The organism is Pseudomonas sp. LBUM1658, assembly GCF_059716055.1.
In genome coordinates this window covers 746912-803178 of record NZ_CP166798.1, presented here as the reverse complement: position 1 = coordinate 803178, position 56267 = coordinate 746912, and the positions used below count along the sequence as shown (strand labels likewise).

Annotated in this window: 55 protein-coding genes, 4 tRNA genes and 2 pseudogenes (1 of these 61 cut by a window edge); 24 read left to right on the top strand and 37 right to left on the bottom strand. The window is 58.8% G+C overall.

The window, feature by feature from the left end; translation table 11 throughout:
- The 4 genes in view from ACA064_RS03685 to yacG are tightly spaced (at most 2 nt apart) and all read left to right on the top strand, a layout consistent with a single transcriptional unit that may run on beyond the window.
- On the top strand, positions 1 to 980 hold the 3' portion of the coding sequence (locus ACA064_RS03685; RefSeq protein ID WP_497672171.1) for a type II secretion system F family protein. The gene continues 238 nt to the left of window position 1, outside the view; 980 of the gene's 1218 nt are visible here — the last part of the coding sequence; its start codon lies off the left edge, out of view; the stop codon is at positions 978 to 980.
- Positions 981 to 982: 2 nt separating this feature from the next.
- Positions 983 to 1855 (top strand): prepilin peptidase, encoded by an 873-nt coding sequence (locus ACA064_RS03680; protein WP_497672170.1) that lies wholly within the window; start codon positions 983 to 985, stop codon positions 1853 to 1855.
- Complete coding sequence (gene coaE, locus ACA064_RS03675; protein ID WP_497672169.1) at positions 1852 to 2475, top strand: dephospho-CoA kinase; 624 nt, start codon at positions 1852 to 1854, stop codon at positions 2473 to 2475. Before ACA064_RS03680 ends, coaE begins: the two co-directional genes overlap by 4 nt.
- Positions 2472 to 2675, top strand: a complete 204-nt coding sequence (gene yacG, locus ACA064_RS03670) for a DNA gyrase inhibitor YacG (protein WP_150643337.1) — start codon at positions 2472 to 2474, stop codon at positions 2673 to 2675. The genes coaE and yacG overlap by 4 nt, the downstream gene beginning before the upstream one ends.
- A gap of 8 nt (positions 2676 to 2683) precedes the next feature.
- Here the strand turns inward: yacG and ACA064_RS03665 are convergent, their stop codons facing one another.
- The 3 genes from ACA064_RS03665 to ACA064_RS03655 form a co-directional block, all read right to left on the bottom strand.
- Positions 2684 to 2899: a hypothetical protein gene (locus ACA064_RS03665; protein ID WP_150803318.1), complete on the bottom strand. Its 216-nt coding sequence runs from the start codon at positions 2897 to 2899 to the stop codon at positions 2684 to 2686.
- 72 nt (positions 2900 to 2971) lie between these two features.
- The gene (locus tag ACA064_RS03660) at positions 2972 to 3661 is read right to left on the bottom strand and encodes an energy-coupling factor ABC transporter permease (RefSeq protein WP_497672168.1); all 690 of its coding nucleotides are present in this window, start codon (positions 3659 to 3661) and stop codon (positions 2972 to 2974) included.
- 167 nt (positions 3662 to 3828) lie between these two features.
- Positions 3829 to 4761: a LysR family transcriptional regulator gene (locus ACA064_RS03655; protein WP_497672167.1), complete on the bottom strand. Its 933-nt coding sequence runs from the start codon at positions 4759 to 4761 to the stop codon at positions 3829 to 3831.
- Between the two features lie 121 nt (positions 4762 to 4882).
- Here ACA064_RS03655 and ACA064_RS03650 point away from each other — a divergent pair, with 121 nt between their 5' ends.
- The gene (locus ACA064_RS03650) at positions 4883 to 5128 is read left to right on the top strand and encodes a DUF2790 domain-containing protein (RefSeq protein WP_497672166.1); all 246 of its coding nucleotides are present in this window, start codon (positions 4883 to 4885) and stop codon (positions 5126 to 5128) included.
- Positions 5129 to 5161: 33 nt separating this feature from the next.
- Here ACA064_RS03650 and ACA064_RS03645 read toward each other — a convergent pair whose 3' ends face one another.
- The 3 genes from ACA064_RS03645 to ACA064_RS03635 all read right to left on the bottom strand — a co-directional run bounded on the left by ACA064_RS03645 (position 5162) and on the right by ACA064_RS03635 (position 9191).
- Positions 5162 to 6430, bottom strand: a complete 1269-nt coding sequence (locus tag ACA064_RS03645; RefSeq protein ID WP_497672165.1) for an OprD family porin — start codon at positions 6428 to 6430, stop codon at positions 5162 to 5164.
- A 78-nt stretch (positions 6431 to 6508) separates the two neighbouring features.
- On the bottom strand, positions 6509 to 7720 hold the full coding sequence (locus ACA064_RS03640) for a benzoate/H(+) symporter BenE family transporter (RefSeq protein ID WP_497672164.1): 1212 nt from the start codon (positions 7718 to 7720) through the stop codon (positions 6509 to 6511).
- A 127-nt stretch (positions 7721 to 7847) separates the two neighbouring features.
- Positions 7848 to 9191 carry an aromatic acid/H+ symport family MFS transporter gene (locus tag ACA064_RS03635; protein ID WP_497672163.1) on the bottom strand — a complete coding sequence of 448 codons (1344 nt, stop codon included), beginning with the start codon at positions 9189 to 9191 and terminating at the stop codon, positions 7848 to 7850.
- A 411-nt stretch (positions 9192 to 9602) separates the two neighbouring features.
- Here ACA064_RS03635 and ACA064_RS03630 point away from each other — a divergent pair, with 411 nt between their 5' ends.
- The 6 genes and pseudogenes from ACA064_RS03630 (at position 9603) to ACA064_RS03605 (ending at position 14435) form a co-directional block, all read left to right on the top strand.
- Complete coding sequence (locus tag ACA064_RS03630) at positions 9603 to 11030, top strand: sensor domain-containing diguanylate cyclase (RefSeq protein WP_497672162.1); 1428 nt, start codon at positions 9603 to 9605, stop codon at positions 11028 to 11030.
- A gap of 265 nt (positions 11031 to 11295) precedes the next feature.
- Positions 11296 to 11922, top strand: coding sequence for a DUF1780 domain-containing protein (locus tag ACA064_RS03625; protein ID WP_497672161.1), 627 nt, complete (start codon positions 11296 to 11298; stop codon positions 11920 to 11922).
- Positions 11923 to 11954: 32 nt separating this feature from the next.
- A pseudogene (locus ACA064_RS03620) lies at positions 11955 to 12110 on the top strand (MOSC domain-containing protein); the annotation flags it as partial.
- Positions 12111 to 12162: 52 nt separating this feature from the next.
- The gene (locus ACA064_RS03615; RefSeq protein ID WP_150643346.1) at positions 12163 to 12336 is read left to right on the top strand and encodes a DUF3094 family protein; all 174 of its coding nucleotides are present in this window, start codon (positions 12163 to 12165) and stop codon (positions 12334 to 12336) included.
- A gap of 60 nt (positions 12337 to 12396) precedes the next feature.
- Positions 12397 to 13695, top strand: coding sequence for an NAD(P)/FAD-dependent oxidoreductase (locus tag ACA064_RS03610; protein ID WP_497672160.1), 1299 nt, complete (start codon positions 12397 to 12399; stop codon positions 13693 to 13695).
- A 338-nt stretch (positions 13696 to 14033) separates the two neighbouring features.
- Positions 14034 to 14435 carry an HvfA family oxazolone/thioamide-modified RiPP metallophore gene (locus ACA064_RS03605; RefSeq protein ID WP_497672159.1) on the top strand — a complete coding sequence of 134 codons (402 nt, stop codon included), beginning with the start codon at positions 14034 to 14036 and terminating at the stop codon, positions 14433 to 14435.
- A gap of 109 nt (positions 14436 to 14544) precedes the next feature.
- Here the strand turns inward: ACA064_RS03605 and ACA064_RS03600 are convergent.
- From ACA064_RS03600 to rluD, 7 genes are all read right to left on the bottom strand, one after another.
- A tRNA-Pro gene (locus tag ACA064_RS03600) sits at positions 14545 to 14621 on the bottom strand.
- A 95-nt stretch (positions 14622 to 14716) separates the two neighbouring features.
- Positions 14717 to 14792, bottom strand: a tRNA-Lys gene (locus ACA064_RS03595).
- A gap of 5 nt (positions 14793 to 14797) precedes the next feature.
- Positions 14798 to 14874 (bottom strand) — tRNA-Pro (locus ACA064_RS03590).
- 9 nt (positions 14875 to 14883) lie between these two features.
- A tRNA-Asn gene (locus tag ACA064_RS03585) sits at positions 14884 to 14959 on the bottom strand.
- A gap of 298 nt (positions 14960 to 15257) precedes the next feature.
- Positions 15258 to 17822 (bottom strand): ATP-dependent chaperone ClpB, encoded by a 2565-nt coding sequence (clpB, locus tag ACA064_RS03580; RefSeq protein ID WP_497672158.1) that lies wholly within the window; start codon positions 17820 to 17822, stop codon positions 15258 to 15260.
- A 130-nt stretch (positions 17823 to 17952) separates the two neighbouring features.
- On the bottom strand, positions 17953 to 18678 hold the full coding sequence (gene pgeF / locus ACA064_RS03575) for a peptidoglycan editing factor PgeF (RefSeq protein WP_497672157.1): 726 nt from the start codon (positions 18676 to 18678) through the stop codon (positions 17953 to 17955).
- Complete coding sequence (rluD, locus tag ACA064_RS03570) at positions 18675 to 19637, bottom strand: 23S rRNA pseudouridine(1911/1915/1917) synthase RluD (protein WP_150641101.1); 963 nt, start codon at positions 19635 to 19637, stop codon at positions 18675 to 18677. Before rluD ends, pgeF begins: the two co-directional genes overlap by 4 nt.
- A gap of 151 nt (positions 19638 to 19788) precedes the next feature.
- Here rluD and ACA064_RS03565 point away from each other — a divergent pair, with 151 nt between their 5' ends.
- The 4 genes and pseudogenes from ACA064_RS03565 to ACA064_RS03550 all read left to right on the top strand — a co-directional run bounded on the left by ACA064_RS03565 (position 19789) and on the right by ACA064_RS03550 (position 22769).
- Entirely contained in the window at positions 19789 to 20811 is a 1023-nt protein-coding gene (locus ACA064_RS03565) for an outer membrane protein assembly factor BamD (RefSeq protein WP_497672156.1), read from the top strand.
- Positions 20812 to 20936: 125 nt separating this feature from the next.
- Positions 20937 to 21170, top strand: coding sequence for a PP0621 family protein (locus tag ACA064_RS03560; protein WP_497672155.1), 234 nt, complete (start codon positions 20937 to 20939; stop codon positions 21168 to 21170).
- A gap of 130 nt (positions 21171 to 21300) precedes the next feature.
- A pseudogene (locus ACA064_RS03555) lies at positions 21301 to 21432 on the top strand (hypothetical protein); the annotation flags it as partial.
- Positions 21429 to 22769 carry a sigma-54-dependent transcriptional regulator gene (locus ACA064_RS03550; RefSeq protein ID WP_497672154.1) on the top strand — a complete coding sequence of 447 codons (1341 nt, stop codon included), beginning with the start codon at positions 21429 to 21431 and terminating at the stop codon, positions 22767 to 22769. The pseudogene ACA064_RS03555 and the gene ACA064_RS03550, both read left to right, overlap by 4 nt.
- Positions 22770 to 22815: 46 nt before the next feature.
- Here the strand turns inward: ACA064_RS03550 and thiO are convergent, their stop codons facing one another.
- From thiO to ACA064_RS03515, 7 genes are read right to left on the bottom strand one after another with little or no spacing between them, the layout of a single operon-like run.
- Positions 22816 to 23916, bottom strand: a complete 1101-nt coding sequence (gene thiO / locus ACA064_RS03545) for a glycine oxidase ThiO (protein ID WP_497672153.1) — start codon at positions 23914 to 23916, stop codon at positions 22816 to 22818.
- Between the two features lie 55 nt (positions 23917 to 23971).
- Positions 23972 to 24379 carry a type IV pilin protein gene (locus ACA064_RS03540; RefSeq protein ID WP_497672152.1) on the bottom strand — a complete coding sequence of 136 codons (408 nt, stop codon included), beginning with the start codon at positions 24377 to 24379 and terminating at the stop codon, positions 23972 to 23974.
- A gap of 14 nt (positions 24380 to 24393) precedes the next feature.
- Entirely contained in the window at positions 24394 to 27585 is a 3192-nt protein-coding gene (locus ACA064_RS03535; RefSeq protein ID WP_497672151.1) for a pilus assembly protein, read from the bottom strand.
- Positions 27575 to 28045, bottom strand: a complete 471-nt coding sequence (locus ACA064_RS03530; protein WP_497672150.1) for a pilus assembly PilX family protein — start codon at positions 28043 to 28045, stop codon at positions 27575 to 27577. The genes ACA064_RS03535 and ACA064_RS03530 overlap by 11 nt, the downstream gene beginning before the upstream one ends.
- A gap of 11 nt (positions 28046 to 28056) precedes the next feature.
- Positions 28057 to 28767: a PilW family protein gene (locus ACA064_RS03525; protein ID WP_497672149.1), complete on the bottom strand. Its 711-nt coding sequence runs from the start codon at positions 28765 to 28767 to the stop codon at positions 28057 to 28059.
- Complete coding sequence (pilV, locus tag ACA064_RS03520; RefSeq protein ID WP_497672148.1) at positions 28764 to 29240, bottom strand: type IV pilus modification protein PilV; 477 nt, start codon at positions 29238 to 29240, stop codon at positions 28764 to 28766. The genes ACA064_RS03525 and pilV overlap by 4 nt, the downstream gene beginning before the upstream one ends.
- Complete coding sequence (locus ACA064_RS03515) at positions 29237 to 29719, bottom strand: GspH/FimT family pseudopilin (protein ID WP_497672147.1); 483 nt, start codon at positions 29717 to 29719, stop codon at positions 29237 to 29239. The genes pilV and ACA064_RS03515 overlap by 4 nt, the downstream gene beginning before the upstream one ends.
- A 132-nt stretch (positions 29720 to 29851) precedes the next feature.
- Between ACA064_RS03515 and ACA064_RS03510 the strand changes: the two genes are divergently transcribed.
- On the top strand, positions 29852 to 30400 hold the full coding sequence (locus ACA064_RS03510; RefSeq protein ID WP_497672146.1) for a GspH/FimT family pseudopilin: 549 nt from the start codon (positions 29852 to 29854) through the stop codon (positions 30398 to 30400).
- Here the strand turns inward: ACA064_RS03510 and ispH are convergent.
- From ispH to murJ, 6 genes are all read right to left on the bottom strand, one after another.
- Positions 30377 to 31324, bottom strand: a complete 948-nt coding sequence (ispH, locus tag ACA064_RS03505) for a 4-hydroxy-3-methylbut-2-enyl diphosphate reductase (RefSeq protein WP_497672145.1) — start codon at positions 31322 to 31324, stop codon at positions 30377 to 30379. The two genes, ACA064_RS03510 and ispH, sit on opposite strands and share 24 nt — an antisense overlap.
- Positions 31325 to 31489: 165 nt before the next feature.
- Entirely contained in the window at positions 31490 to 31942 is a 453-nt protein-coding gene (gene fkpB / locus ACA064_RS03500; protein WP_497672144.1) for an FKBP-type peptidyl-prolyl cis-trans isomerase, read from the bottom strand.
- Positions 31935 to 32447 carry a signal peptidase II gene (gene lspA / locus ACA064_RS03495; RefSeq protein ID WP_497672143.1) on the bottom strand — a complete coding sequence of 171 codons (513 nt, stop codon included), beginning with the start codon at positions 32445 to 32447 and terminating at the stop codon, positions 31935 to 31937. The genes fkpB and lspA overlap by 8 nt, the downstream gene beginning before the upstream one ends.
- Entirely contained in the window at positions 32440 to 35271 is a 2832-nt protein-coding gene (gene ileS, locus ACA064_RS03490; protein ID WP_497672142.1) for an isoleucine--tRNA ligase, read from the bottom strand. Before ileS ends, lspA begins: the two co-directional genes overlap by 8 nt.
- A 13-nt stretch (positions 35272 to 35284) precedes the next feature.
- Complete coding sequence (gene ribF / locus ACA064_RS03485; protein WP_497672141.1) at positions 35285 to 36223, bottom strand: bifunctional riboflavin kinase/FAD synthetase; 939 nt, start codon at positions 36221 to 36223, stop codon at positions 35285 to 35287.
- A gap of 129 nt (positions 36224 to 36352) precedes the next feature.
- Entirely contained in the window at positions 36353 to 37891 is a 1539-nt protein-coding gene (murJ, locus tag ACA064_RS03480; RefSeq protein WP_497672140.1) for a murein biosynthesis integral membrane protein MurJ, read from the bottom strand.
- 252 nt (positions 37892 to 38143) lie between these two features.
- Here murJ and rpsT point away from each other — a divergent pair, with 252 nt between their 5' ends.
- Entirely contained in the window at positions 38144 to 38422 is a 279-nt protein-coding gene (gene rpsT, locus ACA064_RS03475) for a 30S ribosomal protein S20 (protein WP_150641118.1), read from the top strand.
- Between the two features lie 182 nt (positions 38423 to 38604).
- Here rpsT and ACA064_RS03470 read toward each other — a convergent pair whose 3' ends face one another.
- From ACA064_RS03470 to rplU, 5 genes are all read right to left on the bottom strand, one after another.
- A complete protein-coding gene (locus ACA064_RS03470; RefSeq protein WP_497672139.1) occupies positions 38605 to 39069 on the bottom strand; it encodes a CreA family protein in 465 nt (154 codons plus the stop codon).
- 10 nt (positions 39070 to 39079) lie between these two features.
- Positions 39080 to 40198, bottom strand: coding sequence for a glutamate 5-kinase (gene proB, locus ACA064_RS03465; RefSeq protein ID WP_497672138.1), 1119 nt, complete (start codon positions 40196 to 40198; stop codon positions 39080 to 39082).
- A gap of 239 nt (positions 40199 to 40437) precedes the next feature.
- Positions 40438 to 41661, bottom strand: coding sequence for an Obg family GTPase CgtA (gene cgtA, locus ACA064_RS03460; protein ID WP_150641121.1), 1224 nt, complete (start codon positions 41659 to 41661; stop codon positions 40438 to 40440).
- Positions 41662 to 41855: 194 nt separating this feature from the next.
- Positions 41856 to 42131 (bottom strand): 50S ribosomal protein L27, encoded by a 276-nt coding sequence (gene rpmA, locus ACA064_RS03455; protein WP_150641122.1) that lies wholly within the window; start codon positions 42129 to 42131, stop codon positions 41856 to 41858.
- 35 nt (positions 42132 to 42166) lie between these two features.
- Positions 42167 to 42481 (bottom strand): 50S ribosomal protein L21, encoded by a 315-nt coding sequence (rplU, locus tag ACA064_RS03450; RefSeq protein WP_003443915.1) that lies wholly within the window; start codon positions 42479 to 42481, stop codon positions 42167 to 42169.
- Positions 42482 to 42722: 241 nt separating this feature from the next.
- Here rplU and ACA064_RS03445 point away from each other — a divergent pair, with 241 nt between their 5' ends.
- The 3 genes from ACA064_RS03445 (at position 42723) to ACA064_RS03435 (ending at position 44667) form a co-directional block, all read left to right on the top strand.
- Positions 42723 to 43691 (top strand): polyprenyl synthetase family protein, encoded by a 969-nt coding sequence (locus ACA064_RS03445; protein WP_497672137.1) that lies wholly within the window; start codon positions 42723 to 42725, stop codon positions 43689 to 43691.
- Positions 43692 to 43872: 181 nt separating this feature from the next.
- The gene (locus ACA064_RS03440; protein ID WP_497672136.1) at positions 43873 to 44217 is read left to right on the top strand and encodes a zinc ribbon domain-containing protein YjdM; all 345 of its coding nucleotides are present in this window, start codon (positions 43873 to 43875) and stop codon (positions 44215 to 44217) included.
- A gap of 192 nt (positions 44218 to 44409) precedes the next feature.
- Complete coding sequence (locus tag ACA064_RS03435; RefSeq protein ID WP_497672135.1) at positions 44410 to 44667, top strand: PA4570 family protein; 258 nt, start codon at positions 44410 to 44412, stop codon at positions 44665 to 44667.
- 143 nt (positions 44668 to 44810) lie between these two features.
- On the opposite strand, the gene bamJ is transcribed toward ACA064_RS03435, so the two are convergent.
- The 3 genes from bamJ to ACA064_RS03420 form a co-directional block, all read right to left on the bottom strand.
- On the bottom strand, positions 44811 to 45428 hold the full coding sequence (gene bamJ / locus ACA064_RS03430; RefSeq protein WP_497672134.1) for a BamJ family beta-barrel-assembly machinery protein: 618 nt from the start codon (positions 45426 to 45428) through the stop codon (positions 44811 to 44813).
- A gap of 131 nt (positions 45429 to 45559) precedes the next feature.
- The gene (locus ACA064_RS03425) at positions 45560 to 45862 is read right to left on the bottom strand and encodes a DUF6482 family protein (RefSeq protein WP_497672133.1); all 303 of its coding nucleotides are present in this window, start codon (positions 45860 to 45862) and stop codon (positions 45560 to 45562) included.
- A gap of 304 nt (positions 45863 to 46166) precedes the next feature.
- The gene (locus tag ACA064_RS03420) at positions 46167 to 46655 is read right to left on the bottom strand and encodes a TIGR00645 family protein (RefSeq protein ID WP_008154262.1); all 489 of its coding nucleotides are present in this window, start codon (positions 46653 to 46655) and stop codon (positions 46167 to 46169) included.
- A gap of 159 nt (positions 46656 to 46814) precedes the next feature.
- On the opposite strand from ACA064_RS03420, the gene ACA064_RS03415 reads away from it, so the two are divergent.
- Entirely contained in the window at positions 46815 to 48644 is a 1830-nt protein-coding gene (locus tag ACA064_RS03415) for a hypothetical protein (RefSeq protein WP_497672132.1), read from the top strand.
- Between the two features lie 24 nt (positions 48645 to 48668).
- Here ACA064_RS03415 and ACA064_RS03410 read toward each other — a convergent pair whose 3' ends face one another.
- Positions 48669 to 48989 (bottom strand): PA4575 family protein, encoded by a 321-nt coding sequence (locus ACA064_RS03410; protein WP_497672131.1) that lies wholly within the window; start codon positions 48987 to 48989, stop codon positions 48669 to 48671.
- A 203-nt stretch (positions 48990 to 49192) separates the two neighbouring features.
- The gene (locus tag ACA064_RS03405; protein WP_497672130.1) at positions 49193 to 51631 is read right to left on the bottom strand and encodes a Lon protease family protein; all 2439 of its coding nucleotides are present in this window, start codon (positions 51629 to 51631) and stop codon (positions 49193 to 49195) included.
- A 278-nt stretch (positions 51632 to 51909) separates the two neighbouring features.
- Between ACA064_RS03405 and ACA064_RS03400 the strand changes: the two genes are divergently transcribed.
- The 3 genes from ACA064_RS03400 to ACA064_RS03390 all read left to right on the top strand — a co-directional run bounded on the left by ACA064_RS03400 (position 51910) and on the right by ACA064_RS03390 (position 54911).
- Positions 51910 to 52398: a DUF3015 domain-containing protein gene (locus ACA064_RS03400; RefSeq protein WP_150641131.1), complete on the top strand. Its 489-nt coding sequence runs from the start codon at positions 51910 to 51912 to the stop codon at positions 52396 to 52398.
- A 92-nt stretch (positions 52399 to 52490) separates the two neighbouring features.
- Positions 52491 to 54344, top strand: coding sequence for an Lnb N-terminal periplasmic domain-containing protein (locus ACA064_RS03395; RefSeq protein WP_497672129.1), 1854 nt, complete (start codon positions 52491 to 52493; stop codon positions 54342 to 54344).
- Positions 54345 to 54404: 60 nt separating this feature from the next.
- Positions 54405 to 54911: a GreA/GreB family elongation factor gene (locus ACA064_RS03390; RefSeq protein WP_497672128.1), complete on the top strand. Its 507-nt coding sequence runs from the start codon at positions 54405 to 54407 to the stop codon at positions 54909 to 54911.
- Here the strand turns inward: ACA064_RS03390 and gdhA are convergent.
- Positions 54896 to 56233 carry an NADP-specific glutamate dehydrogenase gene (gene gdhA, locus ACA064_RS03385; RefSeq protein WP_497672127.1) on the bottom strand — a complete coding sequence of 446 codons (1338 nt, stop codon included), beginning with the start codon at positions 56231 to 56233 and terminating at the stop codon, positions 54896 to 54898. The two genes, ACA064_RS03390 and gdhA, sit on opposite strands and share 16 nt — an antisense overlap.
- Between the last annotated feature and the right edge of the window lie 34 nt (positions 56234 to 56267).

Here is a 56267-nt window from a genome sequence, read left to right as displayed (position 1 = left end):
AAGCCGGGGTGCCATTGCTGCAGTCTTTCGACATCATCGGCGAGGGCTTCGATAACCCGAACATGCGCAAGCTGGTGGACGAGGTGAAACAGGAAGTCGCAGCCGGCAACAGCTTTGCCGCGGCGCTGCGCAAAAAACCACAGTATTTCGATGATCTGTACTGCAACCTGGTGGACGCCGGTGAACAGGCCGGTGCCCTGGATACCTTGCTGGAGCGGGTGGCGACCTACAAGGAAAAGAGCGAATTGCTCAAGGCCAAGATCAAGAAGGCCATGACCTATCCCTTGGCGGTGATCTTCGTTGCAATCATCGTGACCGGCATTCTGCTGATCAAGGTAGTCCCACAGTTCAAAACAGTATTTTCCGGTTTTGGCGCAGAGCTCCCGGGTTTCACCCTGATGGTCATCGCCATTTCCGAACTCCTGCAGGAGTGGTGGTGGCTGGTGCTGCTCGGGTTCGCCGCTGCCGTGTTCGGCTTCCATCGTGCCCGCCAACGCTCGCAACGCTTTCGCGACTGGCTGGACGTCAGCCTGTTGAAACTGCCGCTGGTGGGCGCGCTGATGTACAAATCAGCCGTAGCTCGCTATGCCCGTACGCTGTCCACCACCTTTGCTGCCGGTGTACCGCTGGTGGAAGCCCTCACCTCGGTAGCTGGCGCCACGGGTAATGTGGTGTTCAAGAACGCGGTCAACCGTATCAAGCAGGATGTCTCGACCGGCATGCAGCTGAATTTTTCCATGCGCGCCTCCGGGATCTTTCCAAATATGGCGATCCAGATGACCGCCATCGGCGAAGAATCCGGTGCGCTGGACGATATGCTGGAAAAGGTCGCAACTTACTATGAGGGCGAAGTCGACAGTATGGTCGATAACCTGACCAGCCTGATGGAGCCATTCATCATGGTGGTTCTTGGCATTGTCGTCGGCGGCCTGGTGGTTGCCATGTACTTGCCTATTTTCCAACTAGGCTCTGCGATCTGAACATGCCCTTGAGTGATTTTCTGACCAGCCATCCGCTGGCGTTTGTTCTATCCGCGCTGGCCCTTGGCCTGATCGTCGGCAGCTTCCTCAATGTGCTGGTCTGGCGCCTGCCAAAGATGCTCGAACGCGAATGGCGGGACCAGGCCCATGATGTGCTGGGTTTACCCGCCGATCCGCCCGGCCCGACCTACAACCTGCTGCTACCGCACTCCCAGTGCCCACACTGCGCGCACCCGATCCGGGCCTGGGAAAACATCCCGGTCCTCAGCTATCTGCTGCTCCGGGGCCGCTGTGCGAAGTGCAAGGCACCGATCAGCAAACGCTACCCGCTCACCGAACTGGCCTGCGGCCTGTTGACGGCCTTCGTCGCCTGGCATTTCGGTTTTGGCTGGCAGGCGGGGCTGGTGGTGATCTTGAGTTGGGGCTTGCTGGCGATGAGCCTGATCGATGCCGATCATCAGGTGCTGCCGGATGTATTGGTGCTGCCGTTGCTTTGGTTGGGGTTGATCGTCAACAGCTTCGGCCTGTTCGTGCCCTTGCATGACGCCCTGTGGGGCACGGTTGCCGGCTACATGAGCCTGTGGTCGGTGTATTGGCTGTTCAAGCTGCTGACGGGCAAGGAGGGTATGGGTCATGGTGACTTCAAGCTCCTGGCCATGCTCGGCGCCTGGGGCGGCTGGCAGATTCTGCCGCTGACCATTCTGTTGTCATCCTTGGTCGGCGCCGTGCTGGGGCTGATTTTATTACGCCTGCGCGACGCTAAAACCTCGACGCCCATCCCTTTCGGTCCCTATCTGGCCATTGCCGGCTGGATTGCGTTGCTCTGGGGTGGTCAAATAACCGACTCCTATTGGCAGTTTGTCGGTTTCAAATGACTAGTTCTGTTACCAAACCCTGGATTCTTGGTCTGACCGGCGGCATCGGCAGCGGCAAAAGCGCCGCTGCCCAGCACTTCATCGACCTGGGCGTGCATCTGGTGGACGCCGATCATGCTGCCCGCTGGGTGGTCGAACCGGGGCGTGCAGCATTGGCGCAGATCGCCGAGCACTTCGGTGCCGGTGTGCTGCAGCCAGACGGCCAGCTGGATCGCGCGGCGCTGCGTAAACTGATTTTTGAAGTTCCTGAACAACGGCTCTGGCTCGAATCCCTGTTGCACCCACTGATCGCAGAAGAGATCGCCAGTCATCTGGCTCGCGCCGAGTCGCCTTACGCGATCCTGGTTTCACCGTTGCTGATCGAGTCCGGACAGTACGCGCAGACTCAACGTATTCTGGTGATCGATGCGCCGGTACAGCTGCAAATCGAGCGAACGCTGCAGCGCGACCAGACCAGCGAGCAACAGGTCCAGGCGATTCTCAAAGCCCAGGCCAGTCGTGAGGATCGCTTGCGCCATGCCAACGATGTGCTGGTCAATGATCGCGATCTAAACTGGTTACATAGCGAGGTCGAACGCCTGCATCACTTTTATCTTACTTTGCGTGGAGGCCAGTCATGAGCCAAACCCTGACCGTCGAATGTCCAACCTGTGGCGCCCCAGTGGAATGGAGCGCAACCAATCCCGATCGGCCGTTCTGTTCGCAACGCTGCAAACTGATCGACCTGGGTGCCTGGGCGTCTGAAGAGCACAAGATCCCGGTCAGCCCGGATGCCGAAGACGAGATGTTCTCCGAGGATTTCGACCCCCGTAGGCACTAATTATAAAATCACGGCCGCATAAACCCGTAATCCTTGCCTTCGTCGAGGTTTTCGGCGAGAAACTGCAACTCATCCGCCAGATCCTCGAAACTGCGCACGCCCTTGCTCTGCTGCACCACTGCACTGAGCAAGGCGCGCAGGCTCAACCCCGGGTCAAAACCCACTTCCTGCGCCGAATCCAGACTTCTGTTCAGTTCCTGTCTCGCCCACTCATAGACACTCATGTTCATACTCCTGAAGATTTTCCAGAGCATGCAGGGCTGGAGGCGTTCGGGCCTTGATGTGGATCAAGGTCGTCACCGCCCTGGCTCGTCGTCCTTCCAGGGTGCCGACAGATAGCGGGTTCGATTGAAGGTCTCCAGCCACTCGGGGCAGAACACCACCAACGCACTGACCACCATGCCGTTGATAAAAGCCTCGGGGAAAATGATCAGCCACAGATAGCCGACAAAGTCCTCCAGCCATTCCGGCATGGCGAAGCGCCCATCGAACCACAACAGGCCGAGGGCCAGCAGCAGGCATAGCAACGCCGAGAGTGCCGCGGCAAAAAAGCCCGAGCAAAAGATATACACGAAAGGATTGCGCGGTTGGGCCCGCTCCACGAGGATTGCGCAACACTCGGTGACCAGCACCGGCAGCAGGATCAGCAAAGCGCCATTGACCCCGATGGCTGCCAAATCCTGACGGCCCAGGGCCACCAGTCCGAGTTGCGCGACCAGGCCGCCGACGATTGCCAGTGGCCAGTCCAGCAGCAAGGTCACCGCAGTCATGCCGATAAAGTGATAGGACACGCCGGTATCGAAGTCCCGGCGCACCAGCCACAGCACAAACAACGTGAACACCGTACCGAACAGCAGATGCTGACGCCGACGGTCAGTGAACAGTTCGACCCAGGGCGCACGCAGCATCGCCCAGGCCAGCACCGGCGCATAAATCAGCCAGCCGACCGTGAGGGTTTCCGGTGCCAGCACCTGTGCACTGATCATGGCCGGGCTTGCTGCTGTGCCGCGTCCACGTTCAGCGCCTGCGCCCACAACGGCACAAGGCTTAGTAGCACCACCGGGCAAACTTTCACTTCAGACTCCTCGCCACACAGGAACAAGTGATCAGTCTACACCGCCCTTCCTGCCTCCCTTCGATCGAGTCTGAACCTTCAGGCCCAGTGTTGTGGATCGTCCATGACCGCTTCGTGCTCGGCAAACAATCTGGGCAATTCGGCCTTGAGAAAATCCACCCAGGTTCGAACCTTGGCATCGAGAAAACTGCGCGACGGGTAGACCGCAAAGACATTGCGCTCGCGCGGACGATAGGCCGGCAGCAGGCGCACCAGCCGGCCTTCGCTCACCGGCTGCGTCGCGCTATAGAACGGCAGCAGACTGATGCCCATGCCGGCTTCCGAAGCCTTGACCATCGACTCGGCGACATTGCACTGAAAGGTCTTGCCGGGAATGACGCAATGCTCGCCCTGCTCGTCATGGAACAACCACTGATCGCTGTACAACGGGTCGAGCATGCGCAAACAACGGTGCTCATTCAGCGCCGCCGGGCTGTCCGGAACTCCGTGGCGTTGCAGATACTCCCGCGAGGCACAGGGCACGCTGTAAATCTGCCCGATGGCCTGGGCGACAAACTGTGAATCGGCCAATTCCTGGGCAATTGAAATGACCACGTCATGGCCTTCCTCCAGCAGGTCCGGATTGCGTTGCGAGAGGGTCAACTCGAATACCACATCAGGGTAGATCTCTGAATATCGAGCGATCAGCGGAGTGATCAATACGCCTAGGGCGTTCATGCTGTGGACTCGCAAGCGACCGCTGGGCTTGAGATGGGCGCCACGGGCTTCGGCAGTGGCCACGTCCATTTCCTCGAGAATCTGCCGGCCACGCAAAAGGAATCGTTCGCCGGCGTCGGTCAGTCCCAGACGTCGAGTGGTGCGTTGCAGCAGGCGCGCTTGCACATGCTGCTCCAGATCGGCGACCAACCGCGAAACCTGCGCGGTAGACAGGTCGAGCGCCTGGGCTGCTGCGGTAAAACTGCTGCTGTCCACCACGCGGACGAACACCCGCAGGCTATTGAGCAGATCCATTACTTCTCCAAATGCTTTGACTGTTGCGCTTCATGTAAGGCTGATTCAAGCAAAACGCTCTTTTTCCAGAACAGGCGAGGAATAGACTTTAGACATCGGAATCACCACGGAGAAAAATGAAATGAAAACCTTGATCAGTGTGTTGCTGGCAGTCATGGCCACCTCGGTTGTGGCGGCAGAAAACCAGCAAATCCCGGCCACCGCCTACAACCCCGCGCAGCCGCCGGATATCGCCAAGGTAATCTCGGTAACGCCCACTTCCAACGCCTGCGAAGTAGTGCCGGCGACCATGGTTTATGTCGATCACCAGGGCCAGACCCATCGTCTGGATTATCAGGTCATGGGCGGCTGCGCGAGCAACTCTTAAGGACTTTACCTGCTCCATGAGCCTCCATGCCCATCAGAGCAGTGTCCAGGTGTAACTGAGGATCAACCGGTTCTCGTCAATATCGCTGCGGTAGTTGGAACGCGCCATGGCGTTACGCACGCGCATCCCGAGCCCCTTCAGGGTTCCGCTCTGCACCACGTAGCCGATATCCAGATCGCGCTCGCGATCCTTGCCTTCGAAGCCCTTGCCGGTGTCGACGTTATTACCCGTGATGTAGCGCACGGTGCTGGTCAGGCCAGGCAACCCCAACGCCGCAAAATCGTAGTCGTAGCGCGCCTGCCAGGAACGCTCATCGGCGAAGGCGAACTCATAGGTGGGTACTTCGTTGCCCAGCGGTGAAATATTGGCGAATACTCGCGGAAAAGCACTATCGCCATACATGCCCTGATAGCCGATGTAGAAGGTATGGCCGCCACGCTTGGCCGAGAGCAAAGAGAAAAACGCCTGGTTATCGATGTTGCCCAGCAGCTTTTTGCCGTCCTCCCTGGAGTCGAAGTAACCGAGATTGGCGCCCAGGGTCCAGTCACCGAGCGGTTCGCTGTGCTTGAGGCCGAGGAAGCGCTGGTTGTAGATATCTTCCAGCTGCCCATACCAGGCGCTGACCGAGGTGCGCTTGTCATTGAAGGCGTAATCGCCGCCGGCAAAGTTGAAGCCGTCACTGCTGACCTGGCGTTGCGGCACATGACCGAGCATCGCCTGCATTTTTTCGTCGCCCGCTTCGTTGCGCAGGCTGGTTGAATTCAAATGACCGCCCTGCAAGGTCAAGCCATTGATCTCGGCGGAGCTGATGCTCGCCCCTTGGTAACTGGGGGGCAGCAAGCGAATATCGCTGAAGGCCAGCACCGGCAAATTGGGCTGCAACTCGCCGACCCGCAGCTCGGTCTTCGAGTAACGCAGTTTCAGCGCACCTTCCAGACGGCTGTATTCATCCGCCGCGCGACCATCGCCCTGCACCGGCAACAGCCCGGTATTGACCCGGTCCGGGCTGCTGTCGAGCTTGATCCCCAACAGGCCAATGACATCCACGCCGACGCCGATCGGCCCCTGGGTGTAACCCGATTTGACGTTGAGGATAAAACCTTGCGCCCACTCCTCGGCCTTCGACTGCTGGTTAGCCCCGACGATGTCGGAAAAGTCCCGACTGAAGTAATAGTTGCGGGCCTGCAGGGTCGCGCTGGTGTCCTCGATGAAGCCGCTCTCGGCGGCCACCAGGCTGCTGGAAAAACCCAAGGCGAGCGCCAGGGACAACACTGAACGAGTTGCTGGAGAAGTCTGTTTCATCGTTTTGCTCTTATTGTTATTGATCGACAGGTTGCAGTGCTCCACCCGCGCCTCTTTCGCTGCGGGTGGTGGTGGATTTCAGCGAGCCACCTCCTGGCCGCTGGTCGCGGGAGTCGCGCGGGCCGGTCGCCGGGCACTCAACAACAGGTGCGCGGCGATACCGAAAATCAGCCCCCAGAAAGCTGCGGACAGGCCGAACAGCGACATACCCGATGCGGTGACCAGAAAGGTCACCAGCGCCGCCTCGCGGTCATCCGGTACCGCCATGGCGCCCGCCAGAGCGCCGGCAATCGCGGCGAACAGCGCCAGCCCGGCCAGGGCTGCGATCAGCTCTTTGGGGAAGGCGGAAAACAGCGAGACCAGAGTGGCGCCGAAGATGCCCAGCAGCAGGTAGCAGAAGCCGCCCACGACCCCGGCGACATAACGTTTGCCCGGATTTTCGTGGGCCTCACGCCCGGTGCAAATGGCGGCGGTAATCGCCGCCAGATTCAGCCCATGGCAGCCGAAAGGTGCCAATAACGCACTACCCAGCGCGCTGCTGGCGATGATTGGGCTGGCCGGTGTGGCATAACCGCTGGCCCGCAGTACCGTCATGCCCGGAACGAACTGGCCGGTCAGTGCCACCATCACCAGCGGCAAGGCGATATTCAGGGTCGCGCTCAGGCTGAACTGCGGGGTGATCCACACCGGCGTCGCCAGGCCGATCACCAGTGCTTCGCGATGCAGGTCCCCGGCGATAAAAGCGATGGTGCAACCGACCAGCAGCACCAGTAACACCGCATAACGCGGCATCACCCGCTTGCACACCAGGTAAGTGACAAACATCGCTAGCACCAGCACCGGCTTGCCCTGCAAGGACACAAACAACCCGGTGCCAAAGCTGAACAAAATACCCGCCAGCATTGCCGCCGCGATCGCTGAGGGCAGCTTGCTGATGATCCGATCGAAAGCCCCCGACACGCCCACCAGAAAGATGATCAGACTACTGACCAGATAGGCGCCCACCGCTTCCTCCATGGAAATCCCCGGCAGTAGCGCCACCAGCAAGGCCGAGCCCGGTGCCGACCAGGCAATGATCACCGGCACCCGGTAACGCAGGCTCAGGCCGATGCCCAGCACTGCGCTGCCAATGGAAATCGCCCACACCCAGGACGACAGCACCTCCCGGGATAGCTGGGCGGTTTCGGCCGCCTGGAAAATGATCACCAAGGGACCCGCATAGGAGATCACCGTGGCGATAAACCCGGCGACCGCGGCGGACAGGGAAAAGTCGTGGAAAAATGCTTTCATGAAACCTCGCCGCAAGATTCATCAGGCAATCCTTGGCACACGGCCTGGATGCTCTTGTCTGGGGGAAATCGAGTCGTTCAGCAGCAACCAACGGCACGGCACAACGCCGCACCGCCGGTCGTCAGATTCAGGCCCTGCTCGTCGACAGCGCCGACACAACGCCCCTGGCAGAGCGCCGACTGCTGATGGCAAACAAGGTCATGGCGATGGCGGCAATGGCCCCCGGCACAGCGAAGGCCATGAAGTTGAGCTGCAGCGGCAGGCTGATACCCAGCAGCGCGCCGCCCAGCAGCGGGCCGACGATGGCTCCGTTGCGGCCGATGCCCGAGGCCCAGCCCAGGCCGGTGGAGCGAATGGTCATGGAGTAAAATTGCGCGGCACAGGCATACAGCAGAATTTGCGAACCGATGGTGGTCGCACCGGCGATGGCGATCAGCAGGTACAGCACCGGCGTCGGGCTCTTGAAGCCGAGCAAGGTGATCGACACTGCGGCAATGGTGAAGAACACCGCCAACACCCGTGGCAGGTTGAGTTTATCGCCCAACACCCCGCCGCCGACCGCACCGAAGATTGCGCCGAAATTCAGCACCAGCAGGAAGGACAGGCTCGAACCGAGGCTGTAGCCGGCATTGGCCATCAACTTCGGCAGCCAGGAGCTCAGGGCGTAAACCATCAGCAGGCAGCAGAAGAACGCCACCCAGAGCATCAGCGTGCGCATTGCCCGACCATCACGGAACAGTTGCAGAACCGGCGTGCCGGTACCTTTTACATCGGTCATGTGCAACTGGTCGGTGACTTGCGCGACATACGCAGGATCGATCCGTCCAAGGACATTGCGGGCCTCCTCATTGCGCCCCTGGCGCAGCATGAAACCCACCGACTCGGGCAGGAAGTACATGATCAGGGGCAGCAGCAGCAATGGCAGCGCCGCCACATAGAACACTGACTGCCAACCGAAGCTGGGAATCAGCACAATGCCCAGGCCGGCAGAGAGCATGCCTCCCACCGAGTAGCCGCTGAACATGATGGCCACCAGGGTGCTGCGGATTTTCTTCGGCGCGTACTCGTTCATCAGCGCCACCACGTTGGGCATCACGCCGCCAATGCCGAGCCCGGCAATGAAACGGCAAATACCGAACTCCGTCGGGCTGCTGGCAAAACCATTGAGTACGGTGAAACCGCTGAAGAGCATCACGCAAATGGTGATGGCTTTTTTCCGCCCGATCTTGTCCGAGAGCGGGCCGAAAAACAGCGCCCCGAACATCATGCCGAACAGCGCATAACTACCCAGCGCCCCGGCTTCAAGCGGGGTCAGGCCCCACTCCTTCATCAGCATCGGCAACACCACGCCGTAAATCACCAGATCGTAACCATCGAAGATGATGATCAGGGCACACCAGAACAGCACCATCCAGTGGAAGCGGTTGAAGCGAGCGTTGTCGATAACCTCATGTACGTCGATATTCCGCATGGCATCTGTCTCTTGTTGTTGTTTTTAGAACGACGGAAAAGAACTCCATCGTTTTTTATGCAGGCCATGTCAGGGTAGGGAGGCAAAACGCCAGGCAATATCCGCTCAGTGCAGATCGCTATCCGTTTTGTGCACAGGCGCGTTCATGGGTCCAAAGTCGGGAATTTCGCCCCGAACGCAGGAGCTTCTTTGTTTTTGTGCGGCAGATATTCTTTAACGGCCGGCGAGAATGACGAGACATTGGTTATTAGTTAATTGTGTCCGCGTGAACATTTTTACCTGGTTCGGCAGCAGAAATTGGTAAGGAGTCTAGTATTGAAATGCCATGTATCGGTCCGAGGGACCCTTGGCATGTATGCGGCTTTGAGCCAACCCCGGACCGGTGTTGGCAAAATAAAATTGGAGGGAACCATGACCAATATCGTCGCCACCGGCGAGCCACCTGAAGCCGTCCGTCTCATGATCAAGGTTTATTCCTGCTTGCTGCTCGCAGGGTTTGCGTTACTTCCGGCCTATCTGATTGGCTACTTATACCTCTTTCAGGACCCCACCCTTTTATTCGAGAACCACCTGTTCCATATATTTGCGATCACGGCAGCCACCTTGGCAGGCCTGTTTGTCACTTACGTAACGTGGCGCTGCTATCAGTCATCGGGCGACCCGCTGCTGCGATGGATGACGCTAGGTTTTCTCGGTTTTGTGCTGATCTACGCGCCGCATGGTGCGTTCACCGGGCTTGCACACCACAATATCTGGCTCTTCCTGCTTTATGGACCGGCCTCTCGACTGGTCATGTCGATTCTGCTGTTAGTCGGAATGCTGTCGTACCACCGCCCACCTGATGCTCCGGACCAACGAATGAAGGTCCGCCCGTGGTTGACCTGGATAGGATTGTTCCTGCTGGTTGATCTGGCAGTGGCGTACGTCGCGCATTCGCCGATCGCCGGCCATCTCGCGGTGCGCCTCTCGATGGAAGGTGGTGCCCTCGTTCTTTCCACATTGACCGTGGCAATGCTCCTGCTGCGCCGTATCCGTTCGCCGCTGATGGTGATTTTTGTCATCTCGGTCACCGCGTTCGCCTTGTCATCTCTCGCATTCATCCTTGCACGTCCGTGGAACCACTTGTGGTGGCTCGCTCATGCGATCTTCGCCGCTGGATTCTTCCTGTTGAGCTATGGGGTAGTACAAGCGTTCCTCACCACGCGGTCATTCTCGAAGATTTACAGCCAAGAGGAGCTGATGGTGCGTCTTGCCGAGTCGATGGCGTACACCGAGAGCGCCCTGCAGGAACTCCAGCGCGCCAATCAAGAACTCGGGCACCTTGCGGCGACCGATCCACTGACCGGCGCTGATAATCGGCGTCGGTTCATGGAGCGGGTCGAAGTCGAATTTGGCCGGACCAAGCGCGGCGGTACTCCGTTCTCCGTGTTGGCACTCGATCTGGATAATTTCAAGTCCATCAACGATCGCTTCGGGCATCAGGTTGGCGATGACATCCTGAAGAGGTTCGTGGAGAAATGCCTCGATTCGATCCGGCCGTATGACGGCGTAGCCCGAGTGGGCGGGGAAGAATTCATGATACTGCTACCTCAGACTTCACTCGAAGGCGCGCGGGTAATCGCCGAGCGTCTGCGCAGCACCGTTGCAAATACTGCTTTTAATGGCTTGCAGCGGTTAACCGAGGTCACAGTGAGCATCGGCATATCGCAGTCTGACCGCGACGGCGACACCATCGAGGCCATCCTGCGCGTAGCCGATCAACGCCTGTATCACGCTAAACACCAAGGCCGTAATCGTGTGGTCACTACCATCAAAACCAGCCTCCAACCGCTGCCCTGACCATCATTTCGACGTCGCTGAAAAAGCGTCGGCACCGATACCCCTGCTGCGCCACGGCATTGGGCGTTATTCATCAGCGTTCGCCAATCACACTTTGGCGTCGAGGATGATGAGCGTCCCTTGCGATCCGAAGAGCCAAGGACGCATCGACCCGTTTGCTTTCTCCCCCCTCAGTTCGCATACAAACCTCTCGAAACGCGACAGACCTTATTTTTTACGACAGACTTTATTTTTTAGGTTCACGTTTGGACGCTAAGCTAGGGCTATGGATGACTCAGATTATTTACGCCTGCTTACAATCGCGGCCGAACAGGCCAATGCGTTCCTGTCCAATGCCCGCAAATGGGAGCGTGAGCGTTGGGTCTGCCAACGCCTGCTGCAAGGCCTGAACATCCCCTATCGCGTCGACGAATTCGCTCCTGCCGCGGAACCGCCGGACGTGCTGTTCCGTGATGCCAGTTTCGAGGTGTTCTTCGTGCTCGATGAAGGCCGACGCCTGAACGATGAATGGCGAGATGAGCTGCAGCGCCGGCGCAGCGCGTTTTCCCTGAGCCAGCTGGTGCGCCGCGAAGCCAAACCCAAGCGCATTCCGGCCAACGAGTTCTTGTTGCGACTGGCGCCGACCCTGCGCAAAAAAGCGCATAACTACAAGGAACGCGGCATGGACCTGGGTGAGCTGGACATCATCGCCTTCGCCAGCCTCAAGCGTGAAGTGCTCGATCTCAACAGCCACTTCCCGCCGCCGACCGAATACCTGCGCCAGGGCTGGCGCTCGCTGTCGCTGGTGGGTCCGACTTTCGCCCGTGTGCTGTTCGCCCACCCGGATGCTCCGGATTTCCTGCGCAACAACCTGGGCCGCAGTATCGTCTTCGACGTCGGTATCAGCCTGTGAGTCCATTGCATGAGTTGCTGGCCGAGGTGCCCCTCGAGCAACGCCTCGGCCACGGGACCTTTCAGGCCGTTCGCGGACATGGCGCAATCACTGCGCGAGTGATACAAAGTGGGATCATTCGCCTGGATGACAGGGTCTGCGTCGAGCCCCTGCAAGCGAACGGCTATGCTCCGTTGCATGCCGGATAAATCTGCGCTGTAGCTTCTACACATTTCGCAACGTCTACCTGACGAGGCCTTTATGACCAGCCGCCTGAACCCCGACGACCAAAAGCATGTCGAAGAGTACCTGCAACTGTCCCAGCACCGAGTCGAGCGCCGGCCTTTCCGGCCATGGCTGCTCCTCGTGGTGGTATTGGCAGTGACTATTGGCCTGGGTTTGCTGAGCCGCCTTTTGAGTTACCTGACGCTATGAGCTGCGTGGCGCTCGCTCGGGTAACTGCACCGATTTCTTTTAGCCTTGCGAGATATCCCCATGACCCATCGTATTATCATCGTTGGCGGCGGCGCCGGCGGTCTGGAGTTGGCTACCCGTCTGGGTAAGACTCTGGGCAAGCGTGGTACGGCCAGTGTGCTACTGGTCGACGCGAACCTGACCCACATTTGGAAACCGCTGTTGCATGAAGTCGCAGCCGGTTCGCTGAATTCCTCTGAAGACGAACTCAATTATGTTGCCCAGGCCAAATGGAACCACTTCGAGTTCCAGCTGGGGCGCATGAGCGGGCTCGATCGCCAGCAGAAAAAAATCCAGCTGGCGGCGACCCTGGACGACAAAGGCCTGGAGCTGGTCCCGGCCCGCGAACTGAGCTACGACTCGCTGGTGATTGCCGTCGGCAGCACCACAAACGACTTCGGCACTCAGGGCGCGGCAGAAAACTGCCTGTTCCTCGACACCCGCAAACAGGCCGAACGCTTCCATCAGCAATTGCTCAATCACTACCTGCGGGCCCACGCCGGGCAAACCGATGTGCTCGAACAGATCAGCGTGGCCATAGTCGGGGCCGGCGCCACCGGTGTCGAACTGGCGGCCGAGCTGCATAACGCCGCCCATGAACTGGCGGCCTATGGGCTGGACCGGATCAAGCCGGAAAACATGCACATCACCCTGATCGAGGCCGGTCCGCGGGTCCTGCCGGCACTGCCGGAGCGGATTGGCGGGCCTGTGCATAAAACCCTGGAGAAACTCGGGGTCACGGTACTGACCAACGCAGCGGTCAGCGAAGTCACGTCCGAGGCGCTGATCACCAGCAGCGGCCAGGTGATTCCTGCCAGCCTCAAGGTTTGGGCCGCGGGGATTCGTGCGCCAGGCTTCCTCAAGGACATCGATGGCCTGGAGACCAACCGGATCAACCAGTTGCAAGTCTTGCCGACCCTGCAAACCACTCGCGACGAGAACATCTTCGCCTTCGGCGATTGCGCGGCCTGCCCGCAGCCGGGCTCCGATCGCAATGTGCCGCCACGGGCGCAAGCGGCGCACCAACAGGCTTCGCTGCTGGCCAAATCGCTGAAACTACGGATCGAAGGCAAGGCCCTGCCGGAGTACAAGTACACCGATTATGGCTCGCTGATCTCGCTGTCGCGTTTTTCGGCTGTGGGTAACTTGATGGGCAATCTGACCGGCAGCGTGATGCTCGAGGGCTGGCTGGCGCGGATGTTCTATGTGTCGTTGTACCGGATGCACCAGATGGCGCTCTATGGCGCCTTCCGCACGGCGATGCTGATGCTCGGCAGCAAGATCGGGCGCGGAACCGAGCCCCGGCTCAAGTTGCACTGACATCTTCGGCGCCTGAGAGGGCCCTTTAATGTAGGAGCGAGCTTGCTCGCGATATAGGACGTTAACGATAACGCGTGTTTTCTGAGTACACGCGCCGCCCTTGAGTCCATCGCGAGCAAGCTCGCTCCTACAATAGGGACCTCATCTGTGTCCCTCTGTATCCCCGCCCCCGATTCAGCCCTTTCGCTTACAAACTCCCCCCTTGCACGACACAGTAGCGATACACCACGCCCGCTAAATGGCCACACCCGAGCAAGGCACTGCCTGCTTCGGTTACCGCCGCACTTACGTGGCGTCCTTTATCGAGCGGTTGTGTCGTGCAACCCAGGAGATTTGTAATGTCCCGTACCACTACTCTCAGCAAAAACACCATTGGCCTGCTCGGCGCTGTCCTGGCCGGTGGCATGATGCTATCCGGCTCCGTGTTTGCCGCGCAGCCTCTGACCCAAGGCTACATGCTGGCATCCGCCGAGCAGGTGGTTAAGGCACCTGAAGGCAAGTGTGGCGAAGGTAAGTGCGGTGATGCCTCGATGGCCAAGACCGACACTGATGACGATGGCCAGGTGTCCCGTGCGGAATTCTTGAAAGTTGCGCCCAAGGCCGACTTCGACAAGATCGACACCAACCACGATGGTCAGATCTCGGAACAAGAGGCGTTCGATAACGTTAAAGCTAACTACGAAGCCAACGGCAAAAAAATGCCAAAGGGCTTGTTCGAGCACCTGAAAGACAATAGCTAAGATCCGAAGCACCGCACGCCCCGCTGCTCTCCCAGAGAAGCGGGGCTTTTTTTGCGTTTGCGACAGACAAAAAAAATCCCCGTATCTTTCGATACGAGGATTTTTAATATGGTCGGGGTAAGGGGATTCGAACTCCTGACATCCTGCTCCCAAAGCAGGCGCGCTACCGGACTGCGCTATACCCCGGTAAAAAAAAGGCACCTTTAAAAGGCGCCTTCTACGATCAGCGCTTTTGGCCTCTGATCTTAAGATTCGATTCCAGCGTTAACTGGTTTCAAAAATGGTGGGTCGTGTGGGATTCGAACCTACGACCAATTGGTTAAAAGCCAACTGCTCTACCAACTGAGCTAACGACCCAAAAATGGTCGGGGTAAGGGGATTCGAACTCCTGACATCCTGCTCCCAAAGCAGGCGCGCTACCGGACTGCGCTATACCCCGGTTTGAAATTGGCTCCGTGACCAGGACTCGAACCTGGGACCCAATGATTAACAGTCATTTGCTCTACCGACTGAGCTATCACGGAACTACATATTTCAATTACAACTTTTACCGCAACTTCGCTCTCTTCGACCCGTTCGCATCGCTGCGTTCGTGTGTCTGAGGCGCGCTATTCTACAATTTTAAAACACCCTGTCAACCCCTTAAATTGCTTTCAAGACAATGATTTGCGTCTTGTTTCAGATTTCTCCTTGGGGAGAAGAAACCCTTGGGGGTGACATGCTGCGGGGCGCACTTTACAAGCCTTTTCCTTACAGTTCAATGCCCTAACGAAAAAAAGGCCTCGCAACGCGAGGCCTCTCTTGTTATCGAGCCGCCAAGGCTCAGTGGAAGACGATTTGATCGTTCTCCACCGTGGCCATTACGCTGGCCCCGGGCAAGAAACTGCCGGAAAGGATCAGCTGCGCCAAGGGGTTCTCGATCCAGCGCTGGATCGCTCGTTTCAGCGGCCGTGCACCGTAGACCGGGTCGTAACCGACCGCGATCAGCTTATCCAGCGCCTCGCTGCTCAGCTCCAGCTTCAGCTCGCGTTCGGCCAGACGGCTACGCAGACGGCCCAGCTGGATTTCAGTGATACCAGCGATCTGATCCCGGGCCAAAGGCTCGAAGATCACCACTTCATCGATCCGGTTAATGAATTCCGGCCGGAAGTGGCTGGACACCGCATCCATCACCGCGGCCCGCTGCGCTTCGCGATCCCCCACCAGTTCCTGGATCTGCACCGAGCCCAGGTTGGAGGTCATCACGATCACCGTATTGCGGAAATCCACGGTTCGCCCGTGACTGTCGGTCAGCCGACCGTCTTCCAGCACTTGCAGCAACACGTTGAACACGTCCGGATGGGCCTTCTCGACCTCGTCCAGGAGGATTACCGAGTAGGGCTTGCGACGCACTGCCTCGGTCAGGTAACCGCCCTCCTCGTAGCCTACGTAGCCGGGTGGCGCACCAATCAGCCGGGCCACGGAATGTTTCTCCATGAATTCGGACATATCGATCCGCACCATCGCCTCTTCAGTATCGAAGAGGAACTCGGCCAGCGCCTTGCACAGCTCGGTCTTACCCACACCGGTCGGGCCGAGGAACATGAACGAGCCGCTTGGGCGGTTCGGATCGGACAACCCGGCACGGGAACGGCGCACCGCATTGGATACCGCGATCACCGCCTCGTCCTGGCCGATCACACGCTGGTGCAACAGGCTTTCCATCTTCAACAGTTTGTCGCGCTCACCTTCGAGCATTTTCGACACCGGAATACCGGTCCACTTCGAAACGACTTCGGCGATCTCTTCCTCGGTCACTTTGCTGCGCAGCAACTGGTTTTCGCTTTTACCGTGCTGATCGACCATCTGCAGGCTGCGCTCCAGGTCCGGGATTACCCCGTACTGCAGTTCGGCCATGCGGTTGAGGTCGCCTTTACGGCGGGCAGTTTCCAGTTCCTGACGGGACTGTTCGATTTTTTGCTGGATCTGCGCCGAACCTTGCACTTCAGCTTTTTCCGCGTTCCAGATTTCTTCCAGATCCGAATACTCACGCTCCAGCCGGACGATATCCCCCTGCAACTTCTCCAGGCGCTTGATCGCGGCTTCGTCGTCTTCTTTCTTCAATGCCTGGGCTTCAACCTTCAGTTGAATCAAACGCCGCTCCAGACGATCCAGCACTTCCGGCTTGGAGTCGATCTCCATGCGAATGCGGCTGGCAGCTTCGTCGATCAGGTCGATGGCCTTGTCCGGCAACTGACGGTCAGTAATGTAGCGATGGCTCAGCTTGGCCGCGGCAATGATCGCACCGTCGGTGATCGCCACCTTGTGGTGGACCTCATAACGCTCTTTCAAGCCGCGCAGGATCGCAATGGTGTCTTCTTCGCTCGGCTCGTCGACCAGCACCTTCTGGAAACGCCGCTCGAGCGCTGCGTCCTTCTCTATATATTGGCGGTATTCGTTGAGCGTGGTCGCACCCACGCAATGCAGCTCACCGCGCGCCAGAGCCGGCTTGAGCATATTGCCAGCATCCATCGAGCCTTCGGCTTTACCGGCGCCGACCATGGTGTGCAACTCGTCGATGAACAGGATGATCTGCCCTTCCTGCTTCGACAGCTCATTGAGCAACGACTTCATGCGCTCTTCGAACTCGCCACGAAACTTGGCACCGGCAATCAGCGAGCCCATATCCAGCGACAGCAGGCGCTTGCCTTTCAGGCCATCCGGCACTTCGCCGTTGATGATCCGTTGAGCCAGGCCTTCGGCGATGGCGGTTTTACCCACGCCAGGTTCGCCAATCAGTACCGGATTGTTCTTGGTGCGGCGTTGCAGGACCTGAATGGTCCGGCGAATTTCGTCGTCACGGCCGATCACCGGGTCAAGCTTGCCTTCTTCGGCGCGCTTGGTCAGGTCGACGGTGTATTTATCCAGGGCCTGGCGCGACTCCTCGTGGTTGGGGTCGTTGACCGCCTCACCACCACGCAGGTTGTTGATCGCATTCTCCAGGGCTTTCTTGCTGACGCCCTGCCCCAGCAGCAATTTGCCGAGCTTGCTGTTCTCGTCCATGGCGGCGAGCAGCACCAGTTCGCTGGAAATGAACTGGTCACCTTTTTGTTGCGCCAGACGATCGGCCTGATTGAGCAGACGCGCCAGATCCTGCGACATGTTCACGTCGCCAGTGGGATTCTGGATTTTCGGCAGTTGGTCGAGCTCTTTGGTCAACTCTTTGCGCAAGCTGGTGACGTCAAAGCCTACCTGCATCAACAGGGGTTTGATCGAACCACCCTGCTGTTCAAGCAGCGCCTGCATCAAGTGCGCCGGCTCAATACCCGGATGATCGAGGCCGACCGCCAGAGACTGGGCATCGGACAAGGCCAACTGTAACTTACTGGTTAAACGGTCTATACGCATGGGTCACCTTCCTAGTTGGGCAGGCCGGTCGATGGACACACCTAAATGAAGAAACCTGCCAGATACCTCACTAGATGCGGTCGATTCTGGAAGATTCAAGCGGCGCAGGATTGACGCAGGTCAGGAGAGTCTAGCGTTCCAGCCAGACAAGGGAGGCAAACCGACCGGTGCGGGGACTGCGGCGGTAAGAATAGAAGCGCGGGTCGCTGACGGTACAGAAACCGCCGCCATACACCGCCGTTACGCCGCGAGCGGCCAGACGTAGACGCGCCAGCATATAGATGTCAGCCATGAATTTGCCGGTGTTGCGGCTCGGGACAAAAGCCTGATCCGCTGCTGCAAGTTGCCCGACGAAGGCTTCACGAACCTCCGGCCCGACTTCGAAGGCTTGCGGGCCGATGGCTGGCCCGAGCCAGACCAGCACCTCGGAAGGCGCCACGGCAAGACGGTCCAGCGTGGCTTCCAGCACGCCGGCAGCCAGCCCGCGCCAACCGGCATGGGCCGCCGCGACCCGAGTGCCGGCGCGGTCACAGAACAGCGCTGGCAGGCAATCGGCGGTCATCACCGTGCAGGCAATACCTGGCGTGGCCGACCAACTGGCGTCGGCGGTCGCGACCAGGCCTGGATCGGCATGGGCCACGGCAATTCCGTGAACCTGCTGCAACCAGGCTGGCTGGATGGAGAAGTGATCGGTCAGACGACGGCGATTCTCGGCGACCGCCTGAGGGCTGTCGTCGACATGGTCGCCAAGGTTGAGGCTGTCGAACGGCGCCAGACTGACGCCGCCCGCGCGGGTGGTGACGCAGGCTTTCACCCCGGCCGGCGCAGGCCAGTCAGGAATCAGCCAGTGGGTCATCCGATGAACGCCTCACGGTCCTGCTTGAGCAGCGATAACAACCAGACGAAGTCGTCCGGCAGGGGCGATTCCCAGCTCATGCGCTTACCGGTCGTCGGATGATCCAACTCCAGGAAACGCGCGTGCAGAGCCTGCCGCGGGAAGGTTTTCAGCGATTCGACCATGGTCAGGCTGGCTGCCGGCGGGATACGGAAACGACCGCCGTAGGCAGGATCTCCGACCAACGGGTAATTGATGTGCGCCATGTGCACGCGAATCTGGTGCGTACGACCGGTTTCCAGCTTGACCCGCACATGAGTGTGGGAGCGAAAACGCTCGAGCACGCGGTAATGACTGACCGCCTGCTTGCCGCCTTCCATCACCGCCATGCGCTGGCGTTGCTGGCCGTGACGACCGATCGGCGCGTTGATCTTGCCACCGGCGGTGACCACGCCGATCACGATGCACTCGTAGATCCGGCTGACGCTGCGGCTCTGCAGCTGGGTGACTAGCTGGGTCTGCGCCTGAATCGTCTTGGCCACCACCATCAAACCGGTGGTGTCCTTGTCGAGACGGTGCACGATACCGGCGCGCGGCACATTGATGATGTCCGGCACATGGTGCAGCAGGGCGTTGAGCAGGGTGCCGTCGGCATGACCGGCAGCCGGGTGCACCACCAGGCCCGCGGGCTTGTTGATGACCAGGATGTCATCGTCTTCGTAGACGATATCCAGCTTGATGTCCTGAGCGATCCATTCTCCCTGAGCTTCCTGCTCGGCGGTCAGCTCAAGAATCGCACCGCCATGAACTATGTCTCGCGGGCGGATAACCGCTCCGTCCACAGTCAGGCGGCCGTCTTTGATCCAGGCGGAAAGGCGCGAGCGCGAGTGCTCAGCGAATAATTGTGCGGCGACTTGATCGAGGCGTTGGCCGCCCAATTCGGACGGCACCTCTGCGCGAAGTTCAATTTTATCGGACATGCTCAGACTAGGCGTCGGCACAGCTTTTGGTTTCGGCTGCGCGCTTGTGGTTAAATACGGCGTCTTTTGCCCCGAAGCTTTTCAACGGGGCGCTCATCATAACAGGACGGCCCCGCCCAAGACAGCGGCCGTCATAGGGACGCAAGCCGCCATGCAAGTGAAACACCTGCTGCTGATCGCCATCCTCGCATTGACCGCCGCTTGCTCATCGAAGGAAGTGGTCGACGAAAACCTCAGCGAGGTCGAGCTGTACCAGCAGGCACAGGCCGACCTGGACAACAACAGCTATACCAGCGCCACATCCAAGCTGAAGGCTCTGGAATCGCGCTATCCGTTCGGTCGCTACGCCGATCAGGCTCAACTCGAGCTGATCTATGCGAACTACAAGAACGCCGAGCCGGAGGCCGCCAAGTCCGCTGCCGAGCGTTTCATTCGCCTGCACCCGCAGCACCCGAACGTGGATTACGCGTACTACCTCAAGGGCCTGACCTCTTTTGACCAGGATGTCGGTCTGCTGGCGCGTTTCCTGCCGCTGGACATGACCAAGCGTGACCCGGGTGCCGCTCGTGACTCCTACAACGAGTTCGCCCAGCTCACCAGTCGCTACCCGAACAGCCGCTACGCGCCGGACGCCAAGCAGCGCATGATTTACCTGCGCAACCTGCTGGCGGCCTACGAAATCCACGTCGCCGACTACTACCTGACCCGTCAGGCCTATGTAGCCGCTGCCAACCGTGGTCGTTACGTGGTGGAAAACTTCCAGGAAACCCCTTCGGTCGGTGACGGCCTGGCGGTGATGGTCGAGTCCTACCAGCGCCTGCACCTGGACGAATTGGCCAATACCAGCCTGGAAACCCTGAAGCTCAACTACCCGAACCACCCGACGCTGGTGGACGGTCAGTTCGTGCCGCGGGTTGCCGAGGCAGACAACCGCTCATGGCTGAGCAAGGCTACCCTGGGCCTGATCGAATCCCGTCCACCGCTGCCGCCGGGCGAAACCCGCGCCAACCAGGACGTGCAGAAGCAGTTCCAGGACGCCAAGGACGCGATTCCGTCCGAGCTCAAGCCTAAAGACAGCGACGGCGATGTGATCGAAGAAGAAGAACCCGAAGCTAAAAGCAACAACGAAGACCGCTCGTGGTTCAGCTACATGACCTTCGGCATGTTCGACTGATGCTGGCATGATGGCAAAAAGGGAGACTTTCGAGTCTCCCTTTTTTATTGCAGCGTTTTATTGCGCTGTGCGCAGGGGATGTCCTTGGATAAACTGCCAGTTCACCCGTCGAAAAGCTGCTCATCATGCTTCGTTTACTGTTCTGGATCGCTCTGATTGCTGCTGCGGTATGGCTCTGGCGCAAGTTCAAGCACTCTGCCTCCGTGACCAACGCACCCGGCGAGCAAATCGCCGCGCCTATGGTCCGCTGCGCCCACTGTGGTGTGCATTTGCCCCGCGACCGAGCGTTGAGTCTTCAACAACAGTGGTATTGCAGCCAGGCTCACCTGGAGCAAGGCCCGGGTTCGCGCGACCGTTGAGACCTTAAGCTCTGGCGGCAAGCCCGGCGCTTGCCGAGGCTCTGTCACCCCTACCGTTCACGTATCGGCATCACCCTGGTGCTGCTGATTTCCAGCGACATGGACAACCCGCTACTGGAGTTCGCGACCTCAAGACACCGCCTTGGTTCTCTATCTGTCCCATGAGCTGTGCGAAAGCAACCAGACCCGCCTAGACTTCAAATCACGCCAAGGCGGCGGTTGCTTTCGCATCTCCTTTGCTCACGGACGGAAACAGTCTTGAATATCAGCCCACGACAAAAAGTCCTGATCGTTAACGATGAGCCGGATATCCGCGACCTCCTGGAAATCACTTTAGGCCGGATGAAGCTCGACACCCAAAGTGCTCGCAATGTCGGCGAAGCCCGCGACTGGCTGACCCGGGAGGCCTTTGACCTGTGCCTGACCGATATGCGCCTGCCCGACGGTACCGGACAGGAGCTGGTGCAGCACATCCAGCAGTGCCACCCACAGGTTCGGGTCGCAATTATTACCGCCTACCTCGAGACGGCGATCAACTCGCTGAAAACCGGCGCCTTCGACTTTCCGACCAATCCGGTTGATCTCCCCCGCCTGCGGGAGTTGGTCAGCCGCGCCCTGCTTCTGCCGACAGCGAGCGCCCGGCGGCCCTCCTTCGACAGGCGCCTGCTCGGCGATTCGCTGCCAATGCGCAACCTGCGCAAACAGGTCGATAAACTCGCTCGCAGCCAGGCCCCGGTGTACATCAGTGGCGAGTCCGGCAGCGGCAAGGAGTTGGTGGCCCGAGTGATTCACGAGCTGGGCCCCCGCGCCAGCCAACCCTTTGTACCGGTCAACTGTGGGGCAATTCCGTGGGAACTGATGGATAGCGAGTTTTTCGGTCATCGTAAAGGCAGCTTCAGCGGCGCCACCGATGACAAGCCCGGGCTGTTCCAGGCGGCCAATGGTGGCACGCTGTTCCTCGACGAAGTGGCCGACCTGTCCTTGGCGATGCAGGTCAAATTGTTGCGGGCGATTCAGGAGAAAGCCATTTGCAGCATCGGCGGGCAACAGGAGGTGGTGATCGATGTGCGCATTTTGTCTGCCACGCAAAAGGACCTGAACGCCGAAGTCGCCGCCGGACGCTTTCGTCAGGACCTGTACTACCGCTTGAATGTGATCGAACTGCGGGTGCCGCCCTTGCGCGAGCGACGCGAAGATATCGAACCGTTGGCCAGTAATGTTCTCCAGCGACTGGCGGCAAACAGCGGCTTGCCGCCGGCCAGACTTCATCCGCAAGCGCTCGATGCGCTGAAAAACTATAGATTCCCGGGCAATGTGCGCGAGCTGGAGAACATGCTCGAACGTGCATACGCCCTCTGCGAAAATCAACAGATCGAGGCGAGCGACCTGCGTCTGGCGCAAGGCAGTTACACAGCCGAACCCGGTTTACCGGATCTGACGCAGATCAACAACCTGGAGAGTTACCTGGAAAGCGTCGAACGCAAACTGCTCCTCCAGGCCCTCGAAGAGACCCACTGGAACCGCACGGCAGCGGCTCAGCGTCTGAACCTGTCGTTTCATTCGATGCGGTATCGCTTGAAAAAGCTGGGGCTGGATTGAGTGGGCGAAAGTGCCGAAATCTCATTGTCGGTTAAGGGGCTGAACGCTAAATTCGGCCTTCCGGTGCATACGGCGCCGGATCGATGACTGGCTCGCGGTCCAGCATCAAGTCGGCGAGCAACTGACAGGAGGCCGGGGCCAGTACCAGGCCATTGCGGTAATGCCCGCAGTTCAGCCACAGCCCTTCAATGCCCGGGACCCTGCCAATAAAGGGAATGCCCTCTGGCGAAGCCGGTCGCAACCCCGCCCAGTGCCCCACCACTTCAGCATCCGCCAGCGCAGGAATCAGCTCGATGGCCGAGGCCTTGAGGCTTTCCAGCGCGGGCTGGGTGGGCGTCTTGTCGAAACCTTCATGCTCCAGCGTGCTGCCGATCAAAATGTGGCCGTCACGGCGTGGAATCGCATAACGCCTTTTGGCCAGGACTATGCTTGAGAGGAAACCCGGCGCGCACTTGTAAAGGATCATTTGCCCCTTTACCGGCTCGACCGGCAACTCAAGGCCCAGGCTCTGCAACAACTCACCACTCCAGGCGCCCGCCGACAGTACCACGCGGTCAGCCCGAATCTCGCCCGCAGAGGTCTGAACCCCCACGACACCCTCGCCTTCGCGAATGAATCCGCTGACTTCGCAGTGCTCATGGATAGTCACGTTAGGCAACGCCGACAATGCGGCCTTGAGCGACTTCACCAGTCGCGGATTGCGTACGTTGGCCACATTCGCCATGTAGATCGCCCGCGAAAAACTGCTGCCCAGCACCGGCACCGCATCGTGGGCCGCCGCGATGTCCACCTTGCTCAGTGGGCGGTTTTCCCGCTCCGCCCAGGCCAGCGCCTCGGCTTCGTCATTCAGATCCAGCCAGTACAAGCCGGTGGTGTGCACCTCGGGATCAATCCCGGTAGCGGCAAACAGGCGTTCGCCCAGTTGCGGATAATAATCCTGCGACCAATGGGCCAGCGCGGTGACCGCCGGGCTGTAGCGCCACGGGTACAGCGGCGAAACGATCCCGCCACCAGCCCAAGACGACTCCTGCCCCACATTCGAGCGATCCAGCAGGATCACCTGCTGCACTTCAGAAGCCAGATTAAACGCGGTCAGCAGGCCGATAACCCCACCGCCGACAATCACCACTTGCTGTTGCTTGGCCATCTTCTGATCCAACAATGAAAAAATCAGGGGTGCAAAATGCGCCCGAAAAAGTTACTCAGCGACCCCAGCAGTCTTTGGGTACCAGACCTTCTGCCGCATCGGCAATGGTTCTGAGACCAGTATTGGTGATGATGAAATCCCCACACTTGTCACCTTCCATCGTCGATCCGCCGTTACGGGTTGCTGTCAGGGAGAAGGTCTGATCAGTCAGCGTCGGGGTGATGGTGTAATAGTCGTTGCCCTCGCTGAGGACGGGGGGATTGTCATTGGTATACACACCGTTTTTCGAATAGAACCGTTCCAGGTTTTGCGCCTGTTCGGAGAGCAACCCGGCAATCTCTGTGCGATGGGCTTTGTTCACGTATTCGGTATAGCCCGGGTAGCCGATGGTCACAAGAATACCGATGATCGCGATCACAATCATGATTTCGATCAAGGTAAAACCTTGGTTGAATCTGCGCATGTTTTAACTCTCGCTTACTGTATTTGTCGCCACATGATCCGTTGATTAACACCGCTCGTACCTCCACCGCCCGGCTCCTCAGGAATTACTGGTTCTTCCGGAACTGCTGTGTCTGCACTGCCCTTCTTTTCAACCAGCGTGGTAACGCCACCGCTGGAGTCGTTCACGATTTTGCCGGTCGCGTCGTTGACGATCGCATTCAGCGTTGGAATACCGCCGCTAAAAATGACGCCACTGGACTGAATGTCCTTGCTATCGATCAGCCTGTCACCGTTGGTATCAAGTACCGCGTAGCTGAGCATCTTACCGCTGAACGCATCCAGCTCGATCAGTTTGCCGGTACCAAAGCTGGAACAGGGATCAGTGGTATCCACGCTGGCACTGGTAAACACAATGCGCCCCGCCACCAGTTTGGCCTGATTGATGACGCGCTCGCCGGTCAGCGCGTTGTTGTAGACCAAGGGTAGATACCAGCCCTTGCGTGCGGGAGTCACTTCATTCTGAGAAGTGGTGATGAATTGCCCGGCACTCCCGGAGAACACCCCTGTTACCGCCTGGGCCTGCAAATTGCTGACTGTGAACTGGCCGGCACCACCATCCGCATCCCAAATGGCATAGAATCCTTGTGGATCCTTGGTCAATTTATCCGCGGTTTCATTGAATTTCCCTGTCCCGAAAAACACCATCTTGCCATTGGTGGGATGGTCTGCGAGTAATGGTTGCGCGGTGATTGGCTGGGTTGCGCCACCGGGAGTGGTAAACAACAGTTTGCCGGAAAAGGCTGGCTTCAAGGTGGTTGAGGGATTGCTCAAATCAAACTTCCATAGCCGACCCTTCAAGTCACCGCCATAGGCAGCCTGCACCACATTTTGCGCGTCGACCTTGAGTTTTACTGAAGAGAGCCCATTGCTCGTTTCAGCCTGGTCGATGATGATTTCCTGAATCAGCGAACCATTGCGAATATCTACCACGTACAACGCGGCCACCCCGGAGTGGCTGCCATAACCGTTGGCAATAAATGCCGCCCAACGACCATCCTTCCAGCGTGCCACTTCCGGGCGCGCGTAGGCATAACCCAGATCATTAAATGTGTGACCCGTAGTGGCCGCCGCTGGAGCACTGATCTCCCACAAGGCTTTGGTCACATTCCCCTCTGATGCGTCAAACAGCTGTAGCCCATAGAAAGTCTTGCCGCCCGCCCCTACTCCACCGACGGCGAGGGTTTTCCAAGCGCTATCGAGCTGGGCGTCAAAGACCCCGACCTGACCGTCATTGAGAAACTTGTGACCAGCGCCATTGATATAGCCGGTATCGGCGATGTAATGCAGGGACGCCAACACACTGGAAGGCATGTAGGCGTAACGCCGGCTGCCGTTGGCCGGGTCAATGACACTCAGAAAACCATCGTTTGCATTCACCACCAGACTGGCAGTCATGGTCTTGGCTTTGGTGACCAGGTAATCGCTGTAAGACGTATTACCCACTTGGTCAGAGGCGGTTTGATCGGTGGGCGCCGCATACACCAAGGGTGAGTTGATGATATCCCCGAGCAGAACGGTACGGACCTTCAAACCGGCTTTGTTGGTGCCTTTGCTCCATTCCACCAGGTCAATACCGGTGATACCGGTCGGCAGGTTCTGACTGAGCGCTGTCTTCTGAGTAGTGGAAAAGCTGTTGTAGGCCAGGGTGACGGCCGCGTTGCTTGTGGTGTTCCAGGACTGGAAGGTCGGCGCCGTGGCTGCGGGTACGATGGCCATGTCGGTGTTCCAGAGCACTGACGCAGTATCGACTGCTCCGGTCGAGGTAAAGCCATAGGCTTTGATCGTGCCGCGCCAGTCCTTGGGGTCGTAGCTGGTCTGGAAAAAACGCGAACCAGCGGTCAAGGTGGTCCCGCTGGTCGCCCCACTACCGCCCGAACCGGCCTTGGAGGTGATGTCGCTCAAGGCGGATGACAGCGCACTACTGAGACCGGCACTGTTGCTGGCTTGGTAATACTTGCCCTGCCCGTAGGTGGCCGCATCGGACAGCATCTGATTCGCCGCAGTGAATCCCACGGTGTAGGTGTTCATGTACTGCTTAGGAAAATCGGTTGCCCCCCAGCTTTTGCCCACAAGATCGTTCCCGGCTGTACGCATGTCGATGTCGAATGCGAACTTGGCAATGTCGTCCAGATACAACGTGTCACCTTCGCCATCGCCATTCAAATTGGCGCCGTCATTGCTAACCCTGGTCTCCCAATTGGGCAGTTTGCTGCCACCCAGTGGGTCGCTGGTAGGGAAGGTTCTGTCGAAGGTTGGCAAACCATCGGTGATTACCACACCGTAGTTTTTCTGGCAGCGATACTGGATCGGGCTGGTGTAGGTAGAGGGTGTCGAGTTGTAGAACGGCGCCATACCACGGAAGTAACGGGTGATTTCGTAATATGTTTCGGCCAGCGGCGTATTCGCCACCGCGTCCAGATTACTGATCGCGTCGGTCAGCGCCTTGAAATTGGTATCGGCTTTAGCCTGAGTCACCGTACCGCTAACAGCTGACAAATCAGCGACCGGAAGGGCGATATAGCCGCCGGGACCCGAGTTGTTGCCCTTCGGTGGATTGAACGTCGCCAGGCCGATGCGCAACGAGCGGTTGCTAGTCACCAATGCCGAGGACACATTGCGCGCCACGTGCATTCGGTAGTCATTGGGGATGGCGCCAGTTCCGGTAGTGAAATCCTTGTCGGACCCATTGGCCAGCGCAAGCAGGTAGGCGAGGTAATTAGCTGTGTAACGAGTATTTTCGCCTCCCACCGGATCTGGAAGCTTCAGGCAAACGGAGTCCAATCTTGAGCCGCGATAGAAACCATACCACCGGCCATTTGTGGAGTTTGTGGAACATCCTCCGCGATTCAAACTCGACAAAAGGATATTGGCATCCTTCATAGTAAGGTTCTGACCACTGTTGCACGAACCATTGGAATTGCAGATGGCTATTTGAGGACGAATCGTCTCCGGGTTGAAATCTGCGGCCCAGATAATATTGTTCATACTCCCCGAGTCATCGATCAGCAGCATCACATTGGGCGCCACCGCGGCGGCGCTTAGCAGCGGCGAGTCCGAGGGCGTGAACGCGTATGCTGGCGCTGCCAGGTACAGACTCGATACGGCGCCGCAAAATAGCTGCAACAACCCATGTTGCCAGCCTGTACGGGCCTGATTACTTCGCATAAATACTCTCCAGCACGCTACGCGAATTACCCGCAAGGCCCACCGCCGTGACGCGGTACAGCGTCACGCTGGGGCCGCTCATGCCGACGGCGTCTGTTGTGGTGCCGATTTTCTGCACGCCATAAAAGCCATTACCGACGGCGACCCAGGTCACATCCGAACTGAGACGTCCGGCCGCGACCACGTCCAACGAATCATCAGGCGGCGGCGGTGGACACGGATTCGAGCAGACCAGTGGCGAGTAGGTGCCCAACCTCACTGCGCCTTCGCCGACTCGCAGTGCCGTTTCGGCTAATTGAAAGGACTGATTGCGCAGCGTCACGCTGCCGGCCATTTTTTCCTGCAAGGTCGCGTTCTGCATCGACGAAATACCGATCAGCGTCAGCAGCAGCAGGAACACCAGGCTGACCAGCAGGACCATGCCGCGTTCGGATTTTGCCGTCATTCGGGAAATACTCATCGGCACTCCACCTACTGCAACCGGTTGCGCAAAGCGGCAACCACGCGGTAGGTCTGATTGCGTACGCGGTTGTTCGGATCAGTCAGAGTCAGAGTCAAGCGTACGCTGCGTATACGTGGCAGTTCGAGTTCGGACGGGGCGACGCTGTAGCGGGAAGCGGGGATATCGCTAGCCGAACTGGCGAGTCCAAAGGCTACGTCGAAAGCGCTGACGTTGTTCACCAACACTTGGCCAGCGTCCGCGGCTGTGCCGGTGTTCATCCATAATTGATTGTTGCGGAAGGTGTAGGTCAGTCGGCGAATCGGAAACGCCAACTGTCCGTTCGGAGCCTCACGGGTGCCGGTATAGGCAGTTGTAATGTTTTTACAGTCACTGATAACGGTCCAGGTGGGCTTTTCACCTTCGCGAACGTCCGTGGTGATCAGGGTCAGCTTGGAATTGTCCCAGCTAATGGGCCGTTTCTTATTGACTGTAAAGGCGCCGCCAGTGCTCAAATCGGTAATCGTCCCAAGGCAACCGAACATACCAACCATTCGGATTTCCTGGAGCATTTTACTCAGGACGAAACGCGCATCTTCCTGCATGTTGGCTGACGCGTTCTGGCTGAGGTAGGTATTTTTCGCCGAGATGAATACCTGCGCAACGCCCAGCACCACTATCAGGCCCAATGCCAATGCCACCATCAACTCGATCAGGCCAAAACCTCTGGTATGTCTGTTCATGGTGTCACCAGGGGGGCGACTGCAAGGCGGCTGGTCAGGACAAAGCTCCGTTGAGCACTGTCCTGATCCGGGTTAGCGTCACCGACAGCCCGTGAATCGTCCCAGTTGATGGTGATTGTGAACACCCGCTGGTTCTCCACGATGCTGCCGGTCGCCGTTGGACCGCCAAAGGCGACGATATTGGAGTTGAAGTCAAAGAGATCCTGAACACGGACGTCATCCAAGTTACCCGAGGCAGGAGGTGGTTTGGTGTAGTCGGTGCCGGAGGTGGAACTGTAACTAGCCCGAATTCGGTCCATCATGTCATAGGCGATAAAGCTGGCCTGGGTGGTCTTCAGCGAACTGTCGGTGTACTTCAGTGCATTGAGCTGAACCGCCGCTGCGCCCAGCAGCCCGACGCTGAGAATCAAAAGCGCAACCAATACTTCAATCAGTGTCATGCCGTCCTGTGCACGCCTGTCCAATCCCGTCATCCGCAGTTTCCGCCTAAAACAATCCGTCCATTGAGACACACATTGATCGTCCTTGTTTGCGCACCCAACACATAATTTATGGTCACGGCCGCAACAGATGCCGATAACCCGCCCAAATTGTTGAACGCAATGCTGGTGACATCTGAGGTTAGCGTCAACGTGGCGCCGCTGCTCATGGCAGGAATAACCCGCAATACATTCGGCGGAGGCTTGTTGCCATCGATGCCATCGTAAACCGACAGCTCGTCAGTCCAGGCGCCACCATCATCGCTCGGCTTGATCTGCGTGGTGGTACCCCGGACGATCGCCTCCAACCGCGTGGAATTGAGCCCACGCAGCAAGTCACCAACCTCGGTATCGGCTTTTGAGCTCTGTACCGACCGGGTAAAACTCGGAATGGCCATCGTCAACAGAATCACAGAAACCGCCAGCGTGACCATCAACTCAATCAGCGTAAAACCCTTTACGCGGTGTTGCATCCCACACTCCTCAACGGCCATCGTCTATAACTAGCGGTACAACCCAAAACATTCGACCACTGAATGTACGCTTGATTACCAGGGCCTGCGCAGGGATTGCGCGCTCACAGCATCTCCACGGAGGGAGACGTCATGTATCAGAAAGGTTTCAGCCTGATTGAACTGCTCATCGGCGTGGCAATTGCCGCGCTCCTGGTGCATTTGGTCAGCCCGTCATTCAAGGAACTGCTCGAGTCGGTTCGCCAAGAGAATGCCGCTCAGACGCTTGCCAGCGGCCTGCGCAACGCCCGCACCGAGGCCATCCTGCGTAACCAGGCCACCATCATCCATGCCGTGGATGACGACTGGAGCAAGGGCTGGAGAATTGTTCTGGACATCAGCGGCAAGGGTCACGAAGACAGCGACAACCCTATATTGCTGGAGCGCCAGGACAGCGGACGGCTGACGATTGTCGGGAATGGACCGGTGAAGACCCATGTTCGTTTCACTGGTCAGGGCGAAGCACTGCTGCCTGGCGGTGGCTTTCGCGCCGGAACCGTGCATGTCTGCGCCACGGACCAGAGCATCAGTCGCCATCAAGTAGTACTGGCCAAAACCGGTCGCATCAGCCTGCGCAGCGATAAAACCGAGCAGAAGCTGTGCGTGGGTGGCGAAGACTCAGAGCAGGGAACGAACTCGTAACTCTTTAGGCATGGAGAAGGTGATGTTTTCTTCGCGACCGGCCAGCTCATCGGCGCCGGTTGCACCCCAGGCCTGCAGCTGCTGAATCACCCCACGCACCAGCACTTCCGGTGCCGAGGCGCCAGCGGTGATGCCGATCCGCTCGACGCCATCGAACCAGCTGCGCTGCAGGTCTTCGGCACCATCGATCAGATAGGCCGGAGTGGCCATGCGCTCGGCCAACTCGCGCAGACGGTTGGAGTTGGAACTGTTCGGGCTGCCGACCACCAACACCACATCGCACTCGTCCGCCAGTTGCTTGACCGCGTCCTGGCGGTTTTGCGTGGCGTAGCAGATGTCGTCCTTGCGCGGACCGCCAATCGCCGGGAAACGACTGCGCAGCGCGTCGATGACCCGGCTGGTGTCGTCCATGGACAAGGTGGTCTGGGTCACGAACGCCAGTTTTTCCGGGTTGTTCACCTGTAACGCGGCGACGTCCTTTTCATCTTCGACCAGGTAGATCGCGCCGCCATTGCTGCCGTCGTACTGGCCCATGGTGCCTTCCACTTCCGGGTGACCGGCGTGGCCGATAAGGATGCATTCACGACCGTCACGGCTATAGCGCGCGACTTCGATGTGCACCTTGGTCACCAGCGGGCAGGTCGCATCGAAGACTTTCAGGCCACGGCCCGCCGCTTCGGTACGCACCGCTTGGGAAACACCGTGGGCGCTGAAGATCACGATGACGTCGTCCGGCACCTGGTCCAGCTCTTCGACGAAGATCGCTCCGCGAGCGCGCAGGTCTTCGACGACAAATTTGTTGTGGACCACTTCGTGGCGCACATAGATCGGCGGCCCGAAGACTTCCAGGGCGCGATTGACGATTTCGATCGCCCGGTCTACGCCGGCGCAGAAGCCACGGGGGTTGGCGAGTTTGATTTGCATACTGTGCCTCGTGGCTTTTGCGCAAAAAGTTGGATCATTGCAAGCCGTGTAGGAGCGAGCTTGCTCGCGAAGAACTCAAAGACACCGTGTTTATCCAGGAAAAACGCGTCTTCGTTAACGATCATCGCGAGCAAGCTCGCTCCTACAATGGGCCGGCTTCGTCAGTTACAGCGCTTTAACGTCGATGATCTCGACATCGAAGGTCAAGGTCTTACCGGCCAGCGGGTGGTTGAAGTCGATGGTCACTTGCTCGTCATCGAATTCCTTCACCACACCCGGCAGCTCGGTATTCGCCGCATCGTTGAAGATCACCAGCAGGCCTTCGGACAGTTCCATATCCTGGAACTGCGAACGCGGGATGATTTGCACGTTTTGCGGGTTGGGCTGGCCGAATGCGTTTTCCGGCTGGATCTCCAGCTGGCGCTTGTCGCCGGCCTTGAAACCGAACAGGGCCGCTTCGAAACCCGGCAGCAGGTTGCCGTCACCGACCTTGAAGGTCGCCGGCGCCTTGTCGAAGGTGCTGTCGACGGTGTCGCCGTTTGCCAGGTGCAATGCGAAATGCAAGGTGACTTCCGTGTTCTGGCCTATGCGTTGCACAGCCAATAACTGATCAGTCATGAACGGCTTCTCCGGTTTTTTTACTTTTGAACATATCCAGCGCCAGCATTACTGCGCCAACGCTGATGGCACTGTCGGCAAAGTTGAACGCCGGGAAATACCAGCGGTTCTGCCAATGCACCAAAATGAAATCGATCACATGGCCCAGGGCAATGCGGTCGTACAGGTTACCCAAGGCACCACCGAGTACCAGCGCCAGCGCGACCGCCAGCCAGGTTTCGTTGCGCCCCAGACGCTTGAGCCAGACCACCAGCACGGCACTGACCACGATCGCGATCAGGGCAAACAGCCAGCGCTGCCAGCCGGAGCTGTCAGCCAGGAAGCTGAACGCGGCGCCGGTGTTGTAGGCCAGGGTCCAGCTGAAGTAATCCGGAATCACCACGATTTGCTGGTACATCGCCAGCGAGCCTTCGAAGTAGAACTTGCTGGCCTGGTCAATGACCAGTACCAGCATGCTCAACCAGAGCCAGCTCAGCCGTCCGAAACGGCTAGCAGGGTTAGGCATAGTGACGAACCTCGCCGGCACCGCTGATGTTGTCGACACAACGACCGCAGATTTCCGGGTGTTCAGGGTTCACGCCAACGTCTTCACGGCAGTGCCAGCAACGGGCGCACTTGGCGAACGCGGACTTGACCACTTTAAGCTTGAGGCCAGCCACTTCGGTTTCCACCGCATCGGCCGGCGCTTGCACGAATGGTGCAACGCTGGCGGTCGAGGTGATCAGCACGAAGCGCAGTTCGTTGCTCAGCTTGGCCAGGTCGGCGCTCAGCGCTTCTTCGGCGAACAGCGTCACTTCGGCTTGCAGGTTGCCACCGACGGCCTTGGCCGCACGCTGGATTTCCATTTCCTTGTTGACCGCGACCTTCACCGCCATGATCCGCTCCCAGTAGGCGCGGTCCAGCTCGATGCCTTCCGGCAGCTCGCTGAGGCCTTCGTACCAGGTGTTGAGCATGACCGACTCGTTACGCTCGCCCGGCAGGTACTGCCACAGCTCGTCGGCGGTGAAGGCCAGGATCGGGGCGATCCAGCGCACCAGCGCTTCGGAGATGTGGAACAGCGCGGTCTGGCAGGAACGCCGGGCCTTGCTGTCGGTGCCAGTGGTGTACTGACGGTCCTTGATGATGTCCAGGTAGAAACCGCCCAGCTCCTGCACGCAGAAGTTGTGGATCTTGGAGTAGACGTTCCAGAAGCGGTATTCACCGTAGTGCTCTTGCAACTCGCGCTGCAGCAACAGGGTGCGGTCTACGGCCCAACGGTCCAGCGCGAGCATTTCTTCGGCCGGCAGGATGTCGGTGGCCGGGTTGAAACCGCTCAGGTTGGAAAGCAGGAAGCGCGCGGTGTTACGGATCCGCCGGTAGGCGTCCGCACTGCGTTGCAGGATTTGCTCGGAAACCGCGATCTCGCCCGAGTAGTCGGTCGACGCAACCCACAGACGCATGATGTCGGCGCCCAGGGTGTCATTGACCTTCTGCGGTGCGATCACGTTGCCCAGGGACTTGGACATCTTGCGACCGCTCTCGTCGACGGTGAAACCGTGGGTCAGCAACTCGCGGTACGGCGCGTGGTTGTCGATGGCGCAACCGGTCAGCAGCGACGAGTGGAACCAGCCGCGGTGCTGGTCGGAACCTTCCAGGTACAGGTCGGCACGCGGGCCGGTCTCGTGGCCGATGGAGTGCGAGCCGCGCAGCACGTGCCAGTGAGTGGTACCCGAGTCGAACCAGACGTCGAGGGTGTCGCTGATCTTGTCGTAGAGCGGCGCTTCTTCACCGAGCAACTCGGCGGAGTCCATCTTGAACCAGGCTTCGATGCCTTCGACTTCGACGCGTTTGGCAACCTCTTCCATCAGTTCGACGGTACGCGGGTGCAGCTCGCCGCTTTCCTTGTTCAGGAAGAACGGGATCGGCACGCCCCAGTTACGCTGACGGGAGATGCACCAGTCCGGGCGGTTGGCGATCATCGAATGCAGACGCGCCTGGCCCCAGGCCGGAACGAACGCGGTGTCTTCGATGGCCTTGATCGCACGCTTGCGCAGGGTCTCGCCGGTCGCAGGTTGTTTGTCCATGCCGACGAACCACTGCGCGGTAGCGCGGTAGATCAGCGGAGTCTTGTGACGCCAGCAGTGCATGTAGCTGTGGCTGATGGTTTCGGTGTGCAGCAGCGCACCGACTTCAGCGAGCTTGTCGACGATGGCCGGGTTGGCCTTCCAGATGAACTGGCCGCCAAAGAACTCCAGCGAAGTGGCATACACGCCGTTGCTTTGCACTGGCGTGAGGATGTCATCGTTGACCATGCCGTAACGCTTGCAGGTCACGAAGTCGTCTTCACCGTAAGCCGGTGCGGAGTGAACTACCCCGGTGCCGGCGCCCAGTTCGACGTAGTCGGCCAGGTAAACCGGCGACAGGCGATCGTAGAACGGATGACGGAAATTGATCAGCTCCAGCGCCGCGCCCGGAACGGTGGAAATGACCGAACCTTCCAGGTTGTAGCGAGCCAGGCAGGATTCGACCAGCTCTTCAGCCAGCACCAGCAGTTTGTCGCCGACATCGACCAGGGCGTAGTTGAATTCTGGGTGAACGTTCAGCGCCTGGTTGGCCGGGATGGTCCAGGGCGTAGTGGTCCAGATCACGATCGAGGCTGGTTTGCTCAGCGTAGCCAGGCCGAAAGCGGTCGCCAATTGGGCTTCGTCAACAATCGGGAAGGCCACGTCGATGGTCGAGGATTTCTTGTCCTGATATTCGACTTCGGCTTCAGCCAGTGCCGAGCCGCAATCGAAGCACCAGTTCACAGGCTTGAGGCCCTTGAACACGAAACCGCCCTTGACCATTTCCGCCAGGGCACGGATTTCGCCGGCCTCATTGGCAAAATCCATGGTTTTGTATGGATTGGCGAAGTCGCCCAGCACGCCGAGGCGGATGAATTCGGACTTCTGGCCTTCGATCTGCTCGGTGGCGTAGGCACGGCAGAGCTCGCGGGTTTCGTCGGCCGACAGGCCCTTGCCGTGAGTCACTTCGATTTTGTGTTCGATCGGCAGACCATGGCAGTCCCAGCCCGGAACATACGGCGCGTCGAAACCCGAAAGGGTTTTCGAGCGGATGATCATGTCCTTGAGAATCTTGTTCAGTGCATGACCGATGTGAATGGTGCCGTTGGCGTACGGAGGACCGTCGTGCAGAACGAACTTCGGACGATCCTTACCAATCTCACGCAACTTCTGGTACAGGCCAATGCTGTCCCAGCGCTGCAGAATCTGCGGTTCGCGCTGAGGCAGGCCGGCCTTCATTGGGAAGGCGGTGTCCGGAAGGTTTAGCGTGGCTTTATAGTCGGTCATTTATGGCTCTTAATTAGCGATTTGCGCTAGGTGCGGCATGGGCACGGGCGGCGGCGACATCCGCATTGATCGCCGTCTTCAGCGCCTCCAGAGAGGCGAAACGCTGCTCTTCGCGCAGCTTGTGGTGGAAAACCACCGTCACACGCCGGTCATACAGATCGCCGGCAAAATCTAGAATATGCACTTCCAGGTGGGCCTTGCCATCACCTTGGACCGTTGGCCGAACGCCGATATTGGCGACGCCTGGCCAGGTCTTGCCGTCGAGGTCGACACTCACCAGGTAAACCCCGGTCAGCGGCACGCGACGGCGCTTGAGTTGTATGTTGGCCGTCGGCGTACCCAATTGGCGCGCCAGCTTCTGGCCATGTAACACCCGCCCGGCAATGCGGAACGGACGACCGAGCAAGCGTTCGGCCAAAGCGAAATCGGCAGCGGCCAGGGCATTGCGGACCTGGGTGCTACTGACGCGAATACCGTCCAGCTCGACGGTCTGTGCCGCTTCGACGGTGAAACCCTGAAGGACTCCAGCCTGTTGCAGGAAATCGAAATCACCGATCCGGTCACAACCGAAACGGAAGTCGTCACCGACCTCCAGATGCTGCACTCCCAGGCCATCGACCAGGATGGTATCGACGAATTCAGCGGCGCTGAGCTTGCTCAAGCGCTGGTTGAAGGCCAGGCACAAGACCCGGTCAACACCCTCTTGCGCCAGCAACTGCAGCTTGTCACGCAAGCGTGCCAGGCGGGCTGGAGCCGTATCCGGGGCGAAGAATTCCCGCGGCTGCGGCTCGAAAATCACCACGCAGCTGGGCACGCCCAACTCGAGCGCACGCTCACGCAGCCGGGCCAGGATCGCCTGGTGACCACGGTGAACACCGTCAAAGTTGCCAATAGTGGCGACACAGCCCCGATGCTGGGGGCGCAGATTGTGGAGGCCTCGAACCAGCTGCATAACGCGCTTCTTGCTCATAAAGTGGTCGATTATAACCACACCCGGCGCCTGACGACAGGCAACACCGTAACCCAAAGTGATCGAACCGACAAAACCGACGCCTTACCCACGATTATCTTCGATCCGTCGTCAGTTCAGCGCCTTGCGATTGAAATCTTTCAAACGGAAGCCCATCAGCGCCAGCATACCGAAATACGCCACGACGCCAGCTGCGACCAAAGCCCCCAGACGCAGGAAACGCTCAAGCATGTGGCCCTCGCCCCATGCTGGCATCAGGTACATCAAGCCCAGCAATACCGCGGACATCACCGCCACCGCGACCAGCAGCTTCAGGCTGAATTTACCCCAGCCCGGCTGCGGCTGATACATCTGCTGCTTGCGCAGCTGATAGAACAACAGGCTCGCGTTGATGCAGGCACCAATACTGATGGCCAGGGCCAGACCCGCGTGTTGCAGGGGACCGATCAACACCAGGTTGAACAGTTGCGTGACGACCAGGGTAAAAATCGCGATTTTCACCGGAGTACGGATGTTCTGCTGCGCATAAAAGCCCGGAGCCAGCACCTTGATCACGATAATCCCGAGCAAACCCACCGAATAAGCGATCAATGCCCGTTGCGTCATGGTCGCATCAAAGGCGCTGAATTGGCCGTACTGGAACAGCGAAACGGTCAGGGGCTCGGCCAGTATCCCCAGCGCCAGCGAGCACGGCAGCACCAGCATGAAGCACAGGCGCAGGCCCCAGTCGAGAATTCGCGAGTACTCCTGGCGATCCTTGCTCGCGTAGCTGCGGGCCAGCGTTGGCAGCAAAATCGTCCCCAACGCTACGCCGAGCACGCCGGAGGGCAGCTCCATCAGTCGGTCGGCGTAATACATCCAGGACACCGAGCCCGCCACCAGAAACGAGGCGAAGATGGTGTTGATAATCAGCGAAATCTGGCTGACCGATACCCCGAGAATCGCCGGTAGCATCTGCTTCATCACCCGCCAGACCCCGCTATCGCGCAGATTCAGGCGTGGCAGCACGAGCATGCCGATCTTTTTCAGGTGCGGCAGCTGGTAGAGCAATTGCGCCAACCCTCCGGCCAGCACAGCCCAGCCCAGGGCCATGACTGGCGGATCGAAGTAAGGGGTCAGAAATAGCGCAAAGATGATCATGCTGACGTTGAGCAGGGTCGGCACGAAGGCCGGGACGGAGAAACGGTTCCAGGTATTGAGGATCGCTCCCGCCAGTGAAGACAGGGAGATCAGTAATATATAAGGGAAGGTTACTCGCAACAGATCGGTAGTCAGCGCGAATTTTTCCGGCGTATCGGCAAACCCCGGCGCGGTCGCCCAGATCACCCAGGGCGCGGCCAGTATCCCGGCGATGGTCACCAGCGCCAGGACCAGCGTCAGCAACCCCGAGACATAGGCAATAAAGGTTCGCGTCGCCTCTTCGCCCTGCTGGCTTTTGTATTCCGCCAGAATCGGTACGAAAGCCTGGGAAAAAGCCCCCTCGGCGAAGATCCGCCGCAGCAGATTGGGCAATTTAAACGCAATAAAGAACGCATCCGTGGCCATCCCGGCACCAAATGTGCGCGCGATAATGGTGTCACGTACAAACCCCAGAATCCGGGAAAGCATCGTGATAGAGCTGACGGCGGCCAACGACTTGAGCAGATTCATTGAAAGAGTTTTAGCCTGTAGATAAAGAGCAGGCGAACTAAGCGCCCACATATGCGATACTCCGCGCCGCAGCAGCACAGAGCCAAAGTTCGCGAGTTTACAGGTCAAGCGCCGGAAATAAATATCCCGCCACTTCAGATCGACCACTTAGCGGAACGCATCATCCGCCCTTGACAAGACTTCATCTCATCGGCATGATTCGCGGCCTATTTTGTTTGCTATTTCCCAAAAAGTCTTTCGAGGAGCTCGACGGTGGCCAACACACCTTCCGCCAAAAAACGTGCAAAACAGGCTGAGAAGCGTCGCAGCCACAACGCCAGCCTGCGTTCCATGGTTCGTACCTACATCAAGAATGTAGTTAAAGCCATCGACGCAAAAGACGCTGAAAAAGCACAAGCTGCTTACGTTCTGGCCGTGCCAGTTATCGACCGTATGGCCGATAAAGGCATCATCCACAAGAACAAAGCTGCTCGCCATAAAGGCCGTTTGAATGGCCACATCAAGGCTCTGAGCCTTGCTGTAGCAGCCTAAGCGACACGCTTTGTTAAAAAACCGGCCCTAGGGTCGGTTTTTTATTGCCTGCGATTCAGCAAACACACCGCAAAAAAGTGGGAGCGGGCTTGCTCGCGATAGCTGCATAACAGTCGACATAGATGTTGAATGTTAGTCAGTCTTCGCGAGCAAGCTCGCTCCCACACTTGATCTTCGCTAGATTACTGGGCGTGCGCCCAAGGTAGAATCGGGATCGCGGTCACCGCATTCTGCGGGCTACCTTCGATCAAGCGATCGCTGTAGACCAGATAAACCAGGGTATTACGCTTCTTGTCGAGGAAGCGCACCACCTGCATGGTCTTGAACACCAGCGAAGTACGCTCCTTGAACACCTCGTCGCCATCCTTGAGCTCACCCTTGAAGCTGATCGGACCGACCTGACGACAAGCGAGGGACGCCTCTGCGCGATCCTCAGCCAATCCCAGACCACCCTTCACACCGCCAGTCTTGGCCCGAGACAGATAGCAGGTCACGCCCTCGACCTTTGGATCATCAAACGCCTCGACGACGATGCGGTCATTCGGGCCGACGAATTTGAACACCGTAGACACCTGGCCAATCTCCTCGGCCGAGGCCAGCAGTGGCAGCGCCAACAGCAGACCCAACAATCCTTTTGCTACACGCATTCAACTTTCCTCAAACCAGAATCAGGTTATCGCGATGAACCAGCTCTGGCTCCGCCATGTAACCCAGCAGACCGACAATCGCCTCTGACGACTGACCGATAATCTTTTGCGCCTCTAAGGCACTGTAGTTCGCCAGGCCACGGGCGATTTCACGCCCATCCGGAGCCACACAGACCACCATTTCGCCACGACGGAAACTACCCTGAACCAATTTGACGCCTACCGGCAGCAAACTTTTGTTGCCCTGAGACAACGCGGACACCGCACCAGCATCCAGCACCAGGGTCCCGCGAGTCTGCAAATGCCCGGCCAGCCACTGCTTGCGCGCCGCCAGCATGCCGCGCTCGGGCGACAACAAGGTACCAATGCGCTCGCCAGCCTTCAGCCGGTCCAGCACCCGCTCCAGGCGCCCGCCCACGATGATCGTGTGCGCACCGGAACGCGCCGCCAGCCGTGCGGCACGCAGCTTGGTCTGCATGCCGCCACGACCGAGCGCACCACCGGTGCCGCCAGCCACGGCATCCAGCGCCGGATCATCGGCGCGAGCTTCGTAAATCAGGCTGGCATTCGGGTTGTTGCGCGGATCAGCGTCGAACATGCCATCGCGATCAGTGAGGATGACCAGCAAATCGGCCTCGACCAGGTTCGCCACCAATGCCGCCAGCGTGTCGTTATCGCCGAAACGGATTTCGTCGGTGACCACGGTGTCGTTTTCATTGATCACCGGGATGACCTTGAGCTCGACCAGCGCGCGCAAGGTGCTGCGGGCATTGAGGTAGCGCTTGCGATCGGACAGGTCGTCATGGGTCAGGAGGATTTGCGCCGTGTGCCGGCCATGTTCGGCAAAACTCGACTCCCAGGCTTGCACCAGGCCCATCTGACCAATCGCCGCAGCGGCCTGCAACTCGTGCATGGCACTCGGTCGTGTAGTCCAGCCCAGGCGGCTCATGCCCGCCGCGACCGCACCAGAGGAAACCAGCACCAACTCGACGCCCGCCTCATGCAGGGCCACCATCTGCTCGACCCAGACACCCATTGCCGCGCGATCCAGACCCTTGCCGTCCGCCGTCAGCAAAGCGCTGCCAATCTTCACGACCCAGCGCCGCGCACCTGCCACCTTGCTCCGCATTTTATTCAACCTATGCCGGCGAGTGGCGCGACCCAGCGCCACCCATGAGATTATTCGTATTCTTGCGTTTTGCAGATACCAAAACGCCGCTCGATGAGCGGCGCCTTGGAAACTGGCGTGCGGACGATGATAACACCGCGCCCGGCCAGATTGATTGCTTCGCGAAGGAGCTTCAGTACGCGCCAGCGATCTTCAATACCCTAAAAGATCGCAGCCTGCGGCAGCTCCTACACAATGAATCAGTCGCGGACGTAAATGATTTCCGGACCATCTTCATCATCCACATCTTCTTCGTCCCAATCATCGTCGCCGATGTCATGGACCGACTTGACGCCGCTGCGACGCAACGCACGCTGGTCGTCCAGGGCTTGCAGCTGGGCACGAGCCTCGTCTTCGATACGCTGATCGAGATCCGCCAACTCTTCCTTGTAGGCCGGATCGTTAGCCAGGCGATCGGCACGATCTTCCATATAACGCATGATGTCGTGACACAGACGCTCAGTGCCTTGCTTGGCGATGGCCGAGATCACGTAGACCGGACCAGTCCACTCCAGGCGATCAACGATTTCCTTGACCCGAGCGTCGTGCTCTTCCTCAAGGATCTGGTCGCACTTGTTCAGCACCAGCCAACGATCACGCTCCGCCAGGGACGGGCTGAACTTGGTCAGTTCGCTGACGATCACTTCGGCAGCGTCTGGGGCACTGGCATCATCCAGTGGCGCCATGTCAACGAGATGCAGCAGCAGACGGGTACGGGACAAGTGCTTGAGGAAACGAATCCCCAGGCCCGCGCCATCGGAAGCGCCTTCGATCAGGCCCGGAATGTCGGCGACCACGAAGCTTTTCCAGCGATCGACGCTGACCACGCCCAGGTTTGGCACCAGGGTGGTGAACGGATAATCGGCAACCTTTGGCTTGGCTGCCGAGACCGAACGGATAAAGGTACTTTTGCCGGCGTTCGGCAAGCCCAGCAGACCGACGTCGGCCAACACCTTCATTTCCAGCTTGAGATCACGCGCCTCACCCGGCTTTCCCGGAGTGGTCTGGCGCGGCGCACGGTTGGTACTGGATTTGAAACGAGTGTTGCCCAGACCATGCCAGCCGCCATGAGCCACCAGCAGACGCTGGCCAGCCTTGGTCAGATCGCCAATGATTTCCTGGGTCGCAGAGTCAATGACGGTGGTGCCGACCGGAACCCGCAATACCAGCTCTTCACCTTTTTTTCCGGTGCAGTCGGTGCTGCCGCCGTTGGCGCCGCGCTCGGCATCGAAGTGCCGGGTGTAGCGATAGTCCACCAGGGTGTTGAGGTTTTCGTCGGCGATCATGTAGACCGAGCCGCCATCACCGCCATCACCACCGTTCGGGCCACCGTTTTCGATGAATTTTTCCCGACGGAAACTCATGCAGCCATTGCCGCCGTCACCAGCCTTTACTCGAATCGAAACTTCATCAACAAACTTCATTACAAAACGCCTCTCGCCGCATGGGCGAGCCGAAAAACACTAAGACATAAGACTCTTGCAAAAATGAGCGCAGCGACCTCAATCAACGACCGCAAAATCCAGCGCTGGCAGCCCATACAAACAGCTTTGCAAGAGACTCACCCCACAAACGAAAAAGCCCCGTCGCAAGACAGGGCTTCTCCAGCATTACGCAATTACGCCGCGACGACTTCAGTCTTCGGGACGATGCTTACGTAACGGCGACCGAAGGCGCCTTTAACCTGGAACTTGATCACGCCTTCGATTTTAGCGAAAAGGGTGTGATCCTTGCCCATGCCAACACCGTAACCGGCGTGGAATTGGGTGCCGCGCTGACGCACGATGATGTTGCCCGGAATGATAACCTGGCCGCCATACATCTTCACGCCAAGGCGTTTGGCTTCTGAGTCGCGACCGTTACGGGTACTACCACCAGCTTTTTTGTGTGCCATGAGTTCAATTCTCCTAGTGAGGAATTAGGCTGAAATTAAGCCTGAATACCGGTGATTTTGATCTCGGTGTACCACTGGCGGTGGCCCATACGCTTCATGTGGTGCTTACGGCGACGGAACTTGATGATGCGGATTTTATCGTGACGACCTTGGGAAATCACTTCAGCAACAACGGTAGCGCCAGGAACAACTGGAGCACCGATATTCACGTCGTCGCCATTGGCAACCAACAGAACGCGATCAAAAGTAACGGATTCGCCGGTAGCGATTTCCAGTTTTTCGATCTTCAGGTATTCACCTGGGGCGACCTTGTATTGCTTGCCACCAGTAACGATTACTGCATAAGACATGGTATTTCTCCGATAATCCTGCTCACCCAGCTCTTTATAAGAAGAGGTATTGGCTGGCATGGCTGCATGGGGCTGGAACGGCCCATATGCAATTGCGTAAGGCAGGTGCTGCCCAGGAAGTTCAGGGTGCGCGATTGTACGCAAGCTGCATTGACGATGCAAGTGCCTGAGCATAGCGCCTTGACACCTGCTGACGCGGGTCCTAGCATGCCGCGCAACCCTTCTGGAGCACCTGTCACTGATGCAACCCCAAGCTTTCTACCGCGCGGTGGCGGACGATTTCAACGCCGTCGACGGCATCATCAAGAAGCAGCTGACTTCCCGAGTGCCGCTGGTATCTAAAATCGGCGACTACATCACCTCGGCCGGGGGCAAACGCCTGCGTCCGTTATTAGTGTTGCTGTGTGGCAAGGCCCTGGGTCGCGAAGGCGATGACATGCGCCTGCTCGCCGCGACCATCGAGTTCCTGCACACCGCCACCCTGCTGCATGACGACGTGGTCGACATGTCCGGCATGCGCCGTGGCCGTTCGACCGCCAATGCCATGTGGGGCAACGCTCCCAGCGTGCTGGTCGGCGACTTCCTGTACTCGCGCTCCTTCGAGATGATGGTCGAACTGGGCTCGATGCCCGTGATGAAGATCCTCTCGCAAGCCACACGAATCATCGCCGAAGGCGAAGTGTTGCAGCTGTCCAAGGTTCGTGACGCCAGCACCACGGAAGAAACCTACATGGAAGTCATTCGCGGCAAGACCGCGATGCTTTTCGAGGCTTCGACCCACAGCGCCGCGGCCCTGGCCGGTGCCAGCCCGGAACAGAGTGAAGCCCTGCGCACCTTTGGCGATCACCTGGGTGTAGCCTTCCAGCTGGTTGATGATTTGCTGGATTACCGTGGCGACGCAGAAACCCTGGGCAAGAACGTCGGTGACGATCTGGCCGAAGGCAAACCGACCCTGCCATTGATCTATACCATGCGCGAAGGGACCCCGGAGCAAGCGGCACTGGTGCGCCAGGCGATCCAGAAAGGCGGCATCGAAGACCTGGAGCGCATCCGCGCCGCCGTGGAAGCCTCAGGGGCTCTGGATTACACCGCCCAACTGGCCCGCGATTACGTGGCCCGCGCGATCGCTTGCCTCGACACCTTGCCCCCCAGCGAATACCGCGATGCGCTGGTGGAGTTGAGTGAGTTTGCGGTCGCTCGCACGCACTAACAACGAAATCCCCTGTGGGAGCGGGCTTGCTCGCGATGGCATCACCTCGGTTTCAAAGTTATACCGAGTTAGCCGCATCGCGAGCAAGCCCGCTCCCACAGGTTATCCGCCGCACCACCTTCCTGTGACAAAACCCTATACAATGCGTGCCTTTTAGCCATCCTGAATCCAAGGAGCCTTAGTGAGCACGTTGCCACCCTGCCCAAAATGCAATTCCGAATACACCTACGAAGACGGTGCTCAGCTGATCTGCCCGGAATGCGCCCACGAGTGGTCCGCCAGCGGCGAAGCCGAGATTGTGGCCGATGATTCAGTGAAGAAAGACTCGGTCGGTAACGTCCTGCAAGATGGCGACACCATCACCGTGATCAAGGACCTCAAGGTCAAGGGCACCTCGCTGGTGGTCAAAGTCGGCACCAAGGTCAAGAACATCCGTCTGTGCGATGGCGACCACGACATCGACTGCAAGATCGACGGCATTGGCCCGATGAAGCTCAAATCCGAGTTCGTCAGAAAGGTCGTCTGAACCTGCTGCTCCATCCCGTGCCCTGTGCGGGATGGCGCTTGCCCCAGTAATGCCCGCGCACCAATAGCAAAAGGCCAGCCTTTTTGCCTGACAACAATACCCACACAAAAAAGCCAAGAAATAGCCAATAGGCGCTTGCTATTATTTGAATAAGAATTATTCTCATTGAACCCTTCAGCGGAGATGAGAACCATGACTTATTTGATTGATGCCTGGCTGGACCGCCCACAGCCTTACCTGCGGATCCTGCATCGGGAAACCGGAGAAGTCTGTGCGGTACTGGAAGAAGAAGCCTTGAATGAGCTGCAAGACCAGGGTGACCTGGACGTCAGCAGTCTGAGTTCCAGCGAGCCGGTGGTGCTCAAGGAGCTGGTGCGCAGCCTGTTTCTGTTCTGCTATGCCCGAGCATTGCGCCCGGCGGGGGATCTGAATACCAAGTTCCAGATATGAAGATCACCGCAAAAACTGTGGGAGCGGGCTTGTGTGGGAGCGAGCTTGCTCGCGATGGCCGGCACATTCAACATTGATGTTGACTGACAAACCGCTATCGCGAGCAAGCCCGCTCCCACAGGGCGCGCTCCTACAGTAGGGTCTTACAGAACTTCGAGCAGTTCGACGTCGAATACCAGTACGCTGTGCGGCGGGATGCTGCCCACGCCTTGCGCGCCGTAAGCCAGCTCGCTCGGCACGTACAGACGCCATTTGCTACCGGCGTTCATCAGTTGCAGGGCTTCGGTCCAGCCAGCGATCACGCCGCCAACCGGGAATTCTGCAGGCTGCCCACGATCGTAGGAGCTGTCGAACACAGTGCCGTCGATCAGCGTGCCGTGGTAGTGAGTACGCACAGTGTCTTCGCGCGATGGCTTGGCGCCTTCACCTGCGGTCAACACTTCGAACTGCAGGCCGGAAGCCAGAGTGGTGATGCCGTCACGCTTGGCGTTTTCAGCCAGGAACTCCAGACCAGCGCCAGCAGCCGCTTCAGCCTTGGCAGCCGCTTCGGCTTGCATGATTTCACGAATTACTTTGAAGCTGGCGGACATTTCTTCCTGACCAACACGGCTTTCCTTGCCGGCGAAGGCATCGGTCAGGCCAGCCAGGATCGCGTCCAGGTTAACGCCCGGTGGCGGGTTGTCGCGCAGTTGGTCGCCCAACTGACGGCCAATGCCGTAGCTGACGCGGGTTTCGTCGGTGGACAGATTTACTTCGGACATAACACTGCTCCGCTGTGCGGACGACTCGGAAAGTTGCCGTGCGTGCACAGCTCATTCCGGAGCGCCCGGAACCAAAAGGGCGAGCAGACTAGCACACAAGTCGGGCTGGTGATGAGCACCCGTGCGACCGATCAGGAAGTACCGGAAGCGATCGGCACCCGCAAGGTTTCCTCAGTGCTGGACGACATCCCGCACATTTCATCATGGACCGAGGTATGAATCAGATTGAATGGCAGCTTCGGAAAGGCATGCAGTATTTCACGGGCATGCTCCACCGAGCGCACATGTATCATCTGGCCATGAGTGTCGCTCAGTGGATAGGCCGCACCATGTATCCGCGCCTCGATCAGGTAGATACCGCCTTCGAGGGAGATCAGGTTGATCTCGTCGACCTTCCCGGCGACGGCATAGGCATTCAACTCTTGCAGATTCATAAGCGCACCTCGCGCAACTCAAGCCCAAGACAGTTACAGGCATATGCCTCGCGGTGCAAAAGCACAAGCAGCAAACGCCGCCGCCCGTCAGTTTCACCATGGTCCTGTGGCGAGCGAGCCTGTTGTGGCGGGTTTGTTGTGGCGAGGGGGCTTGCCCCCGCTGGGCTGCGAAGCGGCCCTAAAACCTGCAACCGCGTTTTGTCAGGTAAAATCCATCAGCCGGATTACGACTGCTGCGCAGCCGAACGGGGCGGTGCGGCGGTCCGACAAGCCCCCTCGCCACAGCAAGCTCCCTCGCCACATGTCAGTGCTTGGTCAGCTTGTCCAGGTAACCCATGGCAAAGGCCGAGATCACGAAGGTCATGTGGATGATCACGTACCACTTCAGGTGCTCGGGATCGACGTTCTTCGCGTCCATGAATATGCGCAGCAGGTGAATGGACGAAATCGCCACGATCGAGGCGGCCACCTTCATTTTCAATGAAGAGGAGTCCATGGTGCCCAGCCAGTTGAGCTTTTCCTTATCCTCATCGATGTCGAGCTGGGAAACGAAGTTCTCGTAACCGGAAATCATCACCATCACCAGCAGACCACCGACCAGCGCCATGTCGATCAATGACAGCAGCACCAGAATCAGATCCGACTCGGCCATCGAGAATACGTTGGGAATGACGTGAAAGACTTCCTGGAAAAACTTCAGCGCCAGGGCCAGCAACCCCAGGGACAGACCGAAGTAGATCGGCGCCAGCAGCCAGCGCGAGGCGTACATTGCATTCTCGATAAAACGTTCCATTGAATCTCACAAAGTCTGGAAATGGCGGCGAGTATAACAGCCGGGCAAAAACCCATAAACCGCTGGAAAATCCATGACCTGCCCCTCTGCCATAGGGTTTTTCTGCTAGTGTCGCAGTCAATCACGCCGCTCGTTGACGTCGGACAGGAAGACTGAAAAATGGATTTGCGATTGTTTTCAACCAGTGCCGGTCTGTGCATCGCGCTGCTGGTCAGTGGCTGCTCACCCAGCGATGAGAAGCAGCAGATCAGCCTCGAAGAGAAGACCGCGCAGTTCGAAAAATCGCTGGATAAAATCCATGATCCGCAGCTCAAGGACGCCGTGGCCGATCTCGGCGGCTCTCTGTTATTGCTCGAACGGGCCCGGCTCAAACTCCAGAGCAAGCCGATCGAAACCGAGTATGGCGAAGACGCCATGGCCCTGCTCAAACACTATCCAGGCCCGCAAGCCTTGGTCGACACCTACGTCAATGGCTTGTTCGTGCTGCGAAGATCATCCAGTTCCGACTACCTGACCGACTTGCAGCCGGTGTTCCCGTTCAATTTCAACATGCCGGCCGGGTTTCCGTTCCCTCACGGTCTGCAATGGCAATCCGTGACGTTGAGCGACAAGCAGGTCATCGCGTTTCAATCCGAATGGTCGGAAACCGACCCCGGCATTCAGTTGAGCCCTTCAAGCTCCAACCTGACCAGCCCGGACGATCTGACGGTGGCCTACCCCTACATCGAGGGGCTGGAAGCCCACAACAAGAACCAGCCTCAGCCGGTGATGCTGCAAGGCCAGCTGGAAGTCATCGCGCCGCGCAAAGTGCTCACCTTCGACCTGACCAGGCAGGACGTGGGCCAAACACGTACGGATGAAAACATCAGCGTTACCCTGCTGGCCCTGGATAAGAACTCTGCGCAAATCGAAATGAGCAACAGCGCAACCCTGGCCGCAGACGTCAGCGCAGCGGCACTCAATCCGCTGATGGTTCAGGCCAGAGACACTACCGGGCAATTTCTCTCGCGCTCGGGCTCGATCAACGAGAACGCCGAACAAATTGCCTTCTATGAAAAACAACTGGCCGAGATGCAGAAACAGCAGGCCTGGAGCGAGACCTTCGAGAAGCAGCTCAAGGAGCAGCAGCAAACCTTCGAACGTCAGCAGACCCGCCATTACACCAAGGTCTATTTCAACGGCACCATCGACACCCTGGAAGTCAGCGTACTCGACTTCTCGGGCGCCACACTGACGCGCAAGGACCTGAAACTGCCGGTGCGACAGTTCGATCGCAATACTACCGAGAAGACCATCCAGAGCCTGTCATTGCCGGTAGTGGTGTATGACGACCAGGCGCCGACCTGGCTCAAGGACGCCACGCTTGACGAGGACACCCTGAAAAGGCGCATCTCCATCAGCCAGTCGGTCGAAGACCCCAGTGCCGCACGCATCGAGTTCGATCACCCGAAAACCTTCAATGATGAATTGCTGGGCTCGTCGTTCAGTACCGGCGACTCTCCGGTAACCTTTTTCACCCAGGGTGATGACGGTAAACGCGGCGACCCCATCGAGCTGCCAGCCGAAGCCTACGAGGTCGATCCGCTACGCGCGACTATTACCTACGACCTGAATTTGTTTCCGGAAACGCCGGCCTATGCCATAGGTTCGATGCCATTGTCTCTTGCCCAAATCGAAAAAAACTCTCTCGCCGCCAACCAACTGCCCAAAGGCCTGGAGCTCAAGGGCAATGCCCTGATGGTCGACCAGAAGCTGTTCCCGGCGCAGGACTGGCGCTTTTACGCCAAGGACGACAGCGGTAATTATTTGAAGGAGATTCTTGCGATCAGCCATGGCGCGGCCTCGGGCGAGCCTGCGCTGCTGGATGTGCATTATTTCTACGGCCAGCCGAGCCAGCTGGAAACCTACCAGCGCACCGACCTGAAGAGGGTCGAATATGGCTTCGAAGTCAAACTCGACAGGGCGCACACGGAAAACCCTGTCGAGTAGCGGGCCCCAGTACCCGGGATGTCACTAAAAATCGCTGGGACGACAACGCCCACCGTTGATTTCGCGCAACTGGGCCTGTAGGTGCAGGCACCAGATTTGCGGATCGTCGGCCAGCTCGTAGCCGTGCAAGGTCAGGCTTTCAACGATGGTTTCAAGGATTGATTCGGCCACGAAAGGTCCATGGAACGGCCCTTGGGCTTTAATCGCGGAAGGTTGCTCACCGGCCATTCCGGCGGCGAAGAGCAAGGTCCACATCCCGGTATCTCCTGCAAGCGGACGAATGCTGCACTCGATACGGGTGACCAGGCCAAGGCATTGGCGTGTAAGGCAGAGGTTGCGCGACATGGCGGCGACCCTCGGTAGATCCGGTATTCAGCCTTCAGACAGAGGCTGGCTCGATCCAGTGATTACTGTCGATATCCCTGCCCTGAGAATAGAGTAAAAGTCCGGACTTAAAAGCTTGCGAAGACAAGCGGCGCCAAATGGTCACTTTGTGAACATTGACGCCAGCTTTGTGGCGAAGGGGCGAGCCCCTCCCCCGATCAGTCTCAGAGCGGCTTGGTCCCCGCCAACGCCTCTAGAGCCGCCTCTTTTTCCGCCTCCTTGAGATCGTCTTCGCTGATCATTTCAGCGATTACTCGCAGGCGTTCCACTACCCGTGCATTGACACTGCCTTCAGGGAACTGGCCCTCGGCATCCGGCTCGCCGGCAGGCTCGCCGACCAGCAGGCTCAGCGCTTCATCAGCCTGGCGCACGGCGTAGACGTGGAACTGCCCGGCGCGCACTGCCGACAGCACACGCTCATCGAGCATCAAGGTCGCGACGTTGGCCTGCGGGATGATCGCGCCCTGCTCGCCGGTCAAACCGCGGGCTTCGCAGAGACGGAAGAAGCCCTCGATTTTCTCGTTGACCCCGCCGACTGCCTGAACCTCGCCGAACTGATTGATCGAGCCGGTGATCGCAAAGCACTGCTTGAGCGGGGTTTTCGACAGTGCCGAGATCAATGTACAGGCTTCGCCCAGAGAGGCGCTGTCACCATCGACATAACCGTAGGACTGCTCCAGGGCAATACTCGCGGAGATCGCCAACGGGAATTCCTGGGCATAACGACTGCCCAGGTACCCGGTAAGGATCATCACGCCCTTGGAGTGGATCGGCTGCCCGAGATTGACCTCGCGCTCGATGTCGACGATGCCGCTGCCGCCCGGGTAGACCGTGGCGGAGATCCGTGCCGGGACACCGAACGCCGAGTCACCGACTTCCAGTACGGTGAGCCCGTTGCACTTGCCCACCGCCGCTCCCGTGGTGTCGATCAGGATGATTCCCGCCAGCATGTCGTCGAGAATCCGCGCCGAGACCCGGCCGGTGCGCGTTGCCTTGGCTTTGAGCGCTCGTTCGATATGCCCGGCGTCGGTCATCTCGTCGTTGGCCAGATGGCGGATGAAATCCGCCTCGCTGACCAGCTGGAACAGATCGCCGATACGCGCCGACAATCGCCCCTGATGCTCGGCCAGTCGCGCACTGTAGGTCGCCAGGCGCGCCACCGCATCGGCGGTCAACGGCGCCATGCCCTCTTCCGAGGTCCGGGTTTTCAACAGCTGAGCGAACTGCTCGAGGCTTTCATCGACCATCGGGATGTCTTCGTCGAAGTCCACCAGTACCCGGAACATTTCCTGGAAGTCCGGATCCAGGTCTTGCAGCGTGTAGTACAACTGCCGGGCGCCGATGATGATGACCTTGACCTGCAACGGGATAACCTGAGGTGACAGGGTTACCGTCGCCAGCCGCCCCAACTCACCCAGCGGCGACTCCATTTTCAGTTTGCGCGACTGCAATGCGCGCTTCAGCGCATCCCAGACGAAGGGCTCGCTGAGCATTTTCTCGGCTTCAAGGATCAGGAAGCCGCCGTTGGCCCGATGCAAAGCCCCCGGGCGCAGTTGGCGGTAGGTGGTGTAGAGGGCGCCTTGATCGGTGCTGTACTCGATGCGACCGAACAGGTTGTCATAGGTCGGGTGCGGTTCGAACACCACCGGCGCGCCACCGCTGGCATGATGCCCGACGACCAGACTGGGCAAGTACTGCTCTTCGAGCAGCTTGCGGGCCACCGCGTCAGGCTTGCTGTCGTCGACCAATTGCTCGACCACGGTTTTCAGCAGGTAAACCTGCATGGCTTGCAGATAACCGCAAACCCCGGCGTTTTCCGCGTACTTCTCCGACAGCGGGGCCAGCAGCGGCTGCAAGGCCAGGGTGATGGTTTCTTCGTTGAGCTGACGCATCTGGTTGCTGGATTCGCGTTTCCACTGCGGCAGGCTTGCCAGCTCTTCGTTGAGGCGCTCTTCCAGTTCGGCGATATCGACGTGAAAACGCTCGCGATCGGCCTCCGGCAACTGCGAAAACTCGGCTTCGTCCAGCGCCTTGCCTTCGCTCATCGGGGTGAAGGCGATGTTGGTGCTGTCGCGGTAAAGGGCGACTTCCTTTTCCAGCGCCAGGCGCTCGATCACATCCAGCGCGCGGTCGTAGCGTTGGTTGAAGGCGCGGTCGATGGCACTTTTTTTCTGCTGGTAGGACGGATGTTCGAACACCGCCGGAAAGGTCGCCAGCAGGTTGTCGATCAGACCATTGATATCGGTAATGAACGCACCGGCCGCCCCTGAAGGCAATTCCAGCGCCCGCGGTTCGCGCGGCTCATCGAAATTGTTGACGTAGACCCAGTCGGCCGGGGTCTGCAGGCGTTTGCCTTCGGCCTTGAGGTAGCGCTTGACGAATGAAAACCGGCCGGTGCCGGGCTCACCCATGACAAATACGTTGTAACCGGGGCGCGGCATGGCCACGCCGAACTGCAAGGCTTCGACTGCTCGTTCCTGGCCAAGCACACCGCGAAAAGGTTCCAGATCATTGGTGGTAGAGAAGCTGAACTGTTCAGCGGAAAACGGACGGGTCAGCGCTTCGGGCGCTAGACGCAAGCTGGCAGCAACAGAATCAGGCATCGGGCTTCCTTACATCAGGCGGGGCAGATGTCGGCATTCTGGCGCCGGGTACACCCGGCTGGCAAGGCACGCCGTTAGCCAAAGCATAGACAAGCGCCAACCTTCCATGCAGGTCGGGGAAAAAGAAGCTGTTTCGAGGAATGTTTTGCAAAAAATAACGGAACCCCTGGATCGTGCCTAAACTCCAAGCTGCGCGGCTGGATTGATAACCGGCCCAATGGCGTCAGCTTGGCGTCATAACCCTTGTCCATTGGTATGCACCTAAAGAGAACAAAGCTATGAAACGGATTCTTCTCGGTACTCTTTTCACCGCTATATCCATCAATGCAATGGCGCAAGCGCCAGGCGGCCCGGATTGCGGTTGGGGCAACATGCTGTTCGAAGGTCAGCGTGGCACCCCGGCTCACTTCCTGGCATCCACCACCAACGGCACCTCCGGTAACGCCACCTTCGGTATGACTTCCGGCACCAACGGTTGCTCGACCAATGCTGCGCTGACTTACGGCGGCAAGTCCTGGATTGCCATGAACGGCATGATGAACGAGCTCTCCGAAGACATGGCCAAGGGTCAGGGCGAAGCGCTGACTACCTACGCCGTAGTGCTGGGCGTAGCCCCTGAAGACCGCGCGCATTTCGCCGCAGTCACTCATCAACACTTCCAGCAAATCTTCAGCAAGGCCGATGTAACAGCGGATGATGTGCACACCAACACCCTGGCCGTGCTCAAAGGCGACGCGCGTCTGGCCAAATACGCTACCCCAGCTTAAGCTCGACCCGCCCGCTCCTTGCGAGGGGCGGGGTTTGTTTTTTGGACCTGTCCCGCTTTGGGTCTTTTTTCTCGAATTCTAAGTTGCCCACCATGCTCAAACGCCTTGCCTATCTGGCGCTCTGTGTCTGCGCCCCGCTGTGCGCCGCGCCTCACATCGACAATCAACGTTTGCAGCAACTGGCCAATGACCCCTTCTGGATTTCCCTGGGACACTACGAATCCGCCAAGCTCGGCGGCTGGCGCAGTTATGTCAGCGACCCGAAGTTTTTCATCGCGACCGATGGGGCGCAGCGTCCGGAGCATGAGCTGGAGGCGACCGTGCAGGCGCTGTACGCCCTGGCCAGCGCTGGCGAGAAGCACGCGCAATGCGTCTATCCGGCCCGCACCCGCTGGCTGAAAGCGCAGCTGAATCTGAGCGACTTGCCCGCCGTGGACTGCACCGAATTCAAACAGTGGTTCAAGGACGTCGCGCCCCATAGCGCGGTGATGATCTTCCCGGCGGCTTATCTGAACAGTCCGTCGTCGATGTTCGGCCACACCTTGCTGCGGATCGACCAAGCCGACGTGCAAAGCAACAATACCGCCCTGCTCAGCTATGCGATCAACTTCGGCGCGTATATCGAAGGTTCGGACAATAGCATTCTCTACGCCTGGAAAGGCTTGATGGGCGGCTATCCCGGGCTCTTCGCCCTGGTGCCCTATCAGGAGAAGTTGTCGGAGTACCGTAGCCTGGAAAATCGTGACCTCTGGGAATACCGGCTGAACCTGACCCAGGTCGAGACCGAGCGCATGGTCGAGCACGTCTGGGAGCTCAAGCAGATCCAGTTCGACTATTTCTTCTTCGATGAAAACTGCTCCTACCGGCTGCTCGAACTGCTGCAAGTGGCGCGATCAGGTCTCAAGCTGACCGAGCAATTTCCACTGACCGCCATCCCCACCGACACCGTCAAAGCCGTGAAAGAAGCCGGGCTGGTGGAGAAGATCGACTACCGGCCATCCCGTGAACGCGAACTGCTGAGCCGCGCCGAGCCATTGAGCGGCGAGGAGCAGGATTGGGTGCTGAAAATCAGCGCTGACCAGAAACACTTGCAGGATCCGGCCTTCAATGCCCAGCCACGGGCCCGCAAAGCACTGATCATCGACGCGGCTTACCGTCTCGAGCGCTACCGAGCCAACGGTCAGGAGCGCGATCCACAGCGCGCTCAACGCAGCTTCGAGTTGTTGCGGGCGATCAACCAGAACCCGCCACCGGAGCTGTCGATCGAGCGCCCGGGCCTGCCCGAAAACGGTCACGAATCACGCACCTGGCAAGCCGGCATTGGCACCCGGGGCGACCAGGCCTTTGGCGAATATGGCCTGCGCATGGCCTATCACGATCTCAACGACAACACCGAGAGCTTTCCCCTTGGGGCGCAGATCGAAATCCTGCAGATGAAGTTGCGTCAGTACGAAGGCAATCACTGGCAGCTACAGCAACTGGACCTGGCGACCATTCGCTCGCTGACCCCGCGCAACGAGCTGCTGCAACCCCTTTCGTGGCAAGTCACTGGCGGCCTGGAGCGAGTGCCGGGCAAGCATGACGATGAAACCCTGGTCAGCCACGTCAATGGCGGTGCCGGCGGCACCTGGCAGCTCGGTGAGCAGATGCTCGGTTTTGCCCTCGGTACCGCACGCGCGGAGCACAATCCAGACTTCGCCGGGTTCATTGCTCCGGCGGCCGGTTTCAACACCGGTTTGCTATGGCGCAACCCGCTGGGCAATCTCAGCCTGGAAGCCAAAGGCGATTACTTCACCAACGGCGAAGTGCGCCGCAGCTTGAGTCTCAACCAGCAGTGGGAGTTGTCGCGCAATCTCGGCTTGCGCTTGAGTGCGCAGCGCGAGTTCAGCCAGATGGCCTCGCCGGAGAATGAAGTGATGCTTGAGGTGAAGTGGTATCACTACTGAAGCTGCAAGCTTGAAGCTTGAAGCTTGAAGCTTGAAACTGATTTTCACGGGAGAAATGTCATGAGCCGCGCCTTCGTCAATGAAGATCAAGCCGCTGCGCAAGCCGACCAACCGGTAGAACGCCAGGTCAGTGCGCAACCCAATTACGTCACCCCCAGTGGGCTGGGCCTGCTGCAGGCCAAAGTCGCCGAACTGCAAGTGCAACACAGTGCGCAATCGGCGCTGGGGGAGCGCACGGACAAGCAGCGCCTGGCCGATCTCGAGCGCGACCTGCGCTACTTCAATCAGCGCCTGCAAAGCGCGCAAGTGGTCACCCCGGCGACATCGACCGAGAAAGTACAGATTGGCAGTTGGATAACCTTTGCCGACGAACACAACGTCGAGCAGCGCGTGCAATTGGTCGGCGAAGACCAGGCCGATGCCGCCCATGGTCTGATCAATTGGGGCTCACCGCTGGGGCGTGCGCTGCTTGGCGCGCACCCTGGCGATGAAGTGCTGTGGAAGCGACCGGCCGGCGATCAGTTGATCGAAGTCCTGCGCATTGAACCGGCTTACACCACGCCTTGAGCCAGCATGGCATCGGCAACTTTAACGAAACCGGCGATGTTCGCCCCTTTGACATAGTTGATCCGGCCATTCTCTTCGCCGTAATGCACACAAGCGTGATGGATCGACTGCATGATGTTGTGCAGCTTGCTGTCGACCTCACCCGCAGTCCACAGCAGACGCATGGCGTTCTGTGACATTTCCAGACCGCTGACCGCCACCCCGCCGGCGTTCGACGCTTTGCCCGGTGCAAACAGGATGCCCGCCTCGATAAAGATATCCACAGCCACCAGGGTAGTCGGCATGTTCGCGCCCTCGGCCACGCATATGCAGCCATTGCGCAGTAAGGTCCGCGCCGCGTCGGCGTCCAGCTCGTTCTGGGTCGCGCACGGCAGCGCGATGTCGCAGGCCAGATTCCAAGGGCATTGACCGGCGAGGAACTCCAGACCGAAACGAGCGGCCAACTCGCTGATCCGCCCGCGCTTGACGTTTTTCAGCTCCAGCACAGCCAGCCATTGCTCTTCACTCAAACCGGCTTCGCAGTACAGCGTGCCTTCGGAGTCGGACAGGGAAATTACCTTGCCGCCCAGGTCCATGACTTTGCGTGCAGCGTATTGCGCGACGTTGCCCGAGCCGGAGATCGCCACCCGCTTGTCTTCGACTGTCTCGCCGCTGCGCTTGAGCATTTCTTCGGCGAAGTACACACAACCGAAACCGGTGGCTTCCGGGCGAATCAGGCTGCCGCCATAGCTCATGCCCTTGCCGGTCAGCACGCTGGTGAACTGGTTGCTCAGGCGCTTGTACTGGCCAAACAGGAAACCGATCTCACGAGCACCAACGCCGATGTCGCCGGCCGGGACATCCAGATCCGCGCCAATATGCCGGTACAGCTCACTCATGAACGCCTGGCAGAAGCGCATGACCTCGGCGTCGCTTTTGCCTTTCGGGTCGAAGTCCGAGCCGCCTTTGCCACCGCCCATGGGTAGGGACGTCAGGGAGTTTTTGAAGGTCTGTTCAAAGGCGAGGAATTTCAGCACGCCCATGTTCACCGAAGGATGGAAGCGCAGGCCGCCCTTGTAAGGGCCGATTGCGCTGTTCATCTGAATCCGGAAGCCGCGGTTGACCTGGACTTTGCCGTGATCGTCGACCCATGAAACCCGGAACACGATAGCCCGCTCCGGCTCGCAGATCCGCTCGAGGATGCCTGAAGTCAGATAGTGCGGATTGGCCTCGAGAAACGGCCACAAGCTACGCAGGACCTCTTCCACGGCCTGATGGAATTCGGGCTGGTCAGGGTCGCGTTTTTTCAGGCGGGCGAGGAAGTCTTCGACGGATTCGATCATGAAAAGTCTCGGCAAATTTATGTCGTTAAGAAAA

Coding starts and splice junctions, on each gene's coding strand:
- ACA064_RS03420 (WP_008154262.1), bottom strand. CDS start 46,655: ATGGAACGTTTTATCGAGAATGCAATGTACGCCTCGCGCTGGCTGCTG.
- ileS (WP_497672142.1), bottom strand. CDS start 35,271: ATGACCGACTATAAAGCCACGCTAAACCTTCCGGACACCGCCTTCCCA.
- ACA064_RS03445 (WP_497672137.1), top strand. CDS start 42,723: ATGCAACCCCAAGCTTTCTACCGCGCGGTGGCGGACGATTTCAACGCC.
- lspA (WP_497672143.1), bottom strand. CDS start 32,447: ATGCCTAACCCTGCTAGCCGTTTCGGACGGCTGAGCTGGCTCTGGTTG.
- ACA064_RS03655 (WP_497672167.1), bottom strand. CDS start 4,761: ATGGATCTGCTCAATAGCCTGCGGGTGTTCGTCCGCGTGGTGGACAGC.
- ACA064_RS03435 (WP_497672135.1), top strand. CDS start 44,410: ATGACTTATTTGATTGATGCCTGGCTGGACCGCCCACAGCCTTACCTG.
- coaE (WP_497672169.1), top strand. CDS start 1,852: ATGACTAGTTCTGTTACCAAACCCTGGATTCTTGGTCTGACCGGCGGC.
- ACA064_RS03530 (WP_497672150.1), bottom strand. CDS start 28,045: ATGAGTATTTCCCGAATGACGGCAAAATCCGAACGCGGCATGGTCCTG.
- ACA064_RS03640 (WP_497672164.1), bottom strand. CDS start 7,720: ATGAAAGCATTTTTCCACGACTTTTCCCTGTCCGCCGCGGTCGCCGGG.
- yacG (WP_150643337.1), top strand. CDS start 2,472: ATGAGCCAAACCCTGACCGTCGAATGTCCAACCTGTGGCGCCCCAGTG.
- fkpB (WP_497672144.1), bottom strand. CDS start 31,942: ATGACTGATCAGTTATTGGCTGTGCAACGCATAGGCCAGAACACGGAA.
- rplU (WP_003443915.1), bottom strand. CDS start 42,481: ATGTCTTATGCAGTAATCGTTACTGGTGGCAAGCAATACAAGGTCGCC.
- ACA064_RS03560 (WP_497672155.1), top strand. CDS start 20,937: ATGCTTCGTTTACTGTTCTGGATCGCTCTGATTGCTGCTGCGGTATGG.
- ACA064_RS03405 (WP_497672130.1), bottom strand. CDS start 51,631: ATGCCTGATTCTGTTGCTGCCAGCTTGCGTCTAGCGCCCGAAGCGCTG.
- cgtA (WP_150641121.1), bottom strand. CDS start 41,661: ATGAAGTTTGTTGATGAAGTTTCGATTCGAGTAAAGGCTGGTGACGGC.
- rluD (WP_150641101.1), bottom strand. CDS start 19,637: ATGTCCGATAAAATTGAACTTCGCGCAGAGGTGCCGTCCGAATTGGGC.
- ACA064_RS03650 (WP_497672166.1), top strand. CDS start 4,883: ATGAAAACCTTGATCAGTGTGTTGCTGGCAGTCATGGCCACCTCGGTT.
- ACA064_RS03525 (WP_497672149.1), bottom strand. CDS start 28,767: ATGAACAGACATACCAGAGGTTTTGGCCTGATCGAGTTGATGGTGGCA.
- ACA064_RS03510 (WP_497672146.1), top strand. CDS start 29,852: ATGTATCAGAAAGGTTTCAGCCTGATTGAACTGCTCATCGGCGTGGCA.
- pgeF (WP_497672157.1), bottom strand. CDS start 18,678: ATGACCCACTGGCTGATTCCTGACTGGCCTGCGCCGGCCGGGGTGAAA.
- gdhA (WP_497672127.1), bottom strand. CDS start 56,233: ATGATCGAATCCGTCGAAGACTTCCTCGCCCGCCTGAAAAAACGCGAC.
- ACA064_RS03605 (WP_497672159.1), top strand. CDS start 14,034: ATGTCCCGTACCACTACTCTCAGCAAAAACACCATTGGCCTGCTCGGC.
- ACA064_RS03470 (WP_497672139.1), bottom strand. CDS start 39,069: ATGCGTGTAGCAAAAGGATTGTTGGGTCTGCTGTTGGCGCTGCCACTG.
- ACA064_RS03615 (WP_150643346.1), top strand. CDS start 12,163: ATGACCAGCCGCCTGAACCCCGACGACCAAAAGCATGTCGAAGAGTAC.
- ACA064_RS03625 (WP_497672161.1), top strand. CDS start 11,296: ATGGATGACTCAGATTATTTACGCCTGCTTACAATCGCGGCCGAACAG.
- ACA064_RS03395 (WP_497672129.1), top strand. CDS start 52,491: ATGCTCAAACGCCTTGCCTATCTGGCGCTCTGTGTCTGCGCCCCGCTG.
- bamJ (WP_497672134.1), bottom strand. CDS start 45,428: ATGTCCGAAGTAAATCTGTCCACCGACGAAACCCGCGTCAGCTACGGC.
- rpmA (WP_150641122.1), bottom strand. CDS start 42,131: ATGGCACACAAAAAAGCTGGTGGTAGTACCCGTAACGGTCGCGACTCA.
- ACA064_RS03645 (WP_497672165.1), bottom strand. CDS start 6,430: ATGAAACAGACTTCTCCAGCAACTCGTTCAGTGTTGTCCCTGGCGCTC.
- ispH (WP_497672145.1), bottom strand. CDS start 31,324: ATGCAAATCAAACTCGCCAACCCCCGTGGCTTCTGCGCCGGCGTAGAC.
- ACA064_RS03635 (WP_497672163.1), bottom strand. CDS start 9,191: ATGCGGAATATCGACGTACATGAGGTTATCGACAACGCTCGCTTCAAC.
- ACA064_RS03400 (WP_150641131.1), top strand. CDS start 51,910: ATGAAACGGATTCTTCTCGGTACTCTTTTCACCGCTATATCCATCAAT.
- clpB (WP_497672158.1), bottom strand. CDS start 17,822: ATGCGTATAGACCGTTTAACCAGTAAGTTACAGTTGGCCTTGTCCGAT.
- ACA064_RS03660 (WP_497672168.1), bottom strand. CDS start 3,661: ATGATCAGTGCACAGGTGCTGGCACCGGAAACCCTCACGGTCGGCTGG.
- ACA064_RS03565 (WP_497672156.1), top strand. CDS start 19,789: ATGCAAGTGAAACACCTGCTGCTGATCGCCATCCTCGCATTGACCGCC.
- ribF (WP_497672141.1), bottom strand. CDS start 36,223: ATGCAGCTGGTTCGAGGCCTCCACAATCTGCGCCCCCAGCATCGGGGC.
- ACA064_RS03425 (WP_497672133.1), bottom strand. CDS start 45,862: ATGAATCTGCAAGAGTTGAATGCCTATGCCGTCGCCGGGAAGGTCGAC.
- ACA064_RS03410 (WP_497672131.1), bottom strand. CDS start 48,989: ATGTCGCGCAACCTCTGCCTTACACGCCAATGCCTTGGCCTGGTCACC.
- ACA064_RS03665 (WP_150803318.1), bottom strand. CDS start 2,899: ATGAGTGTCTATGAGTGGGCGAGACAGGAACTGAACAGAAGTCTGGAT.
- proB (WP_497672138.1), bottom strand. CDS start 40,198: ATGCGGAGCAAGGTGGCAGGTGCGCGGCGCTGGGTCGTGAAGATTGGC.
- ACA064_RS03540 (WP_497672152.1), bottom strand. CDS start 24,379: ATGCGCAGATTCAACCAAGGTTTTACCTTGATCGAAATCATGATTGTG.
- ACA064_RS03390 (WP_497672128.1), top strand. CDS start 54,405: ATGAGCCGCGCCTTCGTCAATGAAGATCAAGCCGCTGCGCAAGCCGAC.
- ACA064_RS03415 (WP_497672132.1), top strand. CDS start 46,815: ATGGATTTGCGATTGTTTTCAACCAGTGCCGGTCTGTGCATCGCGCTG.
- thiO (WP_497672153.1), bottom strand. CDS start 23,916: ATGGCCAAGCAACAGCAAGTGGTGATTGTCGGCGGTGGGGTTATCGGC.
- ACA064_RS03680 (WP_497672170.1), top strand. CDS start 983: ATGCCCTTGAGTGATTTTCTGACCAGCCATCCGCTGGCGTTTGTTCTA.
- pilV (WP_497672148.1), bottom strand. CDS start 29,240: ATGACGGGATTGGACAGGCGTGCACAGGACGGCATGACACTGATTGAA.
- murJ (WP_497672140.1), bottom strand. CDS start 37,891: ATGAATCTGCTCAAGTCGTTGGCCGCCGTCAGCTCTATCACGATGCTT.
- ACA064_RS03630 (WP_497672162.1), top strand. CDS start 9,603: ATGACCAATATCGTCGCCACCGGCGAGCCACCTGAAGCCGTCCGTCTC.
- ACA064_RS03515 (WP_497672147.1), bottom strand. CDS start 29,719: ATGCAACACCGCGTAAAGGGTTTTACGCTGATTGAGTTGATGGTCACG.
- ACA064_RS03610 (WP_497672160.1), top strand. CDS start 12,397: ATGACCCATCGTATTATCATCGTTGGCGGCGGCGCCGGCGGTCTGGAG.
- ACA064_RS03535 (WP_497672151.1), bottom strand. CDS start 27,585: ATGCGAAGTAATCAGGCCCGTACAGGCTGGCAACATGGGTTGTTGCAG.